Raw genomic sequence first — 55,561 nt, 5'->3', positions numbered from 1 at the left:
AGTTTATACGGAAAAGATTTATTAACGTTAAAGGATCTCACTGAACAGGATATCAGTTCCTTGCTTGCAAAAGCCGGTGAGTTGAAACAAAACAAAATCCAGCCTATTTTCCAAGGCAAAACCTTAGCGATGATTTTTGAAAAATCATCAACGCGGACTCGTGTTTCATTTGAAGCCGGCATGGCGCAGCTGGGCGGGAGCGCCCTTTTCTTAAGCCGGAACGATATTCAGCTTGGACGCGGTGAAACTGTCGCTGATACGGCAAAAGTGCTGTCAGGCTATGTGGATGCCATCATGATCCGGACCTTTGAGCATGAAAAGGTGGAGGAGCTTGCTAAAGAAGCTGATATTCCAGTCATCAACGGACTTACGGATAAATACCATCCATGCCAGGCGCTGGCCGATCTTTTGACGATTAAGGAAACGAAAGGGAAGCTTAAAGGCGTGAAAGTCGCGTACGTCGGTGACGGAAATAACGTGGCGCACTCATTAATGATCGGCTGCGCGAAAATGGGCTGTGATATCTCGATCGCTTCGCCCAAAGGCTATAAAGTGCTGGATGAGGCTGTAGAAGCGGCAACAGCTGCTGCGTTTCAAACAGGTGCTTCCATCACCCTTACAGATGATCCGATTGAAGCTATAAAAGACGCGGATGTCATATATTCAGATGTGTTTACAAGCATGGGGCAGGAAGCGGAAGAACAAGAGCGCCTCGCTGTCTTTGCACCGTATCAGGTGAATGCGGCGCTTGTCAGCCATGCCAAGCCTGATTATACATTTTTACATTGCCTCCCCGCGCATCGTGAGGAAGAAGTGACTGCAGAGATTATTGACGGTCCGAATTCAGCGGTATTCCAGCAGGCGGAAAACCGTCTCCATGTACAAAAAGCACTGCTGAAAGCCATTTTATACAAAGAGGAATAATCAAAAAACTGCTGAGTCCGACTCAGCAGTTTTTTAATGACAACATATTCACAGCCGCTTAGGCGCATACTACAGCAAAAAGGAAAAGGAGGAAAAACAGTGGGACAGCAGCATCAATTCAGGCCCGGACAGAAAGCGCCTAATAACGGGATTTACGTAGAAATCGGCGAGACAGGAAGTATGGTGAAAAATCCTCAAAAAATCAACCTGTCAGCAGGGGATATGTTCCCCGAAACATCAAATCACAATCGGCTGTGGACATATAAAAGAAAGCCGTGACCAAGAAAAAACCCAAAACAATAAATGTTTTGGGTTTTTGGCTTTTTAATGCTGGTTTGCATTTTTGTTCATAGGCATGATTTCTGCTAAAACGATGATTAAAACATACAGTACAACAGCAATGATAGATGATGTTTTAATATTGTATTCAGCGTTATTCATGCTGGCAACCAAATAACATGCCATATGTGATAAAAGGAACGTCCAAATAAAGGCAATAATATATCGCACGTTTCCACCTCGTCCTTCTCATTCTATTCTAAAAGCTATCATACCATACAAAAAGCGAAGGGGGAATCCAATTTTAGCAGAAAGTGAAGTGGCAAAAGAGTCTGATTCGTCACAATTTAATGGTAAAACATGAAATCATAATCAATATATTAGCCAAAACTGTAAAGGCTAGGACTTTACCTTATTCGTTTCTTTTCTTTTTACATAAGATAGCGTGAGATGAAGTGTGAAAGGAGGCGGGCAAGCGATGGGAATAACGGAAAGATTCTTTCAATTGGGAACGGAGCATAATGTCATTCATCTGCCCTATCGCCCGAACGGCTTTGGCATCTTTATCTTTGGGGACAGAACTCACTTTGTGGCGAATGATTCAAGCTTTTGGCTTCAGCATTACGGAAGAAATCAGCTGCTGAACATGCTGAGGAATGAAGGATATACCCTTTTTAACAGCAATTTGTTCGGAAGACATTGGGGTGCGGAAAAAGCGGTCACATATGCCAAGCAGCTGACACATTTCGTGCTGAAGCAGGGAATCCTCAATCCGAAGATTCATATTTTAGCAGAGGGAATGGGTGCTCTAGTGGCCGATGAACTGCTTCGTTTTTCCCCGGATCTTATCCGTTCAGCCACAATGCTGAATCCCTGTCTCGATCTTCAGGCACATTATGAATCAGAAAAAGAAAATAAATTTTTCTATAAGCAATTTTTAAAAGAAGTATCGGAAAGCTATGGCATTTCAGTAAAAGAAGCAGAAGTGCTCCGCTACAAAACAATTGAAGGCTATCCAAGCAATGTGCCTGTTCATATATGGCAGCGTATGACCGGAGCTCCTTATCCGTACAGCGTACATGCCGAAGCATATAAGAAAAAACAGCAAAAGCAAGGTTCACCGGTCGATATGACATTTCACCTATCTGAGCATCCAAATAGAATTTATGCGTCAATATGCAAATTTTTTCACAGTCATGAAAAAGAGTTGTAAAGAATACAATAACAGCAGCCTTCTATTTTGCGGAGGCTGTTTTTTGTATTGGGAAAAGAAAAACCGGAAGGGCGGCAGATACAAATGGAATCAACACTGATTATAGGTGCGGACGAATTTTTCGGCCTTTCATTATGCGAGAGGATGTTAAATGAAGGCATACATGTTGATGCCATTCTGACGGGAACAGAAGATGAAATGAGACAAATGTACTTAGAAGAAAGACTCATGTGGCTTGGGAGAAATGAACTCTTTCGCCAACTTAAGCACATTGAAGATCAAAAATATGATACAATTTGTATCCAGTTCGGAGACTGGTTGCCTTTAGACCAATTTGACTCTCCCTATATATTAGTATATGAACAAGATCGAAAAGAGTGGGAAAAACATGAAAAGAAGGGGACGGGAGAAACGGTGATCCTGCCGAAAATGTATGGTCCCTGGCAAGAAAAAATCGATGAAGACGGCTGTTACACGGACGATGTGGCTGACGAACTGCTGAGATTCCTGCTTAAACCAAGCCGTGATAGCAAAAATCAGTTTTTTGAGCTGCAAGTCACAGAAAAAACGTCAAAAGAAGAAGCGAAAGCAAAAATTTCCGACTGGAAAAGACAATTTTCATCAATTTTCGACAAATATTAAGAAATACCTTCCATGTTTCTGGTTTTCTAGATACAATAGGCGTAGAAAAATGATAGATGTTATAGCTTGTCAAAAGGGGTTGAACACGACTTGGTCACAAGGATTGTCATGATCTTTTCTGTCCTCCTTTTATTAAGCGGATGTGGACAAACTCCGTTTAAAGGAAAAATTGAGAAGGTCGGCATGCTCTTTCCTGATACGATTAATGACCTCGTATGGGGCACAAAAGGGTATAAAGGATTACTGAATATACAATCAAAATACAATGTGGACGTCTACTATAAAGAAGGCGTTAAAACAGATGAAGATATTATAAATGCGATTGAGGATTTCCATAAACGGGGTGTTAATCTACTCTATGGCCATGGGAATGAATATGCAGAGGTGTTTAACATGGTCAGTGAAGATTATCCAGATATGGAATTCGTGATTTCTAATGCGAAAGCGGAAGCGGATAATGTAACGAGTGTCCATTTCAGCGGCGAAGCAATGGGCTTTTTTGGAGGAATGACAGCTGCTTATATGTCGAACACGAATCAGGTCGGCGTGATTGCTTCCTTTATGTGGCAGCCAGAGGTTGACGGTTTTATCAAAGGAGCTAAATATGAAAATCCCGATATTGAAGTAAACACAAAATATACAGATCATTGGGATGATGATTCTATAGCAGTAAAGCTCTATCAGAAAATGAAAAACGAAGGTGTGGATGTTGTGTATCCCGCCGGAGACGGGTATAATGTTCCTGTCATTCAGCAAATCAAAAAAGACGGCTTTTATGCTATCGGTTACGTCACAGATCAATCTGATCTGGGCGAAAATACGGTATTAACCAGTACGGTGCAAAATGTGGACAAGGCCTATGAAATTATCGCTGAGCAATTCAACAAAGGCACCCTTAAAGGCGGCGATCATTACTACGACCTGAAAACGGGGGTTGTTGAAATGGGAACATTCAGCCCGCTTATTGATAAAGACTTTCAGCAAAGAATCGCTAAGCTGATCAAAACGTACAACAAAACAGGCGAACTGCCAAAAAACGAGTAATGGAGTGACGTCACATGCAACACGAAAAATCACTTGAGTTCCTGCAAATTGCTATGAAGTATTTGCCTGAAGCGAAAGAACAGCTTGAAAAATCAGGAATTGATCTGTCAATGGAAGCTTTACAGCCGTTTATGAATCTATTTACAACGGTAATGGCGGAAGCTTATGAGCTGGGCAAGTCTGACGCGAAATCCGAAACCGAATAAAAAGAAAGCCACTTTTTCGAAAGTGGCTTTTCACATGATTTTCTTTTTAATAGCCGAAAACATCGGCGCAAGCTCTTTTAAAGCAGGCTTGATTTGATCAAGAGAGTTCATAATTGAACCGATTTGATCCATGATTTGCATGTGATAAGTCGTCTCTTCTTCGTTTGTCTGGGAGACCTCTTCTTGCTGTTCTTCCTTCTCAGCTGTTTGTTTTGCGGAATCGCCGAACATCATCCTTGAAAACACATCCAACTGCGCACGCCCCCTTTCTGCATACCATACTCTATACTCTATGAGTGAGATGAACTGATAGTTTAGACGAATATATTGCCTTGTGAAAAAAAATAGGATAGAATTAGTACCTGATACTAATAATTGATCATAACCTGATTGATCTTTCTAAATTTACAATATAAAGGAGTCTTCCCTTATGAAAGCTGGATTACTTGGTGTTGGACGTTACATTCCTGAGAAGGTTTTAACAAATCATGATCTTGAAAAAATGGTTGAAACTTCTGACGAATGGATTCGTACGAGAACAGGAATCGAAGAAAGAAGAATTGCTGCGGATGATGTATATTCATCACATATGGCTGTTGCAGCGGCGAAAAAAGCGATGGAACAAGCTGGAGTCGCAGCTGAGGACCTAGACATGATTCTGGTTGCCACTGTTACACCAGATCAGTCATTTCCAACTGTATCTTGTATGATTCAAGAACAGCTCGGCGCAAAGAAAGCGTGTGCTATGGATATTAGCGCGGCTTGTGCGGGTTTCATGTACGGAGTGATAACAGGTAAACAATTTATCGAATCCGGAACCTACAAGCATGTTCTTGTTGTCGGTGTAGAAAAACTCTCAAGCATTACAGATTGGGAAGACCGCAATACAGCCGTTCTGTTTGGAGACGGAGCAGGCGCTGCGGTCGTCGGGCCAGTCAGCGAAGATAAAGGAATCCTTTCATTTGAACTAGGGGCAGACGGCACAGGCGGTCAGCACTTGTATCTGAATGAAAAAGGACATACAATCATGAATGGACGAGAAGTCTTCAAATTTGCAGTCCGCCAAATGGGAGAATCATGTGTCAATGTCATTGAAAAAGCTGGACTTTCAAAAGAGGATGTCGACTTTTTGATTCCGCATCAGGCGAATATCCGCATTATGGAAGCCGCTCGCGAGCGTTTAGAGCTTCCTGTCGAAAAGATGTCTAAAACCGTTCATAAATATGGGAATACTTCTGCCGCGTCCATTCCGATCTCTCTAGTAGAAGAATTGGAAGCTGGTAAAATCAAAGACGGCGATGTAGTCGTTATGGTTGGATTCGGCGGAGGATTAACATGGGGCGCCATTGCAATCCGCTGGGGCCGATAAAAAAAGGTGAGGTGCACACAAGATGAGTAAAAAAAGAGTAGTTGTCACAGGACTTGGAGCGTTATCTCCGCTTGGCAACGACGTCGATACAAGCTGGAATAACGCAATCAACGGTGTGTCCGGAATCACTCCGATCACTCGTGTTGATGCTGAAGAATATCCGGCAAAAGTAGCCGCTGAATTAAAAGACTTCAATGTTGAAGATTATATGGATAGAAAAGAAGCTAGAAAAATGGATCGTTTTACACAATATGCGGTTGTAGCTGCGAAAATGGCTGTTGAAGACGCGGATCTCGACATTAACGATGAGATCGCGCCGAGAGTCGGTGTTTGGGTAGGTTCCGGAATCGGAGGACTTGAAACCCTAGAATCTCAATTTGAAATTTTCTTAACAAAAGGCCCAAGACGGGTAAGCCCGTTTTTCGTGCCAATGATGATTCCTGATATGGCAACAGGCCAGATTTCTATTGCCTTGGGAGCAAAAGGGGTTAATTCTTGTACAGTTACAGCATGTGCTACAGGAACGAACTCCATCGGTGATGCGTTTAAAGTCATTCAGCGCGGTGACGCAGACGTAATGGTCACAGGCGGAACAGAAGCGCCGCTGACAAGAATGTCATTCGCCGGTTTCAGTGCTAACAAAGCGCTGTCTACCAATCCAGACCCGAAAACAGCGAGCCGCCCATTTGATAAAAACCGTGATGGCTTTGTCATGGGTGAAGGCGCAGGGATCATCGTTCTTGAAGAACTTGAGCATGCCCTTGCCCGCGGTGCTAAAATTTACGGAGAAATTGTCGGCTACGGCTCAACGGGAGACGCTTATCATATCACAGCGCCGGCCCAAGATGGTGAAGGCGGAGCGAGAGCAATGAAAGAAGCCATTAAAGATGCGAATATTGCCCCGGAAGAAATTGATTATATCAATGCACACGGGACAAGCACGTATTACAATGACAAATACGAAACAATGGCAATCAAAACCGTGTTCGGCGGGCATGCGCATAAACTTGCGATAAGCTCTACAAAATCGATGACAGGTCACCTCTTAGGAGCGGCCGGCGGTATTGAAGCGATTTTCTCTGTGCTTGCCATTAAAGAAGGTGTGATCCCGCCGACAATCAATATTCAAACACCTGACGAAGAATGCGATTTAGATTATGTACCTGATGAAGCCCGCAAACAGGATCTCAATTATGTTCTCAGCAACTCATTGGGATTCGGCGGACACAATGCTACATTAATCTTTAAGAAATATGAGTAATGATGACGCCAAACCGGCTCCCTTCGGGGTAGCCGGTTTTTTTTATGCGCATAGAATAAAAAGAGGAGGCGATCACATGAGTGTGGAACAAACAGATAACTGGTTCAGACAGGCTGCTTCAATAGATGATTTGGCCCATTACATTGTCCCCCTTTTTTCAGGTGCGGAAAAAAAGAACTGGAAAGGCATTCTCAGCCATCTTCAGCACCATGGAATGTTTAAAAACATAAAAGAGGGATCTCATACTGCTTTGAAGCTGAAAGAAAAAGGATTTTACGAACATATTCAGAAAGAAGAACAGTACCTGAAAAACAAATGGCACGGTCCTGATGTACCGATTGTCCCGCTGCCGGTTGATGAACGAAACAGGAGACTGCGTTTAGAATTCGGATCAAAAGCAGGACTCGCCTTTCAAGACAAAATGTTCCTTTTTCTTTCGTCAGAGCTTGATTTTGCATCAGTATCTGCCTTGATGACACATGAATATCATCACATTTGCCGATTAGATCATCTGACAAAAGATGAAAAGGATGTCACATTGCTTGATACAATCATCATGGAAGGTCTGGCAGAATATGCTGTATATGAGAGGTTCGGCCGAAGCCAAACGGCTGAATGGACATCTTGGTATACCCCCGAACAGCTGCAAGCTTTATACGAAAAAAAGATTGTACCCCATCAGGATATCAAACGGGACAATCGACTATTCTCCCAGCTGTTATTCGGCAAAGGACATCAGCCCAATATGCTTGGATACGCAGTCGGATTCAATATTGTAAAAAAGTATTTAACGGCCAACAAAGCCAACACAGCAGATGGGCTGTCCATTCCTACTGAAACCTTTTTGAAAGCAATTGTATAAAAGAATAAAAAATGAAATTTTGTTAATAATATTACATTTATCCTAAAAAATTCTTGATTTTGCAAAATGGTTGTAATAATATACAACTATAAATTTTTCGATAATTCAATATAATTTATTATTTCTGAATAAACGGATTGCTTTCTCTTGGATATGAATACATCAAGAGAGGGAAAGGGGAGTTAGCGTGAGCACACTTTTGGAAGTAAATAATTTAAAGACTTATTTTTTTAGAAAAAAGGAGCCGATCCCTGCGGTTGACGGCGTCGATTTTCACATCAGCAAAGGTGAAACCGTCGCGCTTGTAGGTGAATCGGGCTCCGGGAAAAGCATTACTTCATTATCAATCATGGGCCTTGTCCAAAGCTCTGGCGGAAAAATTATGGACGGCTCTATTAAACTCGAAGACAAAGACCTCACCTCATTCACTGAAAACGACTTTTGCAAAATCCGCGGAAACGAAGTATCTATGATCTTTCAGGAACCAATGACCTCCCTTAATCCTGTGTTAACAATCGGAGAACAAATTACCGAAGTGCTGATTTACCATAAAAACATGAAGAAAAAAGAAGCTCACCAAAAAGCTGTTGACCTCTTGCGAATGGTTGGTTTCTCGCGGGCCGAGCAAATGATGAAGGAGTATCCGCACCGGCTGTCCGGCGGAATGAGACAGCGGGTGATGATTGCCGTCGCACTCAGCTGTAACCCTAAACTGCTCATCGCCGATGAACCGACGACAGCACTGGATGTGACAATACAAGCCCAAGTGCTGGAACTGATGAAGGATCTCTGTCGGAAGTTCAACACGTCGATTCTTCTCATTACTCACGACTTAGGTGTCGTATCAGAAGCGGCCGACAGAGTGATTGTCATGTACTGCGGACAAGTCGTGGAAAACGCCACAGTTGACGACTTATTTTTAGAACCGCTGCATCCTTATACGGAAGGCCTGCTTACGTCGATTCCCGTGATAGATGGGGAGATTGATAAATTAAACGCGATTAAAGGCAGCGTGCCGACACCAGATAACCTGCCGCCGGGGTGCCGCTTTGCCCCAAGGTGTCCGAAAGCGATGGATAAATGCTGGACAAATCAGCCTTCGCTTTTGACGCACAAAAGCGGAAGAACAGTAAGATGCTTTTTATATGAGGAAGAAGGTGCCGAACAATCATGACAGCAGCTAATCCAGAAACAATTTTAGAGCTTCGCGACGTGAAAAAATACTTCCCGATCCGCTCAGGCCTTTTCCAAAGAAAAGTCGGGGATGTAAAAGCATTGGACGGTGTTTCATTTTCATTACATAAGGGAGAAACGCTCGGAATCGTCGGAGAATCGGGCTGCGGAAAATCGACTGCCGGCAGGACGATGATTAGGCTGTACAAACCAACAGAAGGCCAAATTCTTTTTAAAGGGCAGGATATTTCCAATCTATCAGAGGAGAAGCTGCGGAAAAGTGTCCGCAAAAATATTCAAATGGTTTTTCAGGATCCGTTTGCTTCTTTGAACCCGAGAAAAACGCTGCGTTCCATCATTAAAGAGCCATTTAACACACACCACATGTATACGATGCGCGAACGAAACGAAAAAGTCGAAGAACTGCTTGCGAGAGTTGGTCTTCACCCGTCGTTTGCCAGCCGTTATCCCCATGAATTTTCCGGGGGACAGCGTCAGCGGATAGGCATCGCCAGAGCGCTCACGTTACATCCAGAGCTGATTATTGCAGATGAACCGGTTTCCGCACTTGATGTATCTATTCAAGCTCAAGTGATTAATTTAATGGAAGAATTGCAGGAAGAATTTCATTTGACGTATCTATTTATCTCTCATGACCTAAGTGTCGTCCGCCACATCAGCGACAGAGTCGGAGTGATGTATCTTGGAAAAATGATGGAATTGACCGGCAAAAATGAACTTTACGACAATCCGCTCCATCCATACACCCAAGCGCTTCTATCGTCCGTTCCGGTTACAAGAAGAAAAGGATCTGTCAAACGTGAACGCATCGTCCTGAAGGGAGAACTGCCAAGTCCGGCAAACCCGCCAAAAGGCTGCGTTTTCCACACAAGATGTCCTGCCGCAAAGCCGATATGCAAGGAACAAATACCAGCATTCAAAGAAGCTGCTCCCAACCACTTTGTGGCTTGTCACCTTTATAGCTAATTGTTGCCCGCACAGCTTTGAGAGGGGGTATGCACTACATAAACAACAGCTGAGAAGAACGAACATTTCAAGAGGGGGAATATTGAATGAAAAGACGGAAAAGCGCACTGATGATGCTTAGTGTATTCATGGTTCTAGCCATCTTCTTATCAGCCTGCTCAGGCTCAAAATCAAGCAGCAGCGAGAAAAAACCAGCAGGAAAACCGCAGCAAGGCGGAGATTTGGTAGTCGGGTCAATCGGGGAACCCACGCTTTTTAATTCTCTGTATTCTACGGATGATGCAAGTACGGAAATTGAAAATATGCTGTACAGCTTTTTAACGAAAACGGATGAAAAACTAAATGTGAAAATGTCGCTCGCTGAAAGTATTAAAGAATTGGACGGCGGTCTGGCATATGATGTGAAAATCAAAAAAGGTGTTAAGTTTCATGACGGAAAAGAACTGACTGCAGATGACGTCGTATTTACGTACAGTGTCCCTTTAAGCAAAGATTACAAGGGAGAACGCGGCTCAACATATGAAATGCTGAAATCCGTCGAGAAAAAAGGCGATTACGAAGTATTATTCAAGCTGAAATATAAAGACGGTAATTTCTACAATAATGCGTTAGACAGCACAGCCATTCTGCCGAAGCACATTCTCGGTAATGTTCCGATTGCCGATTTAGAAGAAAATGAGTTTAACAGAAAGAAACCAATCGGTTCAGGTCCATTTAAGTTTAAAGAATGGAAGCAGGGCCAATATATTAAGCTCGAAGCGAATAATGATTATTTTGATGGAAGACCGTATTTAGATACTGTGACGTATAAAGTCATTCCTGATGCAAATGCTGCCGTTACTCAGCTGCAGGCAGGCGATATTAACTTTTTTAATGTGCCCGCCACTGACTATAAAATGGCAGAAAAATTCAATAACGTGAAAGTCGTTACTGATTTGGCATTAAGTTATATATATATCGGATGGAATGAAAAAAATGAACTATTTAAGGATAAAAAGGTCCGTCAGGCGCTGACAACTGCTCTTGACCGCGAGTCAATTGTCAACCAAGTATTAGATGGAGACGGAAAGGTAGCTCACATTCCGGAAAGCCCTTTATCTTGGAACTATCCTAAAGATATAGAAGTTCCAAAATTTGCGTATAACGAGAAAAAAGCGAAACAAATGCTCGCAGAAGCCGGCTGGAAAGATACGAACGGTGACGGCATTTTAGATAAAGACGGAAAGAAATTCTCGTTTACGCTTAAAACGAACCAAGGAAACAAAGTCCGTGAAGATATCGCTGTCGTTGTTCAAGAGCAGCTGAAAAAAATCGGAATTGAAGTAAAGACCCAAATTGTTGAATGGAGTGCTCTTGTTGAACAAATGAATCCTCCGAATTGGGATTTTGATGCAATGGTCATGGGATGGAGTTTGTCCACATTCCCTGATCAATATGACACTTTCCATTCAAGTCAAATCAAAAAAGGCTTAAACTACGTTTGGTATAAAAATGCCGAAGCGGATAAACTCATGAAAGAGGCAAAATCAATCAGCGACAGAGAGCAATATTCAAAAGAATATGAGCAGATTTATCAAAAAATTGCGGAAGATCAGCCGTATACGTTTTTGTATTACCCTAACAACCATATGGCAATGCCGCAAAATCTTGAAGGATACAAATACCATCCGAAGCGTGATTTATACAATATTGAAAAATGGTGGCTTGCAAAATAATTATCCCTTAAAGGGGAGGGAGAGCGTTTTCTCCCTCTTCTGTTTTTAATAAGGAAAGCAAAGGGGGACAAGTAATAATATGGCTGCATATATTATCAGAAGAACCTTAATGTCTATTCCGATTTTATTGGGAATTACGATTCTATCATTTGTTATCATGAAAGCGGCGCCCGGAGACCCGATGACGTTAATGATGGATCCGAAAATCAGCCAGGCTGACAGAGAGCAGTTTATTGAAAAATACGGTCTGAATGACCCTCAGTACGTTCAATATTTAAAGTGGCTCGGCAACATGGTGCAGGGTGATTTTGGAACATCTATTGTCAGAAAAGGAACCCCTGTTTCAGAACTGATTACGGCAAGGATGCCTAATACGCTCCTGCTGATGCTCGTTTCGACGATTATGGCCCTTATGATTTCTATTCCATTCGGTGTTTTGTCGGCAAAGCGGCCTTATTCAAAGCTCGACTATGGCATTACGTTTACCTCATTTATAGGTCTGGCTATACCAAACTTTTGGTTCGGATTAATTTTGATTATGGTGTTATCGGTAAATCTCGGCTGGTTTCCAACCGGCGGTGTCGAGACGCTGAATGCCGATTTCAATATATTTGACCGGATTCATCATTTAATTCTGCCTGCATTTGTATTAGCGACAGCTGACATGGCCGGACTGACGCGATACACGAGATCCAATATGCTTGATGTATTAAATCAAGATTATATTCGTACAGCGAGAGCAAAAGGGTTTAAAGAGAACAGAGTGTTATTTAAACATGGATTGAGGAACGCATTATTACCCGTCATTACGATTTTCGGTTTGATGATTCCTTCATTTATTGGTGGATCTGTCGTTGTCGAACAAATTTTCACTTGGCCGGGGTTAGGAAAGCTGTTTGTTGATTCGGCATTCCAGCGTGATTATCCGGTTATCATGGCGATGACTGTCATCTCAGCGGTGCTTGTCGTTATTGGAAACCTCGTTGCAGATATCCTTTATGCGATTGTTGATCCGCGGATCGAATATTAAAAGGAGGGGAAACAGAGATGTCAGAGCTGCATACAACTCCCTCGCCGGAGATCAGGCTGAAAGAAAGTATTTCGAAAAAACCAGAAACGATGATCAAGATATTCTGGGAGAAATTCTCGAAAAACAAGCTGGCCATTCTAGGTGCTGTCATTCTTTTTATCATCATTATATCTGCTATATTCGCTCCATTAATTGCGCCATATCCCCAAGAACAGCAAAGCCTGCTTGATAAATATAAGGCACCGAGCCTTGAGCATTTGATGGGAACCGATAAATTTGGACGTGATATTTTCAGTAGGATCTTGTATGGAGCACGTGTCTCTTTATTGGTTGGTTTTGCGTCTGTAGTCGGTTCGATTTTGATCGGAACAGTTTTTGGGGCGTTAGCGGGATATTTCAGAGGAATAGTTGATGCTGTCATCATGCGTCTGGTCGACATTGTATTATCTATTCCAGATATTTTCTTGCTGATCACGCTGGTCACGATCTTTAAGCCAGGGGTGGATAAACTGATTTTAATTTTCTGTCTCACAGGCTGGACCACGACAGCACGGTTAGTAAGGGGAGAGTTCTTGTCACTTCGTTCAAGGGAATATGTTCTCGCCGCTAAAACAATTGGAACAAAGACTCATAAAATTATTTTTTCGCATATCCTGCCAAATGCTTTAGGACCGATTATCGTCTCGGCGACGCTGAAAGTAGGTACTGTCATTCTTGCTGAATCAGCATTAAGTTACTTGGGCTTCGGAATCCAGCCTCCAATCGCAAGCTGGGGAAACATGCTTCAAGACGCACAGAATTTCACAGTAATGATTCAAGCATGGTGGTACCCATTATTTCCCGGGCTATTTATTTTAATGACCGTTTTATGTTTCAACTTTGTTGGTGATGGTCTGCGGGATGCGCTTGATCCGAAACATATTAAATAAAAATGAAAATAATATTTGTTATAAAATATAACGGAAAAAGAAGAAAAACAGGTCTCTCTTTGTTAGAAAATATACAAATCGGTATGCTCCTTGTGATGTTAAGATCATTCCAGTGATGCCAGATTTCCTCAAACTCTTTGGAATAATTTCTCTGTCCCTTGCCTATACTGTGGACAACAGTTTTTATAAAAGTGAGGGGTTAGAGATGTTATTTCTTCATGATGTGTGGGTTAATTGGTTTGAAGGGGAAGAAAATGGCTACAATGTATGTCACTTTCATGAATGGCGCAAGGAAGATACGGTTGAGCTTTTGGATCAGGTGCCGCTATTAAGGGTGCCGTCAATATTGTTTCATTACATAGAAAATGATTTATCTGAGCTGCCGAAAGGTTTGCTTGAAGACGTACATCAGAAATCGTATATACGGAAAAATCATGAGCGGACAAAGCTTGAGTATTGTTTTGTCGTAACAGACGGAATCGGCATTTTGGCTGTCGATACAATCGGATACACAATCCCTGTCAGAAAAAGCCGTCTCATTCCAAGACAGGAACAGCTTGTTTATGAAATGGTAAAAGATGTAGAGCCTGAAACATATGAATTTGAGCCAAAAAAGCTGGAATCCTCAAAAGAATATCATATTTTATCATTAGCGCCAGAGCATGTCAGAGGACTGACGAGAAAAGAACGGCAAATCAAGCAGCTGATGTTTATGGCGCTTGATCAATTAAAGGGATTGAAAAACCGTGCCGAAATCGGCTACTGGTACACAGAGTGGAATCCGCATATGTATGAACAAATCAAACGAATGAGCTTTGAAGAGATTTGGGACATGCTGTATAACGAAACCATTGAAGGCTGGTCAGACAAGCATTTGACTTTTTGTGAAAACTTGATAAAAGGACAGCCTTTCTTCGAAAAACTGTGGGAATTGGAAAATGAATCAAAGGTGAATTGAAAAAAACCGCTCTTTCAAAGAGCGGTTTTTTGATCAGCGTCTTTTTCGGCCAAGACCCATGGCATTCTCCATTTTTTTCAGCATTTTGTTTGCTGTCCGGTTCGCCCGTTCCGCGCCATCATCGAGAATCCGATCTAATTCATCAGATTCAATCAGTTCATGATAGCGGTCTTGAATCGGTTTTAATGCGTTGACCACAACCTCTGCCAAATCACCTTTGAACTCGCCGTAGCCTTTCCCTTCATACTTTGCTTCAAGCTCTTCAATTGTCGTATTGCCGAGGATTGAATAAATCGTAAGAAGATTGGTAACGCCCGGTTTGTTTTCTTTATCAAACTTCACAATGCCTTCAGAATCTGTCACAGCGCTTTTGATTTTCTTTTCAAGAAGCTTTGGCTCATCCAGCAATGTAATATACGACTTCTGGTTCGGATCGGATTTGCTCATTTTCTTCAGCGGGTCATTCAAAGACATGATGCGCGCGCCGACTTTAGGGATTTTCACTTCTGGAACTGTAAAAATGTCGTTGTATTTTTTGTTGAAGCGTTCGGCAAGATTTCGCGTCAGCTCAAGGTGCTGCTTTTGATCCTCACCGACAGGCACAAGGTCTGTTCCATATAGCAGAATATCAGCGGCCATCAGCGGCGGATATGTTAACAGGCCGGAGACGACAGCTTCGTTGCCTTTAGACTTGTCCTTAAATTGAGTCATTCGTTCAAGCTCACCAATATACGCGACACACTGCATCATCCATCCAGCCTGCGCATGTGCGGGAACCTCTGACTGAATAAATAATGTTGCTTTTTCAGGATCAAGACCGATCGCTAAGTAAAGCGCCGCCAAACTGCGAATATTCTTTCTTAGCTGCAGCCTGTCTTGAGGTACAGTTATCGCATGCTGATCGACGATGCAAAAATAGCTGTTATAATCATGCTGCAGTTCGACAAACTGCTTCATTGCGCCGATATAGTTGCCGAGCGTAACGGAGCCGCTCGGCTGAATACCTGAAAAAATCGTTTTCTCCATAAAAACATCAACCTCATTTCTGAAAACATAATAAAAAGGCTCATTCTTCCCCTGTAAAAAGGGACGAATGAACCGTGGTACCACCCTGATTATTCCATTAAAATGGAATCACTCTAACGTTTGTAACGGAGACTGCTCCGGCTGAGCCTACTTTTGCGGTTTCGGTCAGCTGCTCCAAAGTCCATTCCACATTGCCCGTTATCTGCTCCCAGCACCGCAGACTCTCTTCAAACGGGTGAAACGTGTACTACTCTTTTTCATAGCAGGCTTTTCTTTTGATTGCTTCATTATAAATCAATTATAACCAATTGTCATCATGAAAAAACACTCTTTTTTCCGGTAACATTGTAATGATAGAAATACTGCGGGTACTATTAAAACCTCTAAATGATAGCTGCTCTCAGCGGTGAAAACAGCTAGATATTATATGTAAAAAGCAATATGGATAAAAAACTCCTAAAATCGTTTTCAACGAATTTCCGCTTTAAACGATAGAAGGATATTATGTTCATGGTAGAAAAACTAACGAAGTTCAAATATTTTAAATTGAAAAAATAATATTGCAATAAATTATTTGTTTCATTATAATGAACTTGTTCACTCTAGTGTTACAGCTTTTTTACAAAAATAATCAGAAAAGACGGAACAGAGTAAAAGTTATGGAAACTTAGGTTCATTTGTCTGATATTTCTGATGATTTGGCCGTGAGGAGCTGAAAATTATGATTAGGGGGTTTGCGAATATGAAAAAACGTTGGTCGATTGTCACGTTGATACTCATTTTCACTCTTGTGCTGAGCGCCTGCGGCTTTGGCGGCAGCGGCGGATCAAACGGTGAAGGGAAAAAGGACAGTAAAGGAAAGACGACACTTGATATTAATATCAAAACTGAGCCGTATTCTTTACATCCGGGATTGGCAAAAGATTCAGTATCAGGGGGTGTTATCCGTCAGACTTTTGAAGGATTGACACGCATTAATGCAGATGGTGAGCCTGAAGAAGGCGCAGCTTCTAAAATTGAAACGAGCAAAGATGGAAAGACATATACATTTACAATTCGTGATGGCGCAAAATGGTCAAACGGCGACCCTGTAACAGCACAAGATTTTGAATATGCCTGGAAATGGGCTCTTGATCCTGCTAATGAGTCGCAGTATGCCTATGAGCTGTATTACATCAAAGGTGCGGAAGCAGCAAACACAGGAAAAGGAAGCTTAAATGATGTAGCTGTAAAAGCGGTTAACGATAAAACGTTAAAAGTTGAATTGAACCATCCGACACCGTTTTTTACTCAATTGACTTCGTTTTATACTTATATGCCGGTCAACAAAAAGGTTGCTGAGAAAAATGAAAAATGGTATACCAATGCGGGCAAAGATTACGTTTCCAACGGACCATTTAAAATGACATCTTGGAAACACAGCGGATCTATTGCTCTTGAAAAAAATGATCAATATTGGGATCAAGACAAGGTTAAGCTGAAAAATATCAAGATGGTCATGATCAACAATAACAATACTGAGCTTAAGAAATTCCAAGCTGGTGAGCTTGATTGGGCAGGGATGCCGCTTGGTCAGCTTCCGACTGAATCGCTGCCAACTTTGAAGAAAGATGATTCCTTACACGTTGAAGCGATTGCTGGTGTTTATTGGTACAAATTTAACACGACGGCAAAGCCACTAGATAATGTAAACATCCGTAAGGCGCTGGCCTATTCAATTAATCGTCAATCTATCGTGAAAAACGTGACACAGGGCGAGCAAATTCCTGCTATGGCCGCTGTTCCACCGTCAATGAAGGGATTCGAAGATAATAAAAAAGGTTATTTTGACGATAACGATGTGAAAACGGCGAAAGAATATTTGAAAAAAGGTCTTAAGGATTTAGGGCTGAGCAAAGCTTCCGATCTTCCGGCAATTAAATTGTCTTATAATACGGATGAAGCGCATGCGAAACTTGCACAAGCTGTTCAGGAAATGTGGAAAAAAGATCTTGGCGTAAATGTTGAGCTTGATAATTCCGAATGGAATGTCTATATCGACAAACTCCACAGCCTCGACTATCAAGTGGGACGTATGGGCTGGCTTGCCGACTATAATGATCCGAGCACCTTCCTTGAATTGTTCAAGGATAAAGACGGCGGAAATAATGATACTGGCTGGGAAAGCGCTGAATTTAAAAAGCTATTGAATGAGTCCCAAACTGAAACAGACAGTAACAAACGTATCGAACTGCTTAAGAAAGCAGAGAAGGTATTTATGGACGATATGCCTGTTGCACCAATCTATTTTTATACGATCCCTTGGGTGCAGGACGAAAATCTGAAAGGAACCATCGTTACTGGAACCGGCGAAATTTATTTCAGAAACGCGTACTTTCAATAAGTCTATGTGAAAACAAAAAACCTCAAGGTATATGGGGCCTATTCCCCATATACCTTTCTTACTGATCATGTAAAAACAATGGAGGTGTTTCCCCTTGCTGAAATATATCGGAAGACGTTTAATCTACATGGTTATCACTCTATTTGTCATTGTAACCGTGACTTTTTTCTTAATGCAGGCAGCACCGGGCGGGCCATTTTCGGATGAGAAAAAGCTTCCGCCTGAAATTGAAGCAAACTTAAATGAACACTATGGCTTGGACAAGCCGCTGTTTGTACAATATGTAAGTTATTTGAAATCAGTTGCAATGTGGGATTTCGGACCGTCATTTAAATATAAAGGTCAGAGTGTTAACGACCTGATCAATTCGGGATTCCCCGTTTCATTCACTCTTGGAGCAGAAGCTATTCTCCTCGCTTTAGCATTAGGTGTATTGTTTGGGGTCATTGCAGCCCTTTACCACAATAAGTGGCAGGATTATACCGTTGCGATTTTAACCATCTTTGGTATTTCAGTGCCGAGCTTTATCATGGCGGCTGTTCTGCAATATGTGTTCTCCATGAAGCTTAGTCTGTTTCCAGTCGCGGGGTGGGACTCCTGGGCATACACCTTTTTGCCTTCAATCGCACTTGCTTCCATGCCGATGGCGTTTATTGCCAGGCTTTCCCGTTCAAGCATGATCGAAGTGTTGAACAGTGATTATATTCGCACAGCGAAAGCAAAAGGTCTGTCCCGTCTGGCCGTTACAGTGCGGCACGCCATCCGAAACGCGCTTTTGCCAGTTGTTACATACATGGGACCGATGGCCGCGCAAGTCTTAACGGGAAGCTTCATTATAGAAACCATTTTTGGGATTCCGGGACTTGGCGCACACTTCGTAAACAGTATTACAAACCGTGATTATACAGTCATTATGGGTGTAACGGTATTCTTCAGTGTCATCCTTTTATTATGTGTATTAATCGTAGACGTGCTATACGGTATTATTGATCCGAGAATCAAGCTTTCCAAAGCAAAGAAAGGAGCCTAGGCCATGCAGAACATTCCGAAAAATATGTTTGAACCAGCCGCAGCAAATGCCGGTGATGCAGAGAAAATAAGTAAAAAAAGCCTTTCCCTCTGGAAAGATGCGATGCTTCGCTTCCGCAGCAATAAGCTTGCAATGGTCGGGCTTGTGATTATTGTACTGATTATCCTTATGGCGATTTTAGCACCGCTCTTCTCGAAATATGATTATTCGACTACTAATCTCTTAAATGCGGATAAGGCGCCTTCCAAAGATCACTGGTTCGGAACAGATGATCTGGGACGGGACATTTTCGTCCGTACATGGGTAGGCGCGCGAATCTCAATCTTTATCGGTGTCGCGGCCGCTGTTCTTGATTTGCTGATCGGCGTAATTTGGGGAAGCATTTCAGGGTTCCGCGGAGGCAGAACGGATGAAATTATGATGCGTATCGCCGATATCCTTTGGGCAGTTCCTTCATTATTAATGGTTATCTTACTGATGGTTGTTCTTCCGAAAGGGCTCTTTACGATTATTATTGCCATGACGATAACGGGCTGGATTAATATGGCCAGAATCGTGCGGGGACAAGTGCTGCAGCTGAAGAATCAGGAATATGTGCTTGCTTCACAGACGCTTGGTGCAAAAACTTCCCGTCTGCTGTTTAAACATATCGTGCCAAACGCAATGGGCTCCATTTTGGTCACAATGACATTGACAGTGCCGACTGCGATTTTTACAGAAGCTTTTTTAAGTTATTTGGGACTTGGTGTTCCGGCTCCGCTTGCAAGCTGGGGAACGATGGCTTCTGACGGATTGCCTGCATTGACCTACTATCCGTGGCGTTTATTCTTCCCGGCCGGTTTCATCTGTATTACGATGTTTGGTTTTAACGTTGTCGGCGACGGATTAAGAGACGCATTGGATCCTAAGTTACGTAAATAAGGGAGTGATACGGGTGACACGCCTATTAGAAGTAAAAGATTTAGCGATTTCATTTAAAACATATGGCGGAGAGGTTCAGGCAATCCGCGGAGTGAATTTCCATCTGGATAAAGGAGAAACGCTGGCTATCGTTGGAGAATCAGGTTCGGGAAAAAGTGTAACCTCTCAAGCGATTATGAAGCTGATTCCAATGCCTCCAGGTTATTTTAAGCGCGGTGAGATCTTGTTTGACGGCAAGGATCTGGTGCCGCTGTCTGAAAAAGAAATGCAAAATGTCCGGGGAAAAGAGATCGGGATGATATTCCAGGATCCGATGACCTCTTTAAATCCGACGATGAAGGTCGGAAAACAAATTACGGAAGTACTGTTTAAACACGAAAAGATTTCAAAGGAAGCAGCGAAAAAACGTGCTGTTGAACTGCTGGATTTAGTCGGAATCCCGATGCCAGAAAAACGGGTCAATCAATTTCCTCATGAGTTTTCAGGCGGGATGAGACAGCGGGTTGTCATTGCGATGGCACTAGCGGCGAATCCGAAGCTTCTCATCGCCGATGAACCGACGACTGCTCTTGATGTAACGATTCAAGCGCAAATCCTTGAATTAATGAAGGATTTACAAAAGAAAATTGAGACATCCATCATCTTTATCACACACGATCTTGGTGTTGTGGCAAATGTTGCTGACCGGGTCGCTGTCATGTATGCGGGACAGGTTGTAGAAACCGGTACGGTAGACGAGATTTTCTACGACCCAAGACATCCGTATACGTGGGGGCTGCTTGCATCCATGCCGACATTGGAAAGTTCGGGAGGGGAACAGCTGACTGCGATTCCTGGCACGCCGCCTGATTTGACGAATCCGCCAAAAGGAGATGCTTTTGCGTTGCGGAGCTCTTATGCGATGAAAATCGATTTTGAGCAGGAGCCGCCCATGTTTAAGGTATCTGATACTCATTATGTCAAATCGTGGCTGCTTCATCCGAACGCGCCAAAAGTAGAGCCGCCTGAAGCGGTAAAAGCGAAAATGCGCAAACTGGCAAATACGTATGAAAAACCTGTCTTAGTGAGAGAAGGTGAATGAATTGGCTGAAAAACTATTAGAAATCAAACATTTAAAACAGCACTTTGTCACACCGAAAGGAACAGTGAAGGCTGTAGACGGTTTATCATTTGATATCTATAAAGGCGAAACATTAGGGCTGGTTGGTGAATCCGGCTGCGGTAAATCGACAACAGGCCGAAGCATTATTCGGCTGTACGAAGCGACTGATGGTGAAGTGCTGTTTAACGGCGAAAATGTACACGGGAAAAAATCTCGGAAACAGCTGCTGGAGTTCAACCGCAAGATGCAGATGATTTTCCAAGACCCTTATGCATCCTTGAATCCTAGAATGACAGTTGGTGATATTATTGCTGAAGGCCTTGATATTCATAAGCTGGCAAAAACTAAAAAAGAGCGGATACGGCGGGTCCATGAGCTATTGGAAACAGTCGGTTTAAACAAGGAGCATGCAAACCGCTATCCTCATGAATTTTCCGGCGGTCAGCGCCAAAGAATTGGAATTGCCAGAGCTCTTGCTGTTGACCCAGAATTCATTATCGCCGATGAGCCAATTTCCGCTTTGGATGTATCTATTCAAGCGCAGGTCGTGAATTTAATGAAAGAACTGCAAAAAGAAAAAGGGCTCACATACTTGTTTATTGCTCACGATTTATCAATGGTTAAATACATCAGCGACCGCATTGGCGTCATGTATTTCGGGAAACTGGTTGAGCTTGCGCCGGCAGATGAGCTTTATGAGAATCCGCTTCATCCATATACAAAGTCATTGCTTTCAGCAATTCCGCTTCCAGATCCGGACTATGAGAGAAATCGCGTCCGTAAGAAATATGATCCGTCTGTTCATCAGCTGAAAGATGGGGAAACGATGGAATTCCGTGAAGTCACACCGGGGCATTTTGTGATGTGCACGGAGGCAGAGTTTAAAGCATACTCATGACATTCATCCTTCAAGAGAAATCTCTTGAAGGATTTTTTTACGTAATTATAGAAATTCAGAATAATAATATTTCAAGTAGAGGAATAAGCGGGGGCGAAAAACGATTCAATATCTGCATAACAAAAATATTATTGCGCTTCTGCTGTCTCAATCTCTTCAATCTTTAGCAGGAGTCCTTGTCACAATCGTTTTAATGGTTCGAGTCTATCAAATGACAGACTCCGTCTTTTTGGCGAGTCTTGTTCTATCATTCATGTCGTTTGCGAGTATAGCAGCAAGCTTTTGTATTTCCCCTGTGCTTCACAAGCTTGGTTTTAAAAAGGTGCTTGTGTTCACAAATCTTCTGAGGGCGGTCTTTACGATATTAATGGCTTTTGGCGTCAGTCATCACGGACAGATTTTCTTTTGGGCCACGCTATTGTTTGTATTCTGTTTTTCTTTTGCAGGCGCGTTTTTTCAGCCAGCAAGATTTGCGCTGCTGCCGACTATCGTTTCAAAAGAGCGATATGTGAAAGTGAATGGCGTGATTTCCCTCTCAAATCAATTGTTTCTAACGGCGGGGTGGGGTCTTGGAGGCCTTCTGACGTATGCTGTACCTTTTGAAGTCGTTGTCGGTGCAGCCATTTGTCTGTTTGTTCTTTCAGGAGTCTCCATCAGTGGGCTTCATGTAAATGAAAAAAGGGCTGAAGGAACAGCTGAAACACAATCTGCCAGAAGTATATGGAAGGATTTAATGATCCTTCCTGTTGTAAAGGATATTACGATGATGGACATGATAGAGGCTTTGGCAGGTTCTGTTTGGTCTTCTGCGATCCTTCTCGCGTTTACTGCAGCTGTTTTGCATGCAACGGAGGTATGGTGGGGGGTGTTTAACGCTTCTTATTTTATAGGTGCTATCGCCGGCAGTGTGATTGCTATTCGTTTTTCTGCTATTTTTGAGCGAAACATGGGCTATTCGATTATGTTCAGCTCACTTGTGATGTCGATACTGACCCTTTTGTTCTCTTTTTCTCCAATCCCTTTTTTATGCGCGCTGGCTTGCGCATTCATGGGTCCCTTTTATCAGGTGCGTGATATTTGCCAGGAAACAATGCTGCAGGAGGTCATTCCCGAGCAGAAGCGCATTGGGATCATGGCTGCCAAAAATGCAATTTTAACTCCATGGTCAGGCGTTACTTACTCCATCATGGGGCTCGTAGCTGATGCGGCTGGAGCGAAAACAGCTTTTATTGCGGCCGCTGCATTATATATCATGACGTTTTTTATTGCACTGGCGCAGCCCCGCTTGCTTCATTACAAGCGGGAAGGCGGTATTTCATGAAAGCTTGCGATATAACATTTCAACATGAATGGAGTTTCCGGCTTCGATTTTTGCTAAAAAAATGAAACCAGGGCGGAAGTTCGTACGTCTTAATAGATGTAAAGCTGTTTAAACAAGAAGAAATGGGGTATATCTAAAAAGTATGAAGACAATGAACTCATAAGGAGCAAATCAATGAACTGGTATGAAAAGCTTAGCGAGTACTTTCCAATTGAAGAAATGAAATCAAAAGCGCATATGGAAGCTCTTATGAAAGAGCGAAGCGATATTTATCATAAAGATGAAGGCAAACATCATATCTTAATGTTTGCGGAATTCGATTCATTTATCTTTGTTGATTATCTGTATGTGTCTAAGGATGCAAGAGGGCAGGGGCTTGGCGGCAAATTGATCGCGAAGCTGAAAAAGAAAAATAAGCCGATATTGCTCGAGGTGGAGCCTGTGGATGAAGATGATACTGATACAGAAAATCGCCTGAGATTTTATCAAAGAGAGCATTTCAAGCATGCTCAGTCAATTGGGTACCAGCGCCGGTCATTGGCTACGAATGAAGTAAGCAAGATGGAGATTCTGTACTGGTCACCAAAAACAGAATCAGAAGAAGAAATTTTTGAAGCCATGAAACAGACATACGAAAACATTCATACTTATAAAGATGAGAAATGGTATGGGGAATCGTACGAAAAAACAGACGAGGTCCTGAAACTCATTGATGAAGAAAAACAAAAAAATATTTTCGATCAGTTAAACTAATTGAGAATGACAACATAACATTAACATTAAAATTTGCTGGATTGACACATTTTTTTCTTAGGACACTGTTCACACTTACTTTTTTATAGTATAATACCTGTAAAGATTCCTTTTTTAGAGTAATTTCAATTTAAGAATAAAATAGATGTTCATCCTACTAATTAGAGGAGTGAAGATGAATGGTTACACTATACACATCACCAAGCTGTACTTCATGCAGAAAAGCGAGAGCGTGGCTCGAGGAGCACGAGATTCCATTTGAAGAAAGAAATATTTTCTCTGAACCTTTATCAATTGATGAAATTAAACAAATTCTTCGAATGACTGAAGACGGAACAGATGAAATTATCTCAACTCGTTCAAAAGTATTCCAAAAACTGAATGTGAACGTTGAATCTATGCCGTTGCAAGAATTGTACAGCTTGATCAATGAGCACCCAGGTTTGCTTCGCCGTCCGATCATCATCGACGAAAAACGTTTGCAGGTCGGATACAACGAAGACGAAATCAGACGTTTCCTGCCAAGAAAAGTCCGCTCTTTCCAATTAAGAGAAGCACAGCGTTTGGCAAACTAATAGATCGTATTATTAAAAGAAGGCTGATACTCAGCCTTCTTTTTTCATTTCTTCTCAACTTGCTGATAATAAATGCTTGCAAGGATGACAAACGCCACCGTTAAAATGGGGAGGAGTGTTTCCACTGCGCTGTGCTGTGCCATAAAAAAGGACAGCTTTTTATCTCTCACAATCATTTCTCCGCCTGTATAAGCAAGCAGCCCGCTTCCCGCATAGATCAGGAGGGGTATTTTCTCAAGTGCAATATGGATGAGCTTGCTGCCCCAAATAATAACCGGCACCGATACGCATAAACCTATGATCACAAGTGAAAACTCACCGTGTGACGCACCTGCAACGGCTATGACATTGTCCAGTGACATAAAGAGATCTGCGAGCACGATCGTTCTTACCGCTCGCCATAGAGAGGTGCTGCTTTTAATGTGCTGTGTGTCTTTTTTTTCAATCAGCAGCTGATATCCTAAATACAGCAGGAAAATTCCTCCGACACACTGCAAGAACGGAATATTCAAAAGATATACCGCTGCACTTGTTAATCCGATTCTCATGGCAACGGCGATAAATGTTCCGAGAATAATGGCTTGCTGTCTTTGCTTGTCCGGCAAATTTCTGCTCGCCATGGCGATAACGACCGCATTATCTCCGCCAAGGATCAGGTCGATCCCTACAATCACAAGCAGAGAAATCAGATAGTCATGCTCCATGAATCGGCACCTCACTTTCGTTCCATCGCTTGTACTCCTACTATATGAGACAAGTCGCATTTTATGATATGAGCCGTATATCTGCCGTTTTTTTAGCAAAGATGCGTTTTTATTTCTTTTGTGACTGTTTTATCATAAAATAGAAATACAAAGGAATTCACACTGGCCTTGCATCAAGGTTAAGATGTGGACGGAATGGGTAAAGTGTAGTAAAGTACTATTAATCGGGAGCTTAGATGTCCCTTCAACATCTTATATAGAAGGGAAGGTTGGCAAATGGAAATTGAAAGAATTAACGAGCATACAGTAAAATTTTATATGTCTTACGGAGATATTGAAGATCGCGGTTTTGACAGAGAAGAAATTTGGTATAACCGTGAGCGCAGTGAAGAACTGTTCTGGGAAGTCATGGATGAAGTTCATGAGGAAGAGGAATTCGCTGTGGAAGGCCCTCTCTGGATTCAAGTTCAGGCGCTTGACAAAGGATTAGAAATCATCGTCACAAAAGCCCAGCTTTCCAAAGACGGACAAAAGCTCGAACTGCCGATTCCTGAGGATAAAAAGCAAGAACCAGCATCTGAGGATCTTAACGCCTTACTGGATGATTTCCAGAAGGAAGAGCAAGATGTCAATCAGGAAGAGAAGGAGCAACAGCTTCAATTTGTCTTGCGGTTTGACGATTTTGAGGATGTTATTTCTCTATCTAAATTGAACGTTAACGGAAGTAAAACGACTTTATGTTCGTTTGAGAACCGATATTATTTATATGTGGATTTTTGCGATATGATTGATGAAGAGGTTGAAAATCAGCTAAGCATCCTGTTGGAGTACGCAGATGAATCCTCAATCAGCATACACCGTCTTGAAGAGTACGGCAAGCTGATTATTTCAGAGCATGCTCTAGAAACAATAAAAAAACACTTTGCATCATAACAAACCGATTTCTTTCCGGAAATCGGTTTTTTTTGTGCAATGAAATGCTGTTTTTGTGATGTGAAATTAGAAACCCGCGGACATGCTGAAAACTACGGCAAACAGGAGTTGATCCTCTTTTCCAGAAAGTATATCTCATCCGGAAAGGAGAGATGACAATTGTTTAGTGCTGTGACTGAAGACGGCCGAATGTTTCACCTTCTAGGCGCTCGGCAAAGCCGAAAAATAAAACAGAAAAGGTTCTTCTGCCCAGTGTGCGGAGGTGAGCTTGCCGTAAAGCTTGGGCACCAAAAAGCGCCGCATTTTGCCCATAAACAGAACAAGTCCTGTTCAATAGACATAGAGCCGGAAAGCGCCTACCACTTAGAAGGAAAAAGACAGCTGTATGTATGGCTGAAAACGCAACAGGCGTCCCCGCTATTAGAACCATTCATTAAAAGCATCAAACAAAGACCTGATATTATGGCAAAGATCAAGGGACACATGCTTGCTGTTGAATATCAATGTGCAACTCTTGCTTCAGATCGCTTTCTAAAGCGGACAGCAGGCTTCAAACAAGCGGGAATCCTCCCGCATTGGGTTATGGGACATAGCCGCTTAAAATGCACTGCTCCATCCTTTTATCAGCTTTCTGCTTTTCATTGGCAATTTATCAATGCGAGTCCGAACAAGGAACTGGTCTGTTATTGCCCGGAAAAACGGCTATTTCAACGGATTAGCTTTATTATTCCGTTTCACACAAACCATTCTTTTTCCTCCGTTCAAACGATTCCTCTTCACCAGGCAGATGCAAAAGAGATTTTTTTTACTGCGCCAAAGCCCTCATTGCGTTACGACAATTGGATGAAAGCCGTAATGCGTTTTCGGAATAAACCCCATCGATTTATTTCTAAGGAGTCAAATCGCCTAAGGCAGCTGTTTTATCAAAAACGGCAGACATCTCTTTCATTTCTTCCGACTGAAGTGTTTATTCCTGTTACAAAAGGAGCTGTTTTTAAAAGTCCGGTTTTTGTGTGGCAGGGATATCTTTATCTGTTTATGACGGATATTGGATACAAACGTGCGCCAATTCGCTTTTCCGCTGTTTTACAGCAGTGCAAACTGCACATTCATAAAAAGAACATTTCACTCAGATATGAATACAGCGAAAAATGTCTTTCAGAAGCGGTGAAACAATACATTGATTTTTTGTGCAAGAAGGGATTTTTAAGGGAGACTCAGAAAGAAGTATATGTGCTGTGTCAGTGCGCAAAGGACATATACTCATTACAGGATCTCATAGAAAGAGACCGCAGCTGTTTTATAGAATGAGTTTGTCTCATTTGGCTCACCCTAAGACAAAGGTGGTGGGCTGGCTGTGAGAGGCATAAATGGAAAGGTTTTTCGTGTTTTTGCTGTTTTTTTGGCATTCGTTCTCTTCATCGCTGCATATGATTTGACAAAAGGCAGTGAAAAACCGGAAGATATTCACAACACAAGTTTATTGAGAAACAGCGGTTTTTTCAATTGGCTTGAATTAAAGAAAACGAGGGGGATCACCATGGCTGAGGAAAAAAAAGCAAACCAACTGCCTGACAGAAGTGAAGTAAAGGCAGAAGACACATGGAGACTTGAGGATATTTTTCCTAATGATGAGGCCTGGAATAAAGAATTTCAAGCTGTAAAGGAATTAATTCCTAATCTATCTGAGTATAAAGGAAAGCTGGCAGATTCAGCCGATCATTTATACGAGGCACTTACGTATCAAGATAAAGTGATGGAACGGCTGGGCAGGCTGTACGCATATGCCCATATGCGCTCTGACCAAGATACCGGAAACTCCTTTTACCAGGGGCTGAATGACAAGGCGGGAAACCTGTATACACAGGCTGCTAGCGCGACAGCTTATTTGGTTCCGGAGATTTTATCTATAGAAGAAGACAAGCTCCAGCAGTTTATTCTTGAAAAAGAAGAACTGAAATTGTATTCCCATGCGATTGAGGAGATTACAAAGGAACGCCCTCACGTACTGAGCGAAAAGGAAGAAGCGCTGCTTGCTGAAGCTTCTGAGGTGCTAGGGTCACCTTCCAATACGTTCAGCGTTTTAAATAACGCCGAAATTACTTTTCCGTCCATTAAAGATGAAGAAGGAAATAATAAACAGATCACTCACGGAAACTTTATTAACTTCTTAGAAAGTGAAAACCGTGAAGTCCGCAAAAATGCCTTTGACGAAGTATATAAAACGTACGGACAATATAAAAACACAATGGCCACCACACTAAGCGGCACTGTGAAAAAGGACAACTTCTATGCGAGAGTGAAAAAATACAAGTCAGCGCGAGAAGCGGCGCTTTCTAACAACAGCATTCCCGAGGAAGTATACGACAACCTCGTCAAAACGATTAATAAGCATCTGCCGCTCCTGCATCGCTATATCGCGTTGAGAAAGAAAGTGCTTGAGCTTGATGAAGTGCATATTTATGATCTGTATACACCGCTTGTGAAGGATGCGGGGATGAAAGTTACGTACGAGGAAGCTAAAGATTACATGCTGAAAGGTCTGGCGCCTTTAGGGGAAGAATACGCTTCTATCTTAAAAGAAGGGCTGGAAAACCGCTGGGTCGACGTTTACGAAAATAAAGGGAAACGCAATGGCGCTTATTCATCAGGAGCTTACGGCACGAATCCGTATATCTTGATGAACTGGCATGATAACGTCAATAATCTCTTTACGCTCGTGCATGAGTTTGGGCATTCCGTACACAGCTATTATACGAGAAAGCACCAGCCATACCCATACGGCAACTACAGCATTTTTGTCGCAGAAGTCGCGTCTACGACAAATGAAGCGCTTCTTGGCGAATACCTGCTAAACAATTTAGATGATGAAAAACAGCGGCTGTACATTCTGAACCATATGCTTGAAGGCTTCAGAGGAACGGTCTTTAGACAAACGATGTTCGCCGAATTTGAACATCTGATCCATACAAAGGCGCAAGAAGGGGAGCCGCTTACACCAGAGCTTCTGACAAATGTCTATTATGACCTGAATAAAAAGTATTTCGGAGACGGCATGGTGATTGATAAGGAAATTGGCCTTGAGTGGTCCCGTATTCCGCACTTCTATTACAATTACTATGTGTATCAGTATGCGACAGGGTACAGTGCTGCCCAAGCGTTAAGCAGCCAAATTCTGAAAGAAGGAAAGCCGGCAGTTGACCGTTATATTGACTTCCTGAAAGCGGGAAGCTCACAATATCCGATTGACGTCCTGAAAAAAGCGGGCGTTGATATGACGTCACCAGAGCCAATCGAAGCTGCGTGCAAAATGTTTGAAGAAAAACTTGATGAAATGGAAGAACTGCTGATGAAAGTCAAGCAGTCCTAAAAAAAAGCCTGTGCGTCATTTGCACAGGCTTTTTAAAATCCTTTAAAGGTTTTGCGGTGATTCAGGCGGTATAGGGTAAATAAAATAGACAGAAACAGCAGAGGAGAGGTAATATAAAGCGGCAGCATATGCATCATGCCTAATATATTCAAACAGAAAAAAACGGCAATACACACAATTGAGATCACAGTATACATCATGGCAATCCTCCCCGTCTTTATACCTTATAAAGATATGAAAGAATGTCTGTCGTTATGTTTTGTGACAAAAGTATGAACATTAAGCATATAGGTTGTCAAAAGTCGACAACTTTTGTTATCATAAGGATGTGAAATTGATCACAAACAAACATTACCCCTTTGTTTGACCGTGAAAAATTTCTCCCATCCCCTTTGTTGTCGTTAAGACATATGAAACCGCGCTTATCCCGGCGCGGTTTCTTTAGTGCTGAAATCGGAACGTATGTTCTGTTCCGGTGCAAAAAAACAGCCTCAAGCATATGCACGCCTGCGGCTATTTTTCACATGATTGATATTCATCAGAATGAGTGCTGAGAGATTTCCAAAACATTCCGTGTTTGGCTTCCACTTTGGCAACCTTTTTAGCAAACGCCAATTTTTTCATTTCTTTTTCAACCTCTTCAAGGCTCAGGTCATATACAAGAGCAATTTCTTTGGAGGCAACGAAGCGGAAATACTCAATAAAACATTCCAGCGGCGGTGTTTCCGACGGCTTTGGCTCGTCGCCAAGCATCTCAAATAAGATTTCTTCATATACATCATATGAATAGCTGCCAGGTACTTTAAGTCCCTCGTCTTCATGCTGCGTGTTAAAAAACGTCAGCGTTGGATTGACGGAAACATCCATCTCAGCGGCAATTCTCATGTCACATTGAAGCGCCTTGACAGCGCTTTGGGAATGTAGATCATTTTTGAATTCTTCAAGATCGAGATTCGTTTTTTCTGCGATCTCCAAAAGCACATTTTCGTCCGTAATATTTTTCTTTGAAACAAACAGGCTCTCCTGCATATTTCTGAGAAATCGCATGCCGACTTTTCTTCCTTGCAGTTCGGCTGCTTTAAATGCGAGAGCAGCCATGTAAGGAGATGAAAGCGGCTGATCTTGCTCGAGCCAGACATTGCCGTCACATGACATGCCGGAGCGGCTTGCAATCTTTTCCCATGCTTCTGCGAGGAGATGCTTTTTCCGCTTCTTATTTAATGCGGTAAGACTCGCGGAAGCTATAAGACGTAAGGTGAAAAACCGTCCGTATTTGATTTTCAGCTTTTTAATAACGGGTTCTAAGGACCAGCATTCAGGACATAATGGGTCTACAAACATGTAGATTTCAAGCGGTTTTTTTGGATGACCGTGGCAATGGGCGAAGTATTGCTCATGCTGATAGTTTGTCAAGATGATCAATCCTCCGCTTCCGTTTGATTCACCATATGCCTTGCTGTCAATTCCAGCCGGCCAAACAAAAACTCGCGAATATCGCCTTCCAGCCCTACATGGTCCATTGCGTCCTTCATACAGCTGAGCCACGCATCAGCTCTCTCATTTGTAATCGGAAAGGGAAGATGCCTTGCTCTGAGCATGGGGTGGCCGTGCTCCTCAGTATAAAGCGGGGGCCCGCCTAAATACTGAGTCAAAAATTGCTTCTGTTTCCTGGCGGTTTCTGTTAAATCGCTTGGAAAAATTGGCTTCAGCAAAGGATGAGACGCGACACGCTCATAAAAAGTATCAACAAGTTGCGATAGAAGTTCCTCTCCAATCGCTTCATAAGGTGCGTTAAACGATTGTCCCATGTTGACTACTCCTTTAAATATGGCTAATAGGAATCATAAATCCTATTGCGAAAAGTAATTTTTTGTATTTCAATCATTCATCTAGATTTATTTTAGCAACAAGGCATCATTTCTACAAACAAACTGCCTTTTATGCGTATGGGTGACAAGTTTCGGCTTGAAAGCCGGGCGTATTTCATATCATATCACATAAAAATCGGGAATGCGTAAGATTTCACCTCGCAAAAAAAACCAGAGGGCAGGAGCCGCTCTGGTTACGCGTAATAGGCTGAAGTTATTCTTTTTACATAGTTTTGTGTTTCCTTGAAAGGAGGAATGCCGCCGTGTCGATCAACATTTCCTGGTCCGGCATTGTATGCCGCTAATGCCATAGATACATTGCCGTTGTATTTGTTCAGCATTTGTTTTAAATACTTCGTTCCGCCTTCTACATTTTGCTGGGGATCCAGCGGGTTAGAAACACCAAGTGAGCGTGCTGTTGATGGCATCAGCTGCATCAAGCCGAGCGCACCTGCTCCGCTGACCGCTTTTGCATTAAAGCCTGATTCCTGTTTGATGACAGCGCGGATTAGCTTTTCATCGACGCCGTATTTATCAGCCGCTTTTCTTATTGCACTGTCAATGGAAAAGTCGCCCGAATTGAGCTGTTTGGCTTCATATTTGTTTGAAGCTGAATCTAACGCAGCAGTTTCGATGGTTTGTGTCGGTTTTGTAATATAACCTGAATCATTATTTATATTTGAGTTAAGCCCATAAATTGAAAGCAGTGACGGCGCTGTTGATGAAGCGCTGTTCAGCAGGCTGAGCGGGCTTGACGATGCAGAAGGTGCTGTTGGTTGCTGATTCGTCAGTCCGTTTGTATATTGGCTGAGCAAAGAGCTGAAGCTGGAGAGCGGGCTTTCTGCATCATTTTGAGTGCCTGTGCTGCGGGCGTTGGATATGGACTGTAAAGCCTGAAGCTGAAGTAAAGCTGCCCAATTCGTTACATTCACGATGTCATTCCACCTTATATAGACTTTCGTTTTTCTTCGTAAAAACGAAAAATTTTATTTTTGGTTTCGCGCTGAGGAATGCGGAATTGCTGAAGCAGCTTTTCGAAAGCTCGTTTGCCTTCATGCCAGTCTGCCGCCTCAAATTCGATTTCATAGTCCTCTTTATTTAAATATCGGCTGTGGTCTAAAACTATTAAGCCTTTTTCTGTTTCTTTTTCTGCGCGGTTTGTTGCTAAAGATCCAAAGTATTGAATGGCATCTGTATCTATATGAAGTTTGCGCAGCTGGTCCATCACAGGGCCTTCAGGAACTGAAAATGAAGAAAGATCTGATACCTCTGAAAGCCGCTGGTGTGTTTCCAACAGTCCTACATGTGCCGGTTCTTTTAATGTCAGGACATACTCTCCGTTTTTTCTGCGAATTCGAAGTGCAGCTTTTTTTTGTTTCAGCGCGAAGCTGTCTGTGTCAAAATAATGATTGCTTTGTTCTGTAAAATCTTCTTCTGTCAGCTGGAGTGCCGCTGCCAGCGTTTCAAATTCTTGTTTGGTCAGCATGTTTTTAAATTCTATTTCAATTTCTTGACTCATGATGTTCTTCCTTTCCGCCTTGTAAATCTGATTTTTACTATTATCTCTTTAGATGTTAGGTTTATCAATATCGAGCTTGATATGGTAAAATGAATCTGTACTTTTTTAAAAAAGGAGAGCATTATGCAAAACAGAATCGAAATCTTGAATGCAACATTATCGGATCAGCTTCGCCTTGCCTGTGAGACAGCAGGAATTGAAGCGGAATGCAAGCCGTCAGGTCAAATGCTTGTTGATTCTGACCGCTTTGCTTTTGTATACATACTTGAATTAGCTGATTCTTTTGAATATGTCATGATAAAGGAAGATGTATGGCCGGAACTGAAACAGGCTCATGCAAAAAGACTCCCGGTAGTCTTAAAGGCAGGAGACAAAACCATTGAGCTGGCAGGCCTGCATGAGGAGCTTGAGTATCTTTTAGAAAATATTAAAGATAATGCAAACTATGGAGAAATGGAAGATAAAGTAAAAAGGGTGTTTTTGTAGAAACTGGTTCGGAATTGGGGGATGTATGATGATGGATGACAAACAATGGGAGCGTTTTTTAGTGCCGTACCGCCAGGCTGTCGAAGAGTTGAAAGTGAAGCTCAAAGGGATTCGCACACTATATGAATACGAGGATGAACATTCGCCGATCGAATTTGTGACGGGGCGTGTTAAACCTGTGGCGAGCATACTTGAAAAAGCGAGAAAAAAGAGCATACCGCTGCATGAAATTGAAACCATGCAGGATATCGCAGGCCTTAGGATCATGTGCCAATTTGTCGATGACATCCAAATCGTAAAAGACATGCTGTTCGCCAGAAAAGATTTCACCGTTGTGGATCAGAGGGATTATATTGCGGAACATAAAGAGAGCGGATATCGGTCATATCACCTTGTCGTGATGTATCCTTTACAGACCGTGTCCGGTGAAAAGCATGTTCTCGTCGAAATACAGATCCGCACATTGGCGATGAATTTTTGGGCGACCATTGAGCATTCATTGAATTATAAATACAGCGGAAACATTCCGGAAAAAGTAAAATTAAGGCTTCAGCGTGCTTCTGAGGCGGCGTCCCGGCTTGATGAAGAGATGTCGGAAATCAGGAGTGAAGTACAGGAAGCTCAAGCTGCCTTTTCACGAAAGAAAAAAGGAAACGAGTAACAATAGGTAAAGGGGAAGAAAAGCATGAAATTTGCCGTATCATCAAAAGGAGATCAAGTTTCTGATACGCTGAAAAGCAAAATACAGGCGTATTTATTGGATTTTGATATGGAACTGGATGAAAATGAACCGGAAATCGTCATTTCGGTCGGAGGCGACGGAACTCTTTTGTACGCTTTTCACAGATACAGCGACCGCTTGGACAAAACAGCTTTTGTCGGCGTTCACACGGGTCATTTGGGCTTTTATGCGGACTGGGTTCCTCAAGAAATTGAAAAACTTGTTCTCACCATTGCGAAAACGCCTTATCATACAGTCGAATATCCGCTTCTTGAAGTGGTTGTGACCTATCACGAAAACGAGCGGGAAGAAAGATATTTAGCCTTGAATGAATGTACGATTAAAAGCATAGAAGGAAGCCTTGTGGCTGATGTGGAAATCAAGGGGCAGCTTTTTGAAACCTTCCGGGGCGACGGCCTTTGCCTGTCAACACCATCCGGCAGCACAGCCTACAATAAAGCGCTGGGCGGAGCGATTATCCATCCGTCTATCAGAGCGATCCAGCTTGCGGAAATGGCTTCCATTAATAACCGTGTATTCCGGACGGTCGGATCGCCGCTGCTTCTCCCTTCCCATCATGATTGCATGATTAAGCCAAGAAACGAAGTGGACTTTCAAGTGACGATTGACCATTTAACCCTTCTTCATAAGGATGTAAAGTCGATCCGCTGCCAGGTTGCTTCCGAAAATGTGAGATTTGCGAGATTCCGGCCGTTTCCATTTTGGAAACGAGTCCAGGATTCGTTTATCGGAAAAGGTGAATAGAAAGAGGACATATCGTGGAGCATTTTTTCATCAAAAAGAACATGACTTCCGCTGAAGACGGGATGACTCTAAAAGAATATGCTGGCGAGCTGGGCATTTCGAAACGTCTGCTGACTGATATTAAGTTTGGCGGGGGAGACCTGCTTATTAACGGCGAACATGTGACGGTCAAATACGTTTTGAGAGAAGGAGATGTCCTTGTCGTTCAGTTTCCTGAGGAGCAGGTGAGCGAGACGCTATTAGCTGAGCCTGTTTCGCTTGATATTCTGTATGAGGATGAACATGTGCTTGTTATAAACAAGCAGCCATATGTATCGTCAATCCCTTCGAGAGAGCATCCTTCCGGCAGTATTGCGAACGGAATTATCCATTATTATCAAATAAACGAAGTGCGGGCGACGGTTCACCTTGTCACCCGGCTTGACCGGGATACATCAGGTGTCATGCTTATTGCCAAGCATCGCTTTGCCCACTCTATTTTATCATCTGCGCAAAAAAACGGACTTGTGAAACGGCGGTATGCAGCAGTCGTCCACGGGCGGATGACGCAGGCGGAAGGAACAGTCGATGCTCCGATTGGCAGGCATCCTGACAGTATTATTGAACGGATAGTGAAACCCGGCGGGCAAAAGGCGGTTACTCACTTTGATGTCAGATGTGCAAATGATGACATCACCTCAGTGACATTGCAGCTTGAGACTGGACGGACCCATCAAATTCGTGTTCATATGAGCTATCTTGGGCACCCGCTGTGCGGCGATACACTGTACGGCGGTACGAGACGGAACATTGGCCGCCAGGCTCTGCACAGCGAGCAGCTGTCATTTATCCATCCGCTGACACAGGAAAACATGACGTTTCATGCCGCGCTGCCTCAAGATATGAAAGAACTGATAAAAGGAGAGAATCAATGATTCTCTCCTTTTTTATATGGAACGAAATCTTGATTCGTCATAAGGAAGGGAGCTTGGTACGGAGACGGTTTCTATTTCCGGAAAGCGAAAGCCTGTCAATTTATTCCCGAACACACAGCCTGTATCAATATTGATGGTGCGGTTGACCTTTTGAGGCTCTTTCACAGGTGTATGGCCGTATACTACCCATGATGTGCCGTTATAGGCTGCTGCCCAATCACGTCTAACGGGCCTGCCGTCCGGATACGTTTCCCCCGTCACATCACCATATAGCACAAAGTCTTTCACTCTGCGGGTATATTTGCCGATATCGTCAGCCTTTATGCCAGCATGGGCGACAACTAATTCTCCATTATGTAAGATGTCGTAAAGCGGCGCTGTTTCGTACAGCTTCATAAACTGTTGGCTGACTGCTATTCTCTCTTCTTTTGTGAGATCATCCAGCTCTGCCGCTGTTGTTTCAAGGCCATGCATCACTTTCACTGGGTTTCCTTTTAAGTAGCGGTACAGCTTGTTGCAATGATTTCCCGGGACATAACGGACGGCACCCTTTTCGTAAGCGCTGGCTACAAAGCGGATGACCTCTATCGATTTGGGCCCTCTGTCAGTTATATCTCCCGCAAAAATAAGCATCCTGCCTTCCTCGTGGACAGGCACTCCATTTTTGATCGTATAGCCAAGCTTTTGGATTAATGCAATCATTTCATCATAGCAGCCATGAATATCACTGATAATATCGTATGCCATACGGTATCCTCCTTGCTAATTGATTTATTTATTATGATGCAAAGTACTGGGAGTCATCACAAGCTTTTATGTGCAAATTATAGAAGAATCATTTTCTAAATAAAAAAAAGGCCTTATTACTTTATTTTTCATCATCAACCTTGTTAAAATCGCGTTATGTTTTGTAAACATGTGGTTTTGTTCTTTGAGTAAGAACTGGTATAACCATGATCTAAAAAGGAGGTTTTGATTATGGCGCATACATCTGTCGCATCTTTAGTTGTCGTACTTATCGTTGCATTTCTGACACCCATCCTTTTGCATCGGTTTAAACTCAGCATCCCGGTTGTTGTTGCTGAAATTATTATGGGATTGATTATAGGGAAAAGCGGTCTTAATTTAGTTGTGGAAGGTGACACATGGCTTCAGACGCTTTCTATGCTCGGCTTTATCTTTTTAATGTTTTTAAGCGGGCTTGAAATTGATTTTACATCGTTTGAAAAAGGAAAGAAAAAGCAGCTTCTGCCAAATGGAAAGGAAGCGCCTAATACGTTTGCTGCGGCATCCATTATTTTTGCAGGTATTTTTATTTTATCACTGCTGCTGTCCTACGGATTCGTCTTAACTGGATTTATCCAAAATGCTTTTTTAATGACGCTCATTATTTCAACCATTTCATTGGGCGTTGTCGTTCCTACGTTAAAAGAAGAGCGAATCATGAATTCAAATATCGGCCAGATTATTTTGCTCATTGCTGTTATTGCTGATTTGGCTACGATGATTCTTTTAGCTGTTTTTTCTTCTTTATACGGAGAGGACAGCGGAAACATGTGGCTCTTAATGATCTTGTTTGCGGCCGGAGTGGTGCTTTACTTTTTCGGCCGGGTTTTCAAACATCGCTCTTTTGTTCAATCCATGTCAAAAGGGACGATTCAAATTGGAACACGTGCCATTTTCACGTTAATCATCGTACTTGTTGCTTTGTCTGAATCACTTGGAGCAGAAAATATCCTTGGCGCTTTCTTAGCTGGGGTACTCGTTTCCCTTCTTTCGCCAAACAAAGAACTTGTTCAGCAGCTGGATTCATTCGGCTATGGGTTTTTAATTCCGATTTTTTTCGTAATGGTCGGTGTGAAGCTGGATATATGGACTCTTTTCCAAGATCCGAAAATTTTAATCATGATTCCGCTTCTGCTTCTGGCACTGTTAGTGAGCAAAATCATTCCTGTCTTGTACTTGAAAAAGTGGTATGATAATCGAACAGTTTTAGCGTCTGGTTTTCTGCTGACATCAACGCTTTCGCTTGTAATTGCCGCTGCGACAATCGGCCAGCAGCTTCACATCATCAGCGCTAATATGTCAGGGGCGCTGACATTAGTAGCCGTCATTGCCAGTATTTTTTCGCCGGTCTTCTTTAAGAAATTGTATAAACGGGAGAAGCAGACGGAAGAGAAAAAGACGATTACGTTTATCGGCGCAAATCAAATGACATTGCCAGTTACTCTTGAACTGCCGGAGGAAGAGTATGATGTGCGTGTTGTACACGTCTATCAAGAGAATGCGGAAGAAAAGCTGTCAGAATCAGTCTTTACTGTTGAAACAGTTTCTGACTATGAACGCGAGACGCTTGAATCACTCGGCATTTTTGATACGGATATCCTCGTTGTCGCGACTGGAAATGAAGACATGAATACGGACATTGCGTTATTTGCGAAAGAGAAAGGCACAGAAAGAATCATTGCCAGCGTAGGGTCTCCGGATAATGAAGCTGCGCTGAAGGAGCAAGGTATCAGCATTTTTTCTATTTTACTGTCAACAAAAACATTGCTTCGCGCGCTAATAGAAGCGCCGGGAGTCATGAGCCTGCTTACAAACCAGGAGTCTTCCCTGTATCAAGTGAATATGGAAAACGGCACATATGACGGTGTGATTTTGCGGGAATTTCCTTTAACGGGTGACGTCATCTTTGTCAGGATTTTCAGAGGTGTGGACAGCATCGTTCCTCACGGAGATACGAGGCTGAAACTGGGAGACCGCTTAATCGTTACCGGATCTCGGGAATATGTAACAGAACTTAAGAAAACATTGGAAGAATAAATCTTGACCAAGCAGAGATTCGTGTTAATATAGAGGTGCAGAACAATTCAATATGATTCGTATAACCACTAGGGGTGTCCTTCATAAGGGCTGAGATAAAAGTGTGACTTTTAGACCCTCATAACTTGAACAGGTTCAGACCTGCGTAGGGAAGTGGAGCGGTATTTGTGTTATTTTACTATGCCAATTCCAAACCACTTTTCCTTGCGGGAAAGTGGTTTTTTATTTATCAGGCAGGGGGAATGATGTGTGACGTTTTCAGAGGAATGCCGCAGGGCAGCCGCGCAATGGTGGGAGGGGAGTTTTGTCCATCCGTTTGTTCAAGGAATTGGCGATGGGACGCTTCCGATTGACCGGTTTACATACTATGTGCTTCAGGATTCATATTACTTAACGCATTTTGCAAAGGTGCAATCGTTCGGCGCTGCTTATGCGAAGGATCTTTATACAACAGGACGGATGGCAAGCCATGCCCAAGGTACATATGAAGCGGAAATGGCGCTTCATCGCGAGTTTGCGGAGCTGTTGGAAATCAGTGAACAAGAGCGAAAGGCGTTTAAGCCGTCTCCTACGGCATATTCTTATACATCCCATATGTACCGTTCGGTTTTGAGCGGGAATTTTGCCGAGATTTTAGCGGCACTGCTGCCTTGCTATTGGCTATATTATGAAGTCGGTGAGAAATTGCTGACGTGTGATCCGAGCCATCCCATTTATCAGAAGTGGATCAGCACTTACGGCGGTGACTGGTTCAGACAGCAGGTCGAAGAGCAAATCAATCGCTTCGATGAGCTGGCGGAAAACGCCACGGATGAAGTGCGCATCAAGATGAAAGAAAATTTTGTCATTTCGAGTTTCTACGAGTACCAATTTTGGGGAATGGCTTATCGAAAAGAAGGCTGGTCTGAACCCAATATAAAAGAGGTGAAGGAAAGTGGAGCTTCACGCTATAACTGATGATCGTAAGCCGGTTGAACAGTTAGCAAAAGCGATGATAGCGATTCAGAATGAAGTTGATTTTATACACATTCGGGAACGGTCAAAATCGACAGCCGACATTTTGGAACTGCTCAGGCTTATTTCTGACGGCGGTGTAGATAAACGAAAACTCGTCATGAATGAACGGGTGGATATTGCGCTTCTTTCTACAATTCATCGCGTGCAGCTGCCAAGCGGCAGTTTTTCGCCAAAGCAGGTCAGAGCCAAATTTCCTCATCTTCATATTGGGCGGTCGGTGCATTCACTTGAGGAAGCACTTCGAGCAGAAAAGGAAGATGCGGACTACGTACTGTTCGGCCATGTGTTTAAAACGGATTGCAAAAAGGGTCTTGAAGGCCGAGGAGTGTCTTTGCTGTCAGATATCAAACAGCAGATTTCCATCCCGGTTATCGCGATCGGCGGAATGACGCCGGATAGGTTAAGAGATGTAAAACAAGCAGGTGCAGACGGCATCGCTGTCATGTCGGGGATTTTTTCTTCCGCTGATCCTTTGGAAGCTGCCGGACGATACTCCTGTACGTTAAAGGAGATGCGCTATGAAAAGGCATTATGATGCGGTTGTCATTGGAGGCGGAATGATCGGTTCTGCGATTGCTTATCATGTGGCAAAGGAAAACAAAGAAATTGCATTGTTTGAAAGCGGAGCAATAGGCGGCAGAACAACAAGCGCTGCTGCCGGTATGCTTGGCGCCCATGCCGAGTGTGAGGAGCGTGATGCGTTTTTTGACTTTGCCATGCACAGCCAGCGCCTGTACAAAGGGCTTGGAGAAGAGCTTTACACACTATCTGGTATCGATATGAGACAGCATAACGGCGGTATGTTTAAGCTTGCGTTTTCAGAAGAAGATGTACTGCGGCTGAGGAAGATGGATGATTTGGATTCTGTCAGCTGGCATACAAAGGAAGAAGTGTTAGATACAGAGCCATATACGGCTGCTGACATTTTCGGAGCGGCCTTTATTCAGGATGATGTACATGTTGAGCCTTATTTTGCTTGCAAGGCATATGCGAAAGCAGCGAAAGCGCTTGGAGCGGAGTTTTTTGAGCATACGCCTGTCCTGCATGTCGAACGTGACGGTGAAGCGCTATCTATCGAGACGCCGAAAGGTAACGTGCGGGCGGATCATGTCGTGATTGCCAGCGGGGTATGGAGCGGAACATTTTTTAAACAGCTCGGGCTGAATCATTCATTTTTCCCTGTGAAAGGGGAGTGCCTGTCGGTTTGGAATGATGATATCCCGCTGACGAAAACCCTTTACCATGATCATTGCTATATCGTACCAAGAAGAAGCGGCAGACTGATAATCGGCGCGACAATGAAGCCAGGTGACTGGAGTGAAGCACCGGATCTTGGCGGGGTGGGATCAGTAATGAAAAAAGCAAAAACGATGCTGCCGGCCATTCAGAATATGAAGGTGGATCGTTTTTGGGCAGGGCTGCGGCCGGGGACAATGGATGGGAAACCATATATCGGGAGACACCCTGAGGACAGCCGTATTTTATTCGCAGCGGGCCATTTCAGAAATGGGATTCTGCTTGCTCCGGCAACGGGTGCTTTGGTCAGAGATCTCATCATGGGTAAAGAGGTTAATCAAGAATGGGTGCACGCATTCCGAATTGATCGCAAGGAGGCGGTTAAAAGATGATGCTACAGCTGAACGGAAAAGATGTGAAGTGGGAAAAAGACACAGGTACAATTCAAGACTTGCTGGCGTCTTATCAGCTTGAAAATAAAATCGTTGTCGTTGAAAGGAATAAAGAAATTATCAGCAAAGAGCATTACCACGAGGTTGAGCTTTGTGATCGCGATGTCATTGAAATTGTCCATTTTGTAGGAGGCGGATGAGCATGTTAACAATTGGCGGGAAATCATTTCAATCAAGATTGCTGCTAGGCACGGGGAAATATCCATCGTTTGACATCCAAAAGGAAGCGGTGGCCGTTTCTGAATCTGATATTCTAACATTTGCTGTACGGAGAATGAACATCTTTGAAGCGTCTCAGCCAAATTTTCTGGAGCAGCTTGATTTATCCAAATACACGCTATTACCGAATACAGCGGGCGCCAGCACAGCTGAAGAAGCGGTTCGGATTGCAAGGCTGGCGAAAGCGTCAGGGCTTTGTGACATGATTAAAGTTGAAGTCATCGGCTGCAGCCGATCCTTGCTTCCTGATCCTGTTGAGACACTAAAAGCGTCCGAACAGCTTCTTGAAGAAGGCTTTATTGTGCTCCCGTATACGTCTGATGACGTTGTATTAGCGAGAAAACTGGAGGAGCTCGGCGTTCATGCCATCATGCCGGGTGCGTCTCCGATTGGATCGGGACAGGGAATCTTAAATCCTTTGCATCTGTCATTTATTATTGAACAGGCCAAAGTGCCGGTCATCGTGGATGCCGGAATTGGATCGCCTAAAGACGCAGCATACGCAATGGAGCTAGGAGCGGACGGCGTACTTCTCAATACAGCCGTATCAGGCGCGGAGGATCCAGTAAAAATGGCGCGTGCGATGAAGCTCGCGGTGGAAGCCGGGCGCCTTTCCTATGAGGCGGGCCGCATTCCGCTTAAGCAATACGGGACGGCAAGCAGTCCGGGAGAAGGTCTTCCTGTATGACAGACAGGTACTCCAGACAGGAGTTGTTTGCTCCGATCGGCCCGGCTGGACAGAAGAAATTGAAAGACGCGCGCGCCGTAATTATCGGCGCCGGCGCGCTTGGAACAGCGAGTGCGGAAATGCTTGTGAGAGCGGGAGTAGGCAATGTGAAGATTGCCGACAGAGATTATGTGGAATGGAGCAACCTGCAGCGCCAGCAGCTGTATACAGAAGAGGATGTCAAAAACGAAATGCCGAAAGCAGCTGCTGCGGAGCAACGCCTCCGCTCGATTAACAGCGATGTCGATGTGACTGGTCTTGTCATGGATGTGACAGCGGAAAATGTCTTTGAGCTGATTAAAGGCACTTCCATCATTGTGGATGCGGCCGATAATTTTGAAACCCGTCTGATCGTAAATGATGTTGCGGTCAAAGAAGGGATTCCTTTTCTCTATGGTGCTTGTGTAGGGAGCTACGGCCTCACTTTTACCGTAGTGCCTGGATCGACCCCCTGCCTGCATTGCTTGCTTGATACACTTCCGATTGGGGGAGCCACATGTGACACAGCTGGCATCATCAGTCCAGCTGTTTTGCAGGTAGCGGTTTTTCAGGTGACAGACGCGCTGAAGCTGCTGACGGGAGAGGAGTGCGAGCCGGTGCTGCGCTCCTTTGACTTGTGGAAAAATGAACGGTCAGAGGTGAGAGCGGCTGGTCTCAAGCGTGATGCATGCCCAAGCTGCGGCACGAAGGATTTTCCGTTTTTGTCATACGAGAATCAAACAAAAGCAGCTGTATTGTGCGGCAGGAACACGGTGCAAATCAGATCATCCTTTACGAAAGAAGCTGATCTTGATGTGCTGGCTTGTCAGTTGAAAAAAGCCGGATTTGAAGCAGCCGCGAACCCGTATTTAATTTCCTGCCGCTCAGATGATATGAAAATGGTGCTGTTCCGGGATGGCAGAGCATTGATCCACGGCACGAATGATATTGCCCGGGCGAAGTCTATTTATCATAAATGGATCGGATCATAAAAGGGGTGTAATGGCATGAGTATATATAAAGCTTTGACAATCGCAGGCTCTGATTCAGGCGGCGGAGCAGGGATACAAGCCGATATCAAAACATTTCAGGAACTTGATGTTTTCGGTATGTCCGCAATTACAGCGGTAACGGCTCAAAATACGCTTGGCGTCCACGGGGTGCATCCGCTGACCGTAGAGGCACTGAGACAGCAAATTGATGCTGTTGCCGAGGATTTGAGACCGGACGCCGTTAAAACGGGAATGCTCTGGAATGCTGAAATGATTGAAGAAGTGGCGAAAAAAATTGATGAATATGGGTTTAATCGTGTGATAGTTGATCCGGTAATGATTGCAAAGGGAGGTGCATCCTTGCTGCATGATGAATCAGTTGCCACCTTAAAGGAGCTGCTCATCTCCAGAAGCTACGCGGTTACGCCGAATGTTCCGGAAGCGGAAACACTGACAGGAATGACAATCCGCTCATTGGACGACCGAAAAAAAGCAGCGGAGGAGCTTGTGAAGATGGGGGCGCAGCATGTGATCATCAAAGGCGGACATCAGCCTGATGACAATCACATTACTGACCTTCTTTTTGATGGGAACGTGTTTATGCAGATCAGCCATCCTTTTATCGATACGAAACATACGCATGGCACAGGCTGTACCTTTGCTGCAGCTGTAACAGCTCAAACGGCTAAAGGAGACAGCATTCATCAGGCATTCGAGGCGGCAGTCAGCTTTGTCCGTGAAGCGGTGGAAAATACGCTCGGTATCGGGTCGGGACACGGGCCGACAAACCATTTCGCCTTTAAGCGAAACAGCTTAAAAACGAGCCGATGAGATCACCAGCTGATGGTGGTCTCGTTTTCGTTTGTCTATCGTATGCGCTTTTCATCTGGACAAGGTTATGATATGATAGGGATTAAGATCAGGTACTAATACTATGTCTTTATTAAATATAGGAGGCTTTATACATATGAATTTTTCACTTGAAGGCCGCAACATTGTTGTCATGGGGGTTGCCAACAAACGCAGTATCGCATGGGGTATTGCGCGCTCTTTACATGAAGCGGGCGCCCGCTTGATTTTCACATACGCAGGAGAACGTCTGGAGAAATCTGTTCATGAGCTTGCGGGAACGTTAGAACGCAACGATTCCATTATTCTTCCTTGTGACGTAACTAACGACGCGGAAATCGAAACATGCTTCGCAAGCATTAAGGAGCAGGTCGGTGTAATCCACGGTATCGCGCATTGTATCGCGTTTGCTAATAAAGAAGAGCTTGTCGGCGAATACTTAAGCACAAATCGTGACGGTTTCCTTTTGGCTCATAACATCAGCTCATATTCTCTAACAGCTGTTGTCAAAGCAGCACGTCCGATGATGACTGAAGGCGGAAGCATTGTTACTTTGACTTACCTTGGCGGAGAACTTGTGATGCCAAACTACAACGTCATGGGTGTAGCGAAAGCTTCTCTTGATGCAAGTGTGAAATACTTAGCTGCTGACTTAGGAAAAGAAAATATCCGTGTTAACAGCATTTCTGCCGGCCCGATCAGAACATTGTCTGCTAAAGGCATCAGCGATTTCAACTCTATCCTGAAAGATATTGAAGAGCGTGCGCCGCTTCGCCGCACGACAACACCTGAAGAAGTAGGCGATACAGCTGCGTTCTTATTCAGCGATATGTCTCGAGGCATTACAGGTGAAAATCTTCACGTTGACTCAGGTTTCCATATCACTGCACGCTAAGCAGGATCTATATCAAGCAATCCCGAATAGAGGGATTGCTTTTTTATTTCTTCTGATTTTCAGGTTTCTGTCATATAGATAGACTATGACACAATCGGAGGGATGAAGATGTCTAATAAGAAAAGAAACGCGGAAAAAAAACCGCTCATGTATATTGTTCAGCCGGATTACGCAGAAACAACAAGGTCATCTATGCAGGAGATTGTCATCAAAAGAAAGGCCGACAAACCCGCTCCGCCAAAAGCGGAGGAAAAGCCGGCCTACCGAGAGAAACAGCAGGAGAAAGCTGTGGTAACAGAGGTGCAGGAAGCAGAACAAAAGCCTGAAATTGAGTCAGTGAGCCAGCACATAGAAGAGGTGAAAGAGCCCGAAAACAAGAAAAAACAGCAGGAACTGAATGCAGAGCCGGAGCCCGCAGAAGAAACCATTGAACAAGAGCCTCCGAAAGCAGGAAAAAAGGAAGAGCCTGTGCCTGAGGCCCAGAAGCCTGAAAAAGAACCGGAAGCTGTTCATAATGCAGCCAAAGCGGAGGAAAAAGCCCCGCCGGCAAGAAAAGTGAAAAAGCCAATGAGCAAGATGACGATTCACGAAAAAATTGATTTTTTAACAAAACTTCCTCATAACATGCCGAGAGCGCTTTGTTTGATTGAAGCTAATGGAAAAACGTACAGAGGTGTGATTGTCGGCAGAAGAAACGATTCTGTCCTGCTCCGAACGACTGGAAATGGCGCGCCGACTGAGCTGGTGATTGATGACATCACTTCTTTACATCCGCTCGGTTTTTAATGGAATGAAAAAAAGCTGCCCGGCAGATGTTCCCGGACAGCTTTTTTACATAGAGAAAAGCGCTGCAGTCGCATTTAATGATGATGGTGCGTACGATTGATTAATCGAGGAGTTAAGCAGTTGATTGCGCAGAAGCAGTCTAAGTCCACTTCAATGCAGTAGTTCGTTCTTTCAAGTCGAAACACTTCGCAAACTGTATCTTTATCAGTGAAATCCAAAATGTGTTTGTGTTCGTCAAATGCAATTAATAATGACAATGTTGCGCAGCAGTCATGAACTTTTTCCACTCTGAAAAATACAGTATTAAAGCAAGGCCCATTTTCAAGTTCTCCAACATTTCCGAAAGCGACCAGAGGATTTGATTTTGATGTAAACAGCACGAAAGGCACTGTATCGCCTAGCGAATGGGTTGGTGACAAAAGTTTTGAATTGCAGCTAGTCGGGCAGTCTTCTTCAACAGCACTTTGCAGATCCTCAATATTTTCTACAGCTTCACGCACGCAGCTTGATGTTTTTTGGCTCATATTATATCCCTCCTGCCTTATAAATTTCTTGAGACTGGCGAAATGATGGAGAGTCAGCTGCTTCCCACCGGAAGCAGCTGAATAATTTGCACCTGTAATAGAGTTTGGAAGGGGATTCCTTTTTACAAGTGTTTATCCATTGTGATGATGCTTTTTATCTCTGTTAGGGGATGTTCTGTCAACTAACTCTGGCGATAAGCACTGAATGGCACAGAAGCATCCAAGATCCACTTCAATGCAGAAATCTGTTTTTTCAAGTCCGAAGAAATCTGGGTCGCAAGGATGGCAAACGCTTAAGGTATCGCATTTGACATCAACCGGGCGCAAAATAGACAGTGTTGCACAGCATTCGCATATTTTTTCGACGCGGAAGAAAATGGATTCAAAGCATTGCATATCATCCATAAATCCCCCCACGTTTCCGAAAGTGGAGAACAATCCGCCTTTTTTATCAAACAAGAGAAACGGAATTGTGTCTTTTCCTGCAATTGTCGGATTCAAAAGGTTTGTATAGCAGCCAGTAGGACACTGTTCCTCAACTGCCTCCTGCTCTGCTAAAATCTTTTCCACTGCATCGGATACACAGTTCTCATGCCGGCCATGGGTTTTTCCGCAGCTCATTGATTTCAGCTCCTTCTTTATAGGGTATTTGACTTTAGTCCTTAACAACATATGTACCCGTACGCCACTTGGTGTGGGTGAACGTCTATATATTCATCATATGCTTGGAAAATAAGAAAAAGCAGAGCGTTTTTAGCTCTGCTTTTAAGTTCCTTAGAGAACAAGAGTGATTGTTAAGAGGGCGACTAGGAGGTTTACTGCTGTAGAGATAACTGTTGCGATATCGGCATCTACTGTTGTGACATTTACACCTCGTGAGCATTCGATGAGAAGTTTTTGGCGGTTTACTTGTTTGTTAGCTGCAATCTGTAATAAATCTTGTGCGATTAATTCGGCAATTACGCCGTCTGCAATGGATGTGAGAGTTAATATTACAGTAGCATTATTAATCGCTGTTAAGACTGATGATACTGCTTGAACGTCTGTGGATGAAACATTGATGTCACATGAGTCTCTGATAATAATGGTCTCATCGGAGACTTGCTTATTCAGATTCGCCTGAGCTATATTTTGGTCGATAAAAGCATTATCGTGGCCGAATCCATGGCCATGGCAGCAAATATCACAATGGCATTTTCTTTCATGTTTTTCTTTCTCTTTATCATCTAACGGATGGTCGCAGTCAGGATCAAGTGCAACCCAAGAATACGGTCTGCTTTCCATATCTATTCCTCCTTTTCTTTTACTGTTATTAAATGAGCGAGCCTCTTAGTTTGACTGAGGCATATATCTTGGTGAAGAGCCCTATTTTTTATGGTTAGTTTGAATTGTTATTGTTTTGCCGTCTTTGTCTGAGTTGTTCAATTAGCTGCTCTCTGCGGTTTTGCGGTTTATCGTTCTTTTGCTCTTGAACGGCTGCTTCTTCTTTTTTCTTCTTTTGGTTTTCGATTAATGCTGCTGATTTAGCTTGCAAATCTTTTACAAGATTTAAGAGCATTTCTTTTTCTTCGTCTGATACTTTTTTCATTTTGTCTTTCGTGACACCATGTTTAGAAAATATATTTTGGACCAGCATTTTCGTCATCGGATCAGCTTCCGGAAGCTTTGCAAGCTCTTCTTTTATTTTATCGTTATCTGACATTTGTTTTCACCTCGGCTTTTTAATTTGTGAAAAGAAAGGGTTAAAGGACGTCAAGTTCATTGAGAATGCTGTTTAGCACCTGAAGCAAAATTTGTACAAAGGTTATTATTTCGACAGCAGATAAAGTGATTTTGATATTACGGCTGTTGATAATTTTAATGATGGTTCTTTTCTTGATTTGAGAGTTGTCGAGAATGAGAATGTCGCTTGCCACTTCGTCAGCTAAGTCTTCGTCGGCAATGACGAGCTGTGTCGCCAGGATAATCAATGTTGTAACTAAGGCTTGTATAGAAAGGGCAGATGTTATATGTGATGTATCTATTGTGATATTTTCGCAATCAATGACTTCGATCTGCTGCTCGAATTCGCTTGATAATTGCTCAAATATGTCAGGATGCAGGGATGCAACTTTTTCTTCAAATGACATAACCTTCACTCCTTTCTTATCCATACTCTATATAATGCAAAAGGGGTGCAGAGCGGAATAATAAAAATAACTAATTTTGCGCCGGACAAGATACAATTCATCAAGAATAGGGTTTTAGCATATATGTGAAGGGATCATGATTGGAAAGGAGTGAACAAGTGGTTATTAATGGACTGACAATTGTTCTTCTTTCACTTGCGGTCTTTCGGCTTGCTCGGCTGCTGGTATTTGATACGATTATGGCGCCGCTTCGCAGTCTGTTTCACGAAGAGAAGGAGGAAAAGGATGCGGACGGGAACATGGAAACATTTATTGTAGTTAAGGGAACGGGTGTGAGGGCGTTTATTGGTGAATTGCTGAGCTGTTATTGGTGCACAGGCGTGTGGTGCGCCGGCTTTTTAATTTTATGCCAGGCATTGATCCCGCAAGCGGCGCAGTGGCTGATATTGCTGCTGGCGATCGCCGGTCTCGCAGGCATCATCGAAACGCTCGTATCAAAATGGCTGCAGGAATAAGGCATTCCCGCCAGCAACTTTTCACTAGCATCCGCATAAAGTAGCATATATGATATAAGGAAAGGAAGGGAACAAAGTGAATCAATCCGATAAACCTTCCCAAAAAACTCCATATACAGAAACATTGCATCAACCAAAAAAGATTAAAAAGAAAGGCTGCGGGTGCGGAAAAAATAAAAAGAAAAAACCTCAATAACTTGGCAAAGAAACCGGAGATCTCCGGTTTTTTGTTTTTTTTAACGGAGCGGTTGTTCTCAGCATATATCATGAGTGGGGGGATACCAGTGAATGAGTTTGAAAAATGGATAGAAGGCAAATATGAACCTCATGAACAAAAGCAAACAAAGCATGAAAACACGATGAGCCGTATCACAAAAGATTTGGATGCATTTGATGAAGCCGGTCTGTCGTTTGAAGAGGAGATTGAAGAGCTTGCTGAAAAAACGGAAGCCTTACTCAAAAAACGTCAGGCCCAGTATGATCAATTATAAATCCGCAATCGCCCTATGCGTTTATCCAAGCCAAATAACTCGGCTTTCATAATGTATAGAGAGTAAAGGAGGTGCTTATCTATGGGCTTTGGATACGGATTTGGCGGCGGCTATGGCGGCGGCTGTTGTGGCGGTTACGCTGGCGGCTATGGCGGCGGCTATGGTTCAACATTTGTTTTGTTGGTCGTATTATTCATTCTCCTCATTATCGTAGGTGCATCTTTCTTTTAAGATGAATTGAGGAAGTACAGGTGATCACCTGTGCTTCCTTACCTTGTGTTTATTTTTAACGTTTTGGTAAAGCACATTGTATGATGTACCTTCATACAATACCATATCACTCCGCCAAAAGGAGGCGTCCTATGGATAATCAATTTTTCAAAAATATCGAGAAGAAAACAGGTGTCAAGATGCAGGATGTCATGAATCTTGCCGGCTCGCTTCAAAACGCCAATTTTAAAGATGAAAATACAGTCCGCAGCGTCATTAAGCGCGTAGCACAGCTGGCAAACAGACGCGTGCCGAGAGAATTAGAAGATAAGATTGTGCAATCTATTACAAGCGGAAAAGAAAAGCTTGATTTTAACACGATTTCCAAAATGATGGATAATAAATAAGCAGAAGGCCTTGCTGACACATTGCAGCAGGCCTTTTTTACAGAAAAGACCCGACAGATTGCTGCCGGGCTGTTAGTTATGCAAGGGCTGTCTTGCTTGCTGTAAAAGAGGATATAAAAATCTTGAACGATGGGCTGTTTTACCGCGCCTGTTTGCGGGACATGACAAATATAGATGCTGTTTGGCCCGGGTCATGGCGACATATAACAGGCGTCTCTCTTCCTCAAGAGGCGCTTCAACTCCTTTTCTCGCTGTTTCTAATGAGAAATCGTGCGGAATCGAGCCGTCTACGGTGCCTAACACGTAGACCGTTTTGAACTCAAGGCCTTTTGAACGGTGAATGGTCATCAGCTGAACGCCATTTTCATTCGTTTTGTTTTTCTCAGCGGCCCGCATATGATCTACATGGGCGAGAAAGTCAGGGATCGTTTTGAATTTCTTGGCAACGACCTTGATGTCACGCAGATCATCAGAACCTTTTTCCAGTTTATTGCCTTCATTGCCCCGTTTTTTTAAATACTCGGAAAAGCCCATTTTCCCTTCTGCAAAGGTGATCGCTTCCACCGGCTTCATCGTGCGGATGCTGGTGAAAAACGGGACGATCTTCTTGATTTTGGTCAGCTGGAACGGCATTAGGTCAGGCAGCTTGGCCAGCGCTTGAATCATGGAGCAGTCCTCGGTGATCGAGAGTGCCTTCAGCGTGTTCAATGCAGACTGTTTCAAGAATAAGGCAGGCAGCAAGTGCTTAATCGCCTCAGTGTCATCCTCATTTTGGCTCGCGTACAAGTATGCAAGAATTTGGCGGATGATCCGTCTGCTGTAAAACGATTGGACACCGCGATCAGCAGTATACGGAATGGACGATTGATGAAGTCTTTCGTAAATGGCGCGTCCAGCGCTGTTTGTGCGGTAGAGAACCGCAAAGTCTTCAGGGCTTGCTCCATTTTGAATTTTTTCTTTCATATCGGCAACGACCATTGTTGCTTCTTCCTCTTCGTCATATGGATAAAACAGCACAGGGGCCTGCACGTCATCACGGGCTGCTTCAAGCATTTTGGCATACCTGTTTTTATTCTTTTTCACGACGATATCAGCACTTGAAACAATCGGGTGTGTAGATCTGTAGTTCGCAGTTAAATAGATCGTCTTGGCACCGGGATAATCCTTTTGGAAATCAAGAATAAAAGACGGATTACTTCCGCGAAACGCGTAGATGGACTGGTCATCGTCCCCGACGCAGCAAAGGTTTTGTTCCGGGCTGGCAAGCATTTGCATCATTTTATATTGAACGGGATTAATGTCCTGGAACTCATCTATTAAGATATACGTAAACCGAGATTGGTATTGTTTCAGAAGATCCGGCCGATCAATAAACAATTCATAACAGGCTGAAGCCATGTCATCAAAATCAAATTGATTTTGTTCTTTTTTCTGGCGTTCATAATGTTCATATAAACGATAAACTTGTTTTTCCCACTCGTCTTTTAAAGGAATGCGTTCATTCGGTACATAAGTGTTTTTCCAGAAACCGATCTGCTGCAGGGCTTGGTCAACAGGAAACTCTTTCTCATCAATTCCTTCTTCATAGAGTGCTTTTTTGATATATTGTTCCCGCTGCCACTCCATTTTCAGCAGATGCTCGCCGTTCCACTTCGCGGCATCATAGTGATACAGAATCTTATAAAACAAGCTGTGGAAGGTTCCGGTGACAAGTCTTCTGACTTTTGCCGGCTGTAATCCATACTGCTTCGCCATACGCTCTTTCATTTCTGCGACGGCTTTTGTTGTGAAAGTGACAAGCAGCATGTTTTCCGGCGGTATGCCTAGGTGTTCGATCATATGGGCAGCGCGCGCGGTCAGCACACGTGTTTTTCCGCTTCCTGCACCTGCAAGCACAAGCAGCGGACCTTCCGTTTCTGTGACGGCTTTCAGCTGATCCGTGTTCAAGCCGACAGATGGAAAAAGGCTCATATCAGGTTCTATTGCTTTTTGTACAAATGGTATTCTTGGTGTTATACTTCTCGGCCGCTGCCATTCCGTTACAGCTGGAGACGGATCAGCAGCAATCGCTTTTCCCTTAGGCAAACGAATGACACCAGACTGCTGCTCGTCTTCTTTTTTTTCCTCTATAACAGGCTTCGGTTCGCACGCCTCCTCACATGCCGGGAAATCGCCTGGCTGGCGGTGGATAAACTCCGGCGGATCGGCGATGTTGAGCCTTAACAAAACGGATTTTCCGCAATGAGAACAAAATAAATGTCCTTTTATTCCTTCTTCAAAGAGGAATTGATAATGTTCTCTCGAATATGTATGTAAGTGTATCGTTCGGTCATTCAGTCGGGCGCATTTCAAAAAAGGGGTCCTCCCAATCAAAAGGTGTTCATTACAGACAATGACTATCATATCAAAAGAAATGTGTTTCAAAAAGTAAGTTTAAGGGAAAAGATATAGCAGAAGGGTGGGGTTCGAATGATATATGCAGGTCATATTCAAAGCCAGCAATACGCTCAATATGCAAACAGAACGATTGGACATAAGCAGGATTATGCCGGAACTGAAAAAATCCGATATGTCCCGTTTCAACGGGTATATAAGGAACTGGAAAAGCAGCAGGAAAATCAAACGGCCGCTGAAAGAAAAGTAAACGAGACAAAACGTAAGCGCTCTCTACATAAGGAAGGTATAAGGTATCAAAAAGGATTCTTCATTAATGAATATAGATAAAAAATCTCCGATAATCATTCGGAGATTTTTTATTGCAGAATGTTAGATATCATTGTAATATGTCATAAAAGATTTTGGGAACGGGGTGATGCAATGATTTTATCCATTAACCCTCAAGTTAAATACTTTAAGAAATCTAAAAACCGGGAGAATTCCACTTGAAAAGATTTGTTAATACAATTTTTAATTATTGTGGTAATTCATTTACCAAATGACATCGAGGTGTTTTTTTATGAAAGCGGAGCAGATCCAAAGAGATCTTGAACGTTTACACTATTGGGATGCAAGGGTCCTGCAATTAGAGTCTTATTTTTTCAGTGACGAAATAATAATGATATTTGAAGACACAGACAGTAATGTAAAGTTATCTTTTACAGGTTGTTCATCATTTTCATTTGTTACAACTGCTGATGATCGAATAAAACCGTTAAAAGATTTGCAAAGGTCCCAAATCCCTTATTTTCTCCAGAATATTGAGATGTCAACAATCCAGAGCGAAGGGAAAGAATTATTAAAAAGTAAAATCCTCATGCCGCCTTTAAATGCAGAAATTGTATGTCATACTATTTCTATAAACAAAGTAGCTTGATATAACTTAAGGCCCTGTATAAGGACCTTAAGTTATGCGATCATTTAACCATTTGCAAATGGGGAATGCCGGCATCGAGGAATTCTTTTTCAGAAAGCACACGATACCCGTGTTTTTTGTAAAACGGCACGGCCTGCGTTTGTGCGTTTAACGTGAAACCGGAAGCGCCGCCGTCTGCGGCCGCTTTTTCGAGTGCTTTCATAATGATGCCGCCGACACCGGAGGAGCGGTAGCTTTTCAATACGCAAATTCGCTCTAGCTTGCCGTATCCGTCCTTCATGCGCCATCTGCCAGCGCCGACAGGCTTTTCGCCGTCATACACGACAATATGCTCCGCTTCATTTTCAAGTTCGTCGATTTCTTCTTCAGCAGGTACGTTTTGTTCTTTGACAAATACTTCTTTTCTTACATAAAATGCATCATTTATTTGTTCTTCATTTTTTGCGATAACTGCTTCCAAACGATTATTCTCCTCCGCCCAGCAAGAAGGTTTCATATACTGTCCACGATCCGTTATCTAACTGGTAAAGCAAGTGAAAACGGTCTGCGATTTCTTCATGAGATACTTCCTGCATTTTTAATTGTCCCAGCACATCTGAATGTTCATCGTCGGAAAGGTTTTGGCCGACCGTTATGTGCGGAACAAAATTATATTCCTGCTCACCAGCCAGCACACCGGTGTATAACTTTTCATTGAGGGTTTTTAATTCTTCCGTCGGCTCTGCTTTGATGTAAATGACATTATTAACAGGCGCAAATGAGCTGTATTTTGTCATTTTGAGAACGAGCGGATGGGACTCCTTTGCGATGTTTCTCAGATGGGATACAAGCTGATCCGCTTTCTCCTCCGCACATTCAAACGATGCTCTCAGCGTCAAATGAGGCGGAATCAGGGAATAGCTTGGGTCATAGCGCTTTCTGTAAGAGTTCGCAAGGTCTTGGAGTTTTTTTGATGGGAATAAAACGATTCCATATTTCATAGTATGTCCCTCCTGAAATAAAGTATGATAAAGTGTCAAAGCATTTTTTTCAGCGCAGGCGTGATGAGCGGCTGCCAATATGTCCATTTGTGATCGCCCTCAAATGGTTCAAATTCATAATCGGAAAGTTTCTCCTCCAGCAGCTGTTTCAGCTCCTGATTCGGTTTTGTAAAATCCAGAATGCTTCCGTCTGTCGTGTGGACGTCGGTTTCTTTTGTTCCGATTTGGTGATAAATAGAGAGGTGTTTGATATCGCCCGACTGTTTGAGAGCTTCCAAAACATGTTTGTCAACATAAGGAGACTGCATGATAATATTTCCAAACATATTTGGATAATCAAGCGCTGTCATAAGCGATATGGTCGCTCCAAGCGAGTCCCCGATCAGAGTTCGCCCGTAGCCGACCTGATAGGTAGGATACGCCTCGTCAGCAAACGGAACGAGCTCATGGGCGATGAACCGTTTATAGGCCGAAAATTTTGAGCCTTCCGGATGGTAGGTTTTTCTGCGCTCTTTTACATCCTTATAAGGCACACCGATAACTATACACCGTTCTATTTCCCGTTTGGAAAGCAATTCTTCAACCTGTCTGCCGATTCTCCCCAGCCGGAAATAATCATGCCCGTCCTGTGCGATAATGACATGGTATTTATAGAGAGGGGAGTAGTTGGACGGCAGATAAACGAGCAATGTCATTTCCTCATTCAGCTCTTTTGAAAAGAACTTTTTTTCTTGTACTGTGCCGTTTTTCGGTGCCATCATATATTCCTCCAGGACATCACTAGACTTTCTTGCTATTTTTCATTATTGTACCACGAATTATTAGAAATTTCTCTCTTTAAACCGTTCGGAACTCGAACAAAAAAGTGTTGAAATAAACTGCAAATTGCGCTAATATAAAACAATCAGAAAATTTCAATCGATATTTCTTATCGTGAGAGGTGGAGGGACTGGCCCTTAGAAACCTCAGCAACCGGCCTGTTTTGCATAAGTGCAAAGCGCCAAGGTGCTAAATCCAGCAAGCGTTTTTTATGCTTGGAAGATAAGAAGAAGCGTTAAACCCCTTCTTCTTATCAAGAAGGGGTTTTTTATTATGAAAAGGGAAGGTGTCAGCTATATGTCACAACACGTTGAAAC

67 protein-coding genes, 1 pseudogene, 2 riboswitches and 1 other annotated feature (2 of these 71 cut by a window edge) are annotated in these 55,561 nt (G+C 43.2%); of the genes and pseudogenes, 48 read left to right on the top strand and 20 right to left on the bottom strand.

The genetic code is table 11. The annotated features are described in order from the left end of the window. On the top strand, positions 1–924 hold the 3' portion of the coding sequence (gene argF, locus AAGG74_RS08385) for an ornithine carbamoyltransferase (protein ID WP_429675077.1). It extends 21 nt beyond the left edge of the window; the window shows 924 of its 945 coding nt (coding positions 22–945); its start codon lies off the left edge, out of view; it ends in the stop codon at positions 922–924. A gap of 99 nt (positions 925–1,023) precedes the next feature. Further along, the gene (locus tag AAGG74_RS08380; protein WP_162101961.1) at positions 1,024–1,203 is read left to right on the top strand and encodes a YjzC family protein; all 180 of its coding nucleotides are present in this window, start codon (positions 1,024–1,026) and stop codon (positions 1,201–1,203) included. A gap of 45 nt (positions 1,204–1,248) precedes the next feature. On the opposite strand, the gene AAGG74_RS08375 is transcribed toward AAGG74_RS08380, so the two are convergent. Beyond that, positions 1,249–1,434 (bottom strand): YjzD family protein, encoded by a 186-nt coding sequence (locus tag AAGG74_RS08375; protein WP_162101960.1) that lies wholly within the window; start codon positions 1,432–1,434, stop codon positions 1,249–1,251. 247 nt (positions 1,435–1,681) lie between these two features. Here AAGG74_RS08375 and AAGG74_RS08370 point away from each other — a divergent pair, with 247 nt between their 5' ends. The 4 genes from AAGG74_RS08370 to comZ all read left to right on the top strand — a co-directional run bounded on the left by AAGG74_RS08370 (position 1,682) and on the right by comZ (position 4,308). Continuing rightward, entirely contained in the window at positions 1,682–2,416 is a 735-nt protein-coding gene (locus tag AAGG74_RS08370) for a hypothetical protein (protein WP_162101959.1), read from the top strand. 84 nt (positions 2,417–2,500) lie between these two features. Next, the gene (locus AAGG74_RS08365; protein ID WP_162102180.1) at positions 2,501–3,058 is read left to right on the top strand and encodes a hypothetical protein; all 558 of its coding nucleotides are present in this window, start codon (positions 2,501–2,503) and stop codon (positions 3,056–3,058) included. Positions 3,059–3,148: 90 nt separating this feature from the next. Continuing rightward, entirely contained in the window at positions 3,149–4,102 is a 954-nt protein-coding gene (gene med / locus AAGG74_RS08360; protein ID WP_162101958.1) for a transcriptional regulator Med, read from the top strand. A gap of 14 nt (positions 4,103–4,116) precedes the next feature. Continuing rightward, positions 4,117–4,308 (top strand): ComG operon transcriptional repressor ComZ, encoded by a 192-nt coding sequence (gene comZ / locus AAGG74_RS08355; RefSeq protein ID WP_429675076.1) that lies wholly within the window; start codon positions 4,117–4,119, stop codon positions 4,306–4,308. A gap of 30 nt (positions 4,309–4,338) precedes the next feature. On the opposite strand, the gene AAGG74_RS08350 is transcribed toward comZ, so the two are convergent. After that, positions 4,339–4,542: a hypothetical protein gene (locus tag AAGG74_RS08350; protein WP_162102179.1), complete on the bottom strand. Its 204-nt coding sequence runs from the start codon at positions 4,540–4,542 to the stop codon at positions 4,339–4,341. A 196-nt stretch (positions 4,543–4,738) separates the two neighbouring features. Here AAGG74_RS08350 and fabH point away from each other — a divergent pair, with 196 nt between their 5' ends. From fabH to AAGG74_RS08305, 9 genes are all read left to right on the top strand, one after another. Continuing rightward, a complete protein-coding gene (gene fabH / locus AAGG74_RS08345; protein ID WP_162101956.1) occupies positions 4,739–5,677 on the top strand; it encodes a beta-ketoacyl-ACP synthase III in 939 nt (312 codons plus the stop codon). Between the two features lie 22 nt (positions 5,678–5,699). Further along, positions 5,700–6,938, top strand: a complete 1,239-nt coding sequence (gene fabF, locus AAGG74_RS08340) for a beta-ketoacyl-ACP synthase II (protein ID WP_429675075.1) — start codon at positions 5,700–5,702, stop codon at positions 6,936–6,938. Positions 6,939–7,014: 76 nt separating this feature from the next. Beyond that, positions 7,015–7,800, top strand: coding sequence for a DUF2268 domain-containing putative Zn-dependent protease (locus AAGG74_RS08335; RefSeq protein ID WP_162101954.1), 786 nt, complete (start codon positions 7,015–7,017; stop codon positions 7,798–7,800). A gap of 187 nt (positions 7,801–7,987) precedes the next feature. Then, positions 7,988–8,974, top strand: coding sequence for an oligopeptide ABC transporter ATP-binding protein AppD (gene appD, locus AAGG74_RS08330; RefSeq protein WP_429675074.1), 987 nt, complete (start codon positions 7,988–7,990; stop codon positions 8,972–8,974). Then, positions 8,971–9,960, top strand: a complete 990-nt coding sequence (gene appF / locus AAGG74_RS08325) for an oligopeptide ABC transporter ATP-binding protein AppF (protein ID WP_429675073.1) — start codon at positions 8,971–8,973, stop codon at positions 9,958–9,960. Before appD ends, appF begins: the two co-directional genes overlap by 4 nt. Before the next feature lie 86 nt (positions 9,961–10,046). Then, entirely contained in the window at positions 10,047–11,675 is a 1,629-nt protein-coding gene (locus AAGG74_RS08320) for a peptide-binding protein (protein WP_429675072.1), read from the top strand. Between the two features lie 79 nt (positions 11,676–11,754). Further along, on the top strand, positions 11,755–12,705 hold the full coding sequence (gene appB, locus AAGG74_RS08315) for an oligopeptide ABC transporter permease AppB (RefSeq protein WP_225494178.1): 951 nt from the start codon (positions 11,755–11,757) through the stop codon (positions 12,703–12,705). Between the two features lie 17 nt (positions 12,706–12,722). Then, positions 12,723–13,634 carry an oligopeptide ABC transporter permease AppC gene (appC, locus tag AAGG74_RS08310; RefSeq protein ID WP_162101949.1) on the top strand — a complete coding sequence of 304 codons (912 nt, stop codon included), beginning with the start codon at positions 12,723–12,725 and terminating at the stop codon, positions 13,632–13,634. Positions 13,635–13,839: 205 nt separating this feature from the next. Next, complete coding sequence (locus AAGG74_RS08305; protein ID WP_162101948.1) at positions 13,840–14,592, top strand: YjbA family protein; 753 nt, start codon at positions 13,840–13,842, stop codon at positions 14,590–14,592. A 33-nt stretch (positions 14,593–14,625) separates the two neighbouring features. Here AAGG74_RS08305 and trpS read toward each other — a convergent pair whose 3' ends face one another. Further along, entirely contained in the window at positions 14,626–15,618 is a 993-nt protein-coding gene (gene trpS, locus AAGG74_RS08300) for a tryptophan--tRNA ligase (protein WP_429675071.1), read from the bottom strand. A gap of 56 nt (positions 15,619–15,674) precedes the next feature. Continuing rightward, positions 15,675–15,888, bottom strand: a binding site (T-box leader). 472 nt (positions 15,889–16,360) lie between these two features. Between trpS and AAGG74_RS08295 the strand changes: the two genes are divergently transcribed. From AAGG74_RS08295 to spx, 8 genes are all read left to right on the top strand, one after another. Beyond that, a complete protein-coding gene (locus tag AAGG74_RS08295) occupies positions 16,361–18,001 on the top strand; it encodes a peptide ABC transporter substrate-binding protein (protein WP_429675070.1) in 1,641 nt (546 codons plus the stop codon). A gap of 94 nt (positions 18,002–18,095) precedes the next feature. Further along, entirely contained in the window at positions 18,096–19,031 is a 936-nt protein-coding gene (oppB, locus tag AAGG74_RS08290; protein WP_429675069.1) for an oligopeptide ABC transporter permease OppB, read from the top strand. A gap of 3 nt (positions 19,032–19,034) precedes the next feature. Then, on the top strand, positions 19,035–19,952 hold the full coding sequence (gene oppC, locus AAGG74_RS08285; protein ID WP_225494177.1) for an oligopeptide ABC transporter permease OppC: 918 nt from the start codon (positions 19,035–19,037) through the stop codon (positions 19,950–19,952). A 4-nt stretch (positions 19,953–19,956) separates the two neighbouring features. Continuing rightward, on the top strand, positions 19,957–21,033 hold the full coding sequence (gene oppD / locus AAGG74_RS08280; protein WP_429675068.1) for an oligopeptide ABC transporter ATP-binding protein OppD: 1,077 nt from the start codon (positions 19,957–19,959) through the stop codon (positions 21,031–21,033). Between the two features lies 1 nt (position 21,034). Next, positions 21,035–21,952, top strand: coding sequence for an oligopeptide ABC transporter ATP-binding protein OppF (oppF, locus tag AAGG74_RS08275; RefSeq protein WP_162101942.1), 918 nt, complete (start codon positions 21,035–21,037; stop codon positions 21,950–21,952). Positions 21,953–22,055: 103 nt separating this feature from the next. Beyond that, positions 22,056–23,273, top strand: coding sequence for an MFS transporter (locus AAGG74_RS08270; RefSeq protein ID WP_162102178.1), 1,218 nt, complete (start codon positions 22,056–22,058; stop codon positions 23,271–23,273). A gap of 174 nt (positions 23,274–23,447) precedes the next feature. Next, positions 23,448–24,026: a GNAT family N-acetyltransferase gene (locus AAGG74_RS08265; protein ID WP_429675067.1), complete on the top strand. Its 579-nt coding sequence runs from the start codon at positions 23,448–23,450 to the stop codon at positions 24,024–24,026. Positions 24,027–24,205: 179 nt separating this feature from the next. Further along, positions 24,206–24,601, top strand: a complete 396-nt coding sequence (gene spx, locus AAGG74_RS08260) for a transcriptional regulator Spx (protein ID WP_429675066.1) — start codon at positions 24,206–24,208, stop codon at positions 24,599–24,601. 44 nt (positions 24,602–24,645) lie between these two features. On the opposite strand, the gene AAGG74_RS08255 is transcribed toward spx, so the two are convergent. Then, positions 24,646–25,305 (bottom strand): TerC family protein, encoded by a 660-nt coding sequence (locus AAGG74_RS08255; protein ID WP_225494174.1) that lies wholly within the window; start codon positions 25,303–25,305, stop codon positions 24,646–24,648. Between the two features lie 184 nt (positions 25,306–25,489). On the opposite strand from AAGG74_RS08255, the gene AAGG74_RS08250 reads away from it, so the two are divergent. Continuing rightward, a complete protein-coding gene (locus AAGG74_RS08250; RefSeq protein ID WP_120698858.1) occupies positions 25,490–25,615 on the top strand; it encodes a hypothetical protein in 126 nt (41 codons plus the stop codon). Then, a complete protein-coding gene (gene mecA / locus AAGG74_RS08245) occupies positions 25,582–26,238 on the top strand; it encodes an adaptor protein MecA (protein ID WP_429675065.1) in 657 nt (218 codons plus the stop codon). The genes AAGG74_RS08250 and mecA overlap by 34 nt, the downstream gene beginning before the upstream one ends. Here the strand turns inward: mecA and AAGG74_RS08240 are convergent. Beyond that, positions 26,233–26,304 (bottom strand): annotated as a pseudogene (locus AAGG74_RS08240) (hypothetical protein); the annotation flags it as partial. The gene mecA and the pseudogene AAGG74_RS08240 sit on opposite strands and share 6 nt — an antisense overlap. A 93-nt stretch (positions 26,305–26,397) precedes the next feature. Between AAGG74_RS08240 and AAGG74_RS08235 the strand changes: the two are divergent. Both AAGG74_RS08235 and pepF read left to right on the top strand, forming a co-directional pair. Further along, positions 26,398–27,549: a competence protein CoiA family protein gene (locus AAGG74_RS08235; protein WP_429675064.1), complete on the top strand. Its 1,152-nt coding sequence runs from the start codon at positions 26,398–26,400 to the stop codon at positions 27,547–27,549. A 229-nt stretch (positions 27,550–27,778) separates the two neighbouring features. Further along, positions 27,779–29,608, top strand: coding sequence for an oligoendopeptidase F (pepF, locus tag AAGG74_RS08230; RefSeq protein WP_225494260.1), 1,830 nt, complete (start codon positions 27,779–27,781; stop codon positions 29,606–29,608). A gap of 32 nt (positions 29,609–29,640) precedes the next feature. Here the strand turns inward: pepF and AAGG74_RS08225 are convergent, their stop codons facing one another. The 5 genes from AAGG74_RS08225 to AAGG74_RS08205 form a co-directional block, all read right to left on the bottom strand. After that, the gene (locus tag AAGG74_RS08225; RefSeq protein ID WP_019713977.1) at positions 29,641–29,808 is read right to left on the bottom strand and encodes a hypothetical protein; all 168 of its coding nucleotides are present in this window, start codon (positions 29,806–29,808) and stop codon (positions 29,641–29,643) included. A 313-nt stretch (positions 29,809–30,121) separates the two neighbouring features. Beyond that, entirely contained in the window at positions 30,122–31,021 is a 900-nt protein-coding gene (gene spxH / locus AAGG74_RS08220) for a protease adaptor protein SpxH (protein WP_162101936.1), read from the bottom strand. A 5-nt stretch (positions 31,022–31,026) separates the two neighbouring features. Further along, a complete protein-coding gene (locus tag AAGG74_RS08215; protein WP_162101935.1) occupies positions 31,027–31,416 on the bottom strand; it encodes a globin domain-containing protein in 390 nt (129 codons plus the stop codon). A gap of 254 nt (positions 31,417–31,670) precedes the next feature. Further along, positions 31,671–32,408, bottom strand: a complete 738-nt coding sequence (gene cwlQ, locus AAGG74_RS08210) for a bifunctional muramidase/murein lytic transglycosylase (protein WP_258894734.1) — start codon at positions 32,406–32,408, stop codon at positions 31,671–31,673. A gap of 14 nt (positions 32,409–32,422) precedes the next feature. Further along, the gene (locus tag AAGG74_RS08205; protein WP_429675063.1) at positions 32,423–32,995 is read right to left on the bottom strand and encodes a CYTH domain-containing protein; all 573 of its coding nucleotides are present in this window, start codon (positions 32,993–32,995) and stop codon (positions 32,423–32,425) included. A 123-nt stretch (positions 32,996–33,118) separates the two neighbouring features. Between AAGG74_RS08205 and AAGG74_RS08200 the strand changes: the two genes are divergently transcribed. The 4 genes from AAGG74_RS08200 to AAGG74_RS08185 are packed head-to-tail and all read left to right on the top strand — an operon-like array spanning position 33,119 to position 35,881. Next, entirely contained in the window at positions 33,119–33,481 is a 363-nt protein-coding gene (locus AAGG74_RS08200; RefSeq protein WP_225494172.1) for a UPF0738 family protein, read from the top strand. Between the two features lie 31 nt (positions 33,482–33,512). After that, positions 33,513–34,142 carry a GTP diphosphokinase gene (gene yjbM, locus AAGG74_RS08195; protein WP_162102176.1) on the top strand — a complete coding sequence of 210 codons (630 nt, stop codon included), beginning with the start codon at positions 33,513–33,515 and terminating at the stop codon, positions 34,140–34,142. A gap of 24 nt (positions 34,143–34,166) precedes the next feature. Then, positions 34,167–34,967 (top strand): NAD kinase, encoded by an 801-nt coding sequence (locus AAGG74_RS08190; RefSeq protein ID WP_162101932.1) that lies wholly within the window; start codon positions 34,167–34,169, stop codon positions 34,965–34,967. Positions 34,968–34,981: 14 nt separating this feature from the next. Continuing rightward, entirely contained in the window at positions 34,982–35,881 is a 900-nt protein-coding gene (locus AAGG74_RS08185) for an RluA family pseudouridine synthase (protein ID WP_429675062.1), read from the top strand. A gap of 12 nt (positions 35,882–35,893) precedes the next feature. Here AAGG74_RS08185 and prpE read toward each other — a convergent pair whose 3' ends face one another. Beyond that, positions 35,894–36,628 carry a bis(5'-nucleosyl)-tetraphosphatase PrpE gene (prpE, locus tag AAGG74_RS08180; protein WP_429675061.1) on the bottom strand — a complete coding sequence of 245 codons (735 nt, stop codon included), beginning with the start codon at positions 36,626–36,628 and terminating at the stop codon, positions 35,894–35,896. A 231-nt stretch (positions 36,629–36,859) separates the two neighbouring features. Here prpE and AAGG74_RS08175 point away from each other — a divergent pair, with 231 nt between their 5' ends. The 10 genes from AAGG74_RS08175 to cotO all read left to right on the top strand — a co-directional run bounded on the left by AAGG74_RS08175 (position 36,860) and on the right by cotO (position 45,856). Next, a complete protein-coding gene (locus AAGG74_RS08175; protein WP_162101930.1) occupies positions 36,860–38,704 on the top strand; it encodes a monovalent cation:proton antiporter family protein in 1,845 nt (614 codons plus the stop codon). A gap of 60 nt (positions 38,705–38,764) precedes the next feature. Then, positions 38,765–38,873, top strand: a riboswitch (TPP riboswitch). Between the two features lie 80 nt (positions 38,874–38,953). Next, a complete protein-coding gene (tenA, locus tag AAGG74_RS08170) occupies positions 38,954–39,661 on the top strand; it encodes a thiaminase II (protein ID WP_429675059.1) in 708 nt (235 codons plus the stop codon). Continuing rightward, positions 39,639–40,256 (top strand): thiazole tautomerase TenI, encoded by a 618-nt coding sequence (gene tenI, locus AAGG74_RS08165; protein ID WP_162101928.1) that lies wholly within the window; start codon positions 39,639–39,641, stop codon positions 40,254–40,256. Before tenA ends, tenI begins: the two co-directional genes overlap by 23 nt. Then, positions 40,240–41,349, top strand: a complete 1,110-nt coding sequence (gene thiO, locus AAGG74_RS08160) for a glycine oxidase ThiO (protein ID WP_429675058.1) — start codon at positions 40,240–40,242, stop codon at positions 41,347–41,349. Before tenI ends, thiO begins: the two co-directional genes overlap by 17 nt. Further along, positions 41,349–41,549 (top strand): sulfur carrier protein ThiS, encoded by a 201-nt coding sequence (thiS, locus tag AAGG74_RS08155; RefSeq protein ID WP_162102174.1) that lies wholly within the window; start codon positions 41,349–41,351, stop codon positions 41,547–41,549. The genes thiO and thiS overlap by 1 nt, the downstream gene beginning before the upstream one ends. After that, complete coding sequence (gene thiG, locus AAGG74_RS08150) at positions 41,546–42,316, top strand: thiazole synthase (protein ID WP_162101926.1); 771 nt, start codon at positions 41,546–41,548, stop codon at positions 42,314–42,316. The genes thiS and thiG overlap by 4 nt, the downstream gene beginning before the upstream one ends. Next, on the top strand, positions 42,313–43,326 hold the full coding sequence (thiF, locus tag AAGG74_RS08145; protein ID WP_429675057.1) for a thiazole biosynthesis adenylyltransferase ThiF: 1,014 nt from the start codon (positions 42,313–42,315) through the stop codon (positions 43,324–43,326). Before thiG ends, thiF begins: the two co-directional genes overlap by 4 nt. Positions 43,327–43,341: 15 nt before the next feature. Then, entirely contained in the window at positions 43,342–44,157 is an 816-nt protein-coding gene (gene thiD, locus AAGG74_RS08140) for a bifunctional hydroxymethylpyrimidine kinase/phosphomethylpyrimidine kinase (protein ID WP_429675055.1), read from the top strand. Positions 44,158–44,293: 136 nt separating this feature from the next. Further along, positions 44,294–45,070: an enoyl-ACP reductase FabI gene (gene fabI / locus AAGG74_RS08135; protein ID WP_162101923.1), complete on the top strand. Its 777-nt coding sequence runs from the start codon at positions 44,294–44,296 to the stop codon at positions 45,068–45,070. Between the two features lie 102 nt (positions 45,071–45,172). Then, positions 45,173–45,856 (top strand): spore coat protein CotO, encoded by a 684-nt coding sequence (gene cotO, locus AAGG74_RS08130; RefSeq protein ID WP_162101922.1) that lies wholly within the window; start codon positions 45,173–45,175, stop codon positions 45,854–45,856. 74 nt (positions 45,857–45,930) lie between these two features. Here cotO and cotZ read toward each other — a convergent pair whose 3' ends face one another. The 5 genes from cotZ to cotV form a co-directional block, all read right to left on the bottom strand. Beyond that, positions 45,931–46,380, bottom strand: a complete 450-nt coding sequence (gene cotZ, locus AAGG74_RS08125; protein WP_429675054.1) for a spore coat protein CotZ — start codon at positions 46,378–46,380, stop codon at positions 45,931–45,933. Positions 46,381–46,512: 132 nt separating this feature from the next. Further along, positions 46,513–47,001 carry a spore coat protein CotY gene (cotY, locus tag AAGG74_RS08120; protein WP_162101920.1) on the bottom strand — a complete coding sequence of 163 codons (489 nt, stop codon included), beginning with the start codon at positions 46,999–47,001 and terminating at the stop codon, positions 46,513–46,515. Positions 47,002–47,154: 153 nt separating this feature from the next. Beyond that, on the bottom strand, positions 47,155–47,664 hold the full coding sequence (gene cotX, locus AAGG74_RS08115; RefSeq protein WP_162101919.1) for a spore coat protein CotX: 510 nt from the start codon (positions 47,662–47,664) through the stop codon (positions 47,155–47,157). 94 nt (positions 47,665–47,758) lie between these two features. Continuing rightward, positions 47,759–48,082, bottom strand: coding sequence for a spore coat protein CotW (cotW, locus tag AAGG74_RS08110; protein ID WP_162101918.1), 324 nt, complete (start codon positions 48,080–48,082; stop codon positions 47,759–47,761). 40 nt (positions 48,083–48,122) lie between these two features. Next, entirely contained in the window at positions 48,123–48,509 is a 387-nt protein-coding gene (cotV, locus tag AAGG74_RS08105; RefSeq protein ID WP_162101917.1) for a spore coat protein CotV, read from the bottom strand. Positions 48,510–48,667: 158 nt separating this feature from the next. On the opposite strand from cotV, the gene yjcA reads away from it, so the two are divergent. The 4 genes from yjcA (at position 48,668) to spoVIF (ending at position 50,132) form a co-directional block, all read left to right on the top strand. Further along, entirely contained in the window at positions 48,668–49,024 is a 357-nt protein-coding gene (gene yjcA, locus AAGG74_RS08100; protein ID WP_429675053.1) for a sporulation protein YjcA, read from the top strand. 284 nt (positions 49,025–49,308) lie between these two features. Then, positions 49,309–49,515, top strand: a complete 207-nt coding sequence (locus tag AAGG74_RS08095) for a hypothetical protein (protein ID WP_225494166.1) — start codon at positions 49,309–49,311, stop codon at positions 49,513–49,515. Positions 49,516–49,596: 81 nt separating this feature from the next. Further along, positions 49,597–49,746, top strand: a complete 150-nt coding sequence (yjcZ, locus tag AAGG74_RS08090) for a sporulation protein YjcZ (RefSeq protein ID WP_429675052.1) — start codon at positions 49,597–49,599, stop codon at positions 49,744–49,746. A gap of 131 nt (positions 49,747–49,877) precedes the next feature. Further along, positions 49,878–50,132, top strand: coding sequence for a sporulation-specific transcription regulator SpoVIF (gene spoVIF, locus AAGG74_RS08085; RefSeq protein WP_429675051.1), 255 nt, complete (start codon positions 49,878–49,880; stop codon positions 50,130–50,132). A gap of 72 nt (positions 50,133–50,204) precedes the next feature. Here the strand turns inward: spoVIF and AAGG74_RS08080 are convergent, their stop codons facing one another. After that, positions 50,205–52,484, bottom strand: a complete 2,280-nt coding sequence (locus AAGG74_RS08080) for an ATP-dependent helicase (RefSeq protein ID WP_429675050.1) — start codon at positions 52,482–52,484, stop codon at positions 50,205–50,207. Between the two features lie 117 nt (positions 52,485–52,601). Between AAGG74_RS08080 and AAGG74_RS08075 the strand changes: the two genes are divergently transcribed. Continuing rightward, on the top strand, positions 52,602–52,856 hold the full coding sequence (locus tag AAGG74_RS08075; protein ID WP_162101911.1) for a hypothetical protein: 255 nt from the start codon (positions 52,602–52,604) through the stop codon (positions 52,854–52,856). A gap of 232 nt (positions 52,857–53,088) precedes the next feature. Further along, on the top strand, positions 53,089–53,445 hold the full coding sequence (locus AAGG74_RS08070; protein ID WP_429675049.1) for a hypothetical protein: 357 nt from the start codon (positions 53,089–53,091) through the stop codon (positions 53,443–53,445). A gap of 40 nt (positions 53,446–53,485) precedes the next feature. On the opposite strand, the gene AAGG74_RS08065 is transcribed toward AAGG74_RS08070, so the two are convergent. The 3 genes from AAGG74_RS08065 to AAGG74_RS08055 are packed head-to-tail and all read right to left on the bottom strand — an operon-like array spanning position 53,486 to position 55,183. After that, positions 53,486–53,905, bottom strand: coding sequence for a GNAT family N-acetyltransferase (locus AAGG74_RS08065; RefSeq protein ID WP_429675048.1), 420 nt, complete (start codon positions 53,903–53,905; stop codon positions 53,486–53,488). A gap of 4 nt (positions 53,906–53,909) precedes the next feature. Then, the gene (locus tag AAGG74_RS08060) at positions 53,910–54,425 is read right to left on the bottom strand and encodes a YjcG family protein (RefSeq protein ID WP_429675047.1); all 516 of its coding nucleotides are present in this window, start codon (positions 54,423–54,425) and stop codon (positions 53,910–53,912) included. 35 nt (positions 54,426–54,460) lie between these two features. Next, the gene (locus tag AAGG74_RS08055; RefSeq protein WP_429675046.1) at positions 54,461–55,183 is read right to left on the bottom strand and encodes an esterase family protein; all 723 of its coding nucleotides are present in this window, start codon (positions 55,181–55,183) and stop codon (positions 54,461–54,463) included. 167 nt (positions 55,184–55,350) lie between these two features. Then, positions 55,351–55,473: riboswitch (SAM riboswitch) on the top strand. Positions 55,474–55,541: 68 nt separating this feature from the next. Here AAGG74_RS08055 and metI point away from each other — a divergent pair. Then, a protein-coding gene (gene metI / locus AAGG74_RS08050) for a cystathionine gamma-synthase/O-acetylhomoserine thiolyase (protein ID WP_162102173.1) crosses the window boundary here: on the top strand, positions 55,542–55,561 show its beginning. It continues 1,102 nt past the right edge of the window; only the first 20 of its 1,122 coding nucleotides appear in the window; it begins with the start codon at positions 55,542–55,544; the stop codon falls past the right edge of the window.

This window comes from Bacillus mexicanus, from assembly GCF_050445615.1.
GTDB lineage: Bacteria > Bacillota > Bacilli > Bacillales > Bacillaceae > Bacillus > Bacillus mexicanus.
Note: the sequence above shows the minus strand (reverse complement) of the source record. Positions and strands in the feature narration are given on the sequence as shown.

Excerpts from the sequence above, each read along its gene's own strand:
- mecA (WP_429675065.1), top strand. The coding sequence starts at position 25,582 with ATGGAAATTGAAAGAATTAACGAGCATACAGTAAAATTTTATATGTCT.
- appB (WP_225494178.1), top strand. The coding sequence starts at position 11,755 with ATGGCTGCATATATTATCAGAAGAACCTTAATGTCTATTCCGATTTTA.
- cotX (WP_162101919.1), bottom strand. The coding sequence starts at position 47,664 with ATGGAAAGCAGACCGTATTCTTGGGTTGCACTTGATCCTGACTGCGAC.
- AAGG74_RS08070 (WP_429675049.1), top strand. The coding sequence starts at position 53,089 with ATGAAAGCGGAGCAGATCCAAAGAGATCTTGAACGTTTACACTATTGG.
- yjcZ (WP_429675052.1), top strand. The coding sequence starts at position 49,597 with ATGGGCTTTGGATACGGATTTGGCGGCGGCTATGGCGGCGGCTGTTGT.
- thiG (WP_162101926.1), top strand. The coding sequence starts at position 41,546 with ATGAGCATGTTAACAATTGGCGGGAAATCATTTCAATCAAGATTGCTG.
- AAGG74_RS08055 (WP_429675046.1), bottom strand. The coding sequence starts at position 55,183 with ATGGCACCGAAAAACGGCACAGTACAAGAAAAAAAGTTCTTTTCAAAA.
- comZ (WP_429675076.1), top strand. The coding sequence starts at position 4,117 with ATGCAACACGAAAAATCACTTGAGTTCCTGCAAATTGCTATGAAGTAT.
- cotZ (WP_429675054.1), bottom strand. The coding sequence starts at position 46,380 with ATGAGCCAAAAAACATCAAGCTGCGTGCGTGAAGCTGTAGAAAATATT.
- spx (WP_429675066.1), top strand. The coding sequence starts at position 24,206 with ATGGTTACACTATACACATCACCAAGCTGTACTTCATGCAGAAAAGCG.
- AAGG74_RS08060 (WP_429675047.1), bottom strand. The coding sequence starts at position 54,425 with ATGAAATATGGAATCGTTTTATTCCCATCAAAAAAACTCCAAGACCTT.
- AAGG74_RS08350 (WP_162102179.1), bottom strand. The coding sequence starts at position 4,542 with ATGATGTTCGGCGATTCCGCAAAACAAACAGCTGAGAAGGAAGAACAG.
- AAGG74_RS08370 (WP_162101959.1), top strand. The coding sequence starts at position 1,682 with ATGGGAATAACGGAAAGATTCTTTCAATTGGGAACGGAGCATAATGTC.
- thiD (WP_429675055.1), top strand. The coding sequence starts at position 43,342 with ATGAGTATATATAAAGCTTTGACAATCGCAGGCTCTGATTCAGGCGGC.
- fabI (WP_162101923.1), top strand. The coding sequence starts at position 44,294 with ATGAATTTTTCACTTGAAGGCCGCAACATTGTTGTCATGGGGGTTGCC.
- cotO (WP_162101922.1), top strand. The coding sequence starts at position 45,173 with ATGAAGATGTCTAATAAGAAAAGAAACGCGGAAAAAAAACCGCTCATG.
- AAGG74_RS08295 (WP_429675070.1), top strand. The coding sequence starts at position 16,361 with ATGAAAAAACGTTGGTCGATTGTCACGTTGATACTCATTTTCACTCTT.
- trpS (WP_429675071.1), bottom strand. The coding sequence starts at position 15,618 with ATGGAGAAAACGATTTTTTCAGGTATTCAGCCGAGCGGCTCCGTTACG.
- cotW (WP_162101918.1), bottom strand. The coding sequence starts at position 48,082 with ATGTCAGATAACGATAAAATAAAAGAAGAGCTTGCAAAGCTTCCGGAA.
- AAGG74_RS08075 (WP_162101911.1), top strand. The coding sequence starts at position 52,602 with ATGATATATGCAGGTCATATTCAAAGCCAGCAATACGCTCAATATGCA.
- AAGG74_RS08255 (WP_225494174.1), bottom strand. The coding sequence starts at position 25,305 with ATGGAGCATGACTATCTGATTTCTCTGCTTGTGATTGTAGGGATCGAC.
- AAGG74_RS08225 (WP_019713977.1), bottom strand. The coding sequence starts at position 29,808 with ATGATGTATACTGTGATCTCAATTGTGTGTATTGCCGTTTTTTTCTGT.
- spoVIF (WP_429675051.1), top strand. The coding sequence starts at position 49,878 with ATGGATAATCAATTTTTCAAAAATATCGAGAAGAAAACAGGTGTCAAG.
- yjbM (WP_162102176.1), top strand. The coding sequence starts at position 33,513 with ATGGATGACAAACAATGGGAGCGTTTTTTAGTGCCGTACCGCCAGGCT.
- appC (WP_162101949.1), top strand. The coding sequence starts at position 12,723 with ATGTCAGAGCTGCATACAACTCCCTCGCCGGAGATCAGGCTGAAAGAA.
- oppC (WP_225494177.1), top strand. The coding sequence starts at position 19,035 with ATGCAGAACATTCCGAAAAATATGTTTGAACCAGCCGCAGCAAATGCC.
- cotV (WP_162101917.1), bottom strand. The coding sequence starts at position 48,509 with ATGTCATTTGAAGAAAAAGTTGCATCCCTGCATCCTGACATATTTGAG.
- AAGG74_RS08250 (WP_120698858.1), top strand. The coding sequence starts at position 25,490 with ATGTGGACGGAATGGGTAAAGTGTAGTAAAGTACTATTAATCGGGAGC.
- fabF (WP_429675075.1), top strand. The coding sequence starts at position 5,700 with ATGAGTAAAAAAAGAGTAGTTGTCACAGGACTTGGAGCGTTATCTCCG.
- cotY (WP_162101920.1), bottom strand. The coding sequence starts at position 47,001 with ATGAGCTGCGGAAAAACCCATGGCCGGCATGAGAACTGTGTATCCGAT.
- prpE (WP_429675061.1), bottom strand. The coding sequence starts at position 36,628 with ATGGCATACGATATTATCAGTGATATTCATGGCTGCTATGATGAAATG.
- thiF (WP_429675057.1), top strand. The coding sequence starts at position 42,313 with ATGACAGACAGGTACTCCAGACAGGAGTTGTTTGCTCCGATCGGCCCG.
- fabH (WP_162101956.1), top strand. The coding sequence starts at position 4,739 with ATGAAAGCTGGATTACTTGGTGTTGGACGTTACATTCCTGAGAAGGTT.
- AAGG74_RS08265 (WP_429675067.1), top strand. The coding sequence starts at position 23,448 with ATGAACTGGTATGAAAAGCTTAGCGAGTACTTTCCAATTGAAGAAATG.
- AAGG74_RS08215 (WP_162101935.1), bottom strand. The coding sequence starts at position 31,416 with ATGGGACAATCGTTTAACGCACCTTATGAAGCGATTGGAGAGGAACTT.
- thiS (WP_162102174.1), top strand. The coding sequence starts at position 41,349 with ATGCTACAGCTGAACGGAAAAGATGTGAAGTGGGAAAAAGACACAGGT.
- AAGG74_RS08335 (WP_162101954.1), top strand. The coding sequence starts at position 7,015 with ATGAGTGTGGAACAAACAGATAACTGGTTCAGACAGGCTGCTTCAATA.
- AAGG74_RS08205 (WP_429675063.1), bottom strand. The coding sequence starts at position 32,995 with ATGAGTCAAGAAATTGAAATAGAATTTAAAAACATGCTGACCAAACAA.
- AAGG74_RS08200 (WP_225494172.1), top strand. The coding sequence starts at position 33,119 with ATGCAAAACAGAATCGAAATCTTGAATGCAACATTATCGGATCAGCTT.
- AAGG74_RS08175 (WP_162101930.1), top strand. The coding sequence starts at position 36,860 with ATGGCGCATACATCTGTCGCATCTTTAGTTGTCGTACTTATCGTTGCA.
- pepF (WP_225494260.1), top strand. The coding sequence starts at position 27,779 with ATGGCTGAGGAAAAAAAAGCAAACCAACTGCCTGACAGAAGTGAAGTA.
- AAGG74_RS08305 (WP_162101948.1), top strand. The coding sequence starts at position 13,840 with ATGTTATTTCTTCATGATGTGTGGGTTAATTGGTTTGAAGGGGAAGAA.
- AAGG74_RS08365 (WP_162102180.1), top strand. The coding sequence starts at position 2,501 with ATGGAATCAACACTGATTATAGGTGCGGACGAATTTTTCGGCCTTTCA.
- AAGG74_RS08320 (WP_429675072.1), top strand. The coding sequence starts at position 10,047 with ATGAAAAGACGGAAAAGCGCACTGATGATGCTTAGTGTATTCATGGTT.
- thiO (WP_429675058.1), top strand. The coding sequence starts at position 40,240 with ATGAAAAGGCATTATGATGCGGTTGTCATTGGAGGCGGAATGATCGGT.
- AAGG74_RS08190 (WP_162101932.1), top strand. The coding sequence starts at position 34,167 with ATGAAATTTGCCGTATCATCAAAAGGAGATCAAGTTTCTGATACGCTG.
- appF (WP_429675073.1), top strand. The coding sequence starts at position 8,971 with ATGACAGCAGCTAATCCAGAAACAATTTTAGAGCTTCGCGACGTGAAA.